The sequence below is a fragment of the Streptomyces sp. CRN 30 genome (assembly GCF_034105845.1).
Genome location: NZ_JAVRHI010000173.1, coordinates 1 through 40,899 on the forward strand (window position 1 = coordinate 1; position 40,899 = coordinate 40,899).

The window sequence follows — 40,899 nt, forward strand, 5'->3', positions numbered from 1 at the left end:
CCAGACGGAGGCCGTCGTGCGCATCGGGGAACTCGCCGCGCGGGCCGGGGTCAGCACCCGGGCGCTGCGCTACTACGAGGAACAGGATCTGCTGTCGGCCGAGCGCAGCCCGAGCGGCCAGCGGCACTACCCGGAGAGCGCCGTGGACCGCGTCCGGCTGATCCAGCAGCTCTACGGCACCGGACTGCCCAGCAGGACGATCGTGGAGCTGCTGCCGTGCATCGAGAGCAGCGAGGTGACGACGGAACTGCTGGACCGGCTCAAGGCCGAACAGGCCCGCATCGACCGGCAGATCGCCGACCTCCGGCAGACCCGGGCCCGGCTCGCGGACGCCATTGCCCTGGCGGCCTCCGCGCAAGAGGCCGGGCAGGCCTGCCCCCGCTGACGTACCGCCCGGGTGATGCTCAGCGTGCCCCCAGCGCCCCGGCCGGTCCGGCCGGTGTGACCGGTGGCATGCGGGCGGCCCTGAGAACCTGCTTCAAAGGGGGCATGTCATCCAGGTCCGGATGGCTACCTATAGGCGCCGGTACGCCGCCGTAGTCTTCTGGCAGGGCCGGTGCTGGTTGTTAGGGGGCTGGTTCGCCGGTGGCAGAAGATGGTCGCCGGCACGGGACCGTTCCCGGCTGCGTCAGAGGTTGTCTCACGTGGCAAGTTCCGCGAGCTTCTTGAGTAGCTCAGGGCGGTGGCCATGGCCAGGCTTCGGCTCTGCGGGTCGTTGCGGTCCACGAAGGGGATCTTGAGGCCACGAGTAGCCCGTGGCAGGCTCATGGCGCATGATCGATGAATTCGCGAAGACCAGCTTGCACGGGAGACTGCGGCGGGACCGCGAGGCGCTGCTCTGGAAACTCGACGGTCTGTCCGAGTACGACGCCCGCCGGCCTTTGACCGTTACCGGGACCAACCTCCTCGGCCTCATCAAACATGTGGCCAGCGTCGAGGCCAGGTACTTCGGCGAGGTTTTCGATCGGCCGTCCCCGGAACCGCTGCCCTGGTGGCAGGACCACGACGGCAGCGATCTGTGGGCGTCTGAGGACGAGGCACGCGATCAGATCATCGAGTCGTACCGGCGCACGTGGGAACACTCAGACGCGACGATCGACGAGCTTGCCCTTGATGCCCCCGGGTACGTGCCGTGGTGGCCGGAGCCCTATGCCAACACGAACCTGTTCGCCATCCTGGTGCACGTCCTCGGCGAGACCAACCGGCATGCCGGGCACGCCGACATCCTGCGCGAAGCTGTCGACGGACGAACCGGGATGCGCCCCGAACAGAAGACGCAGATCGATGAGGACGCCCGCATCGCCTACTGTGCGAAGATCGAGCAGGCCGCCAGATCAGCCGCATCAGTCAAGGCAGAGAAGGCTGTCCCACGTGACGTGATGTTCGGGCGGCATGATGCCGGTCGTGAGTGCTGAACTGTCGAAGCGTCTGGTTCCTGATGAACTTCGGGAGCTGGTCGCCCCGTTACTGCCGTCGTTCGCGGCTCGACCGCAAGATGGCGGGACCGCTCCGCGTGACAAGCGGGCTGTGTTCTCCGCAGTGGTGCACGTACTGACCAGCGGCTGTGCCTGGCGGCATCTGCCGCCGACGTTCGGCACGTCCTCCGCCACCGCGCGCCAAAAGGTACCTGTTGAGTCGGCACGGAGCGCGGTGCCGGTGTTGCCACCGGTCCGTTTCTCCGTGCCGCCGGCCGAACCCGGCGTACCCGTCTCCGAGTACCGGGCTCTCCACGGACTCCGCCGTTCAGGCGTGGTTGGGGCGGGTCCAGGGATTGGGGATCGTGTTGCCTCTGTAGCGGTAGCGGGTGACCGTCACCGTCAGGAGGTCGAACAGTTCGATCCCGTCCGCCGCGAGCTCTTGCCACCGTCCGTTGTGGTCGGTGAAGCGTCGGCGGATGTCCTTCCACTTCCAGCGGTGCAGCGCCATCCACCAACTGATGGGCCCTGACCCAAGGCCGGGTAGTTAGGGCTTGCCGGGAAACAAGCCGTCGCTTCCGGCTCTGTGGATCGTTGTTGTGGTACGGGGAGACCGGAGGGGATCGAGGCAGCGCTGGCCGCGAAGTTCGCGACGCTGTCCCCGCATCTCGACGAGCGGCAGCGGCGGCTGGCCATACGAGCAGAAGCACGGTCGCTGGGCCATGGAGGCATCGGGCTCGTCGCTCGTGCGGCTGGAGTCCGGGAGGGCGCCGTGTCGCGTGGGGTGACAGGACTGGAGTCCGGGGAGGTGCCGTTGGGGCGGGTGCGTCGGTCCGGTGGGGGCCGCAAGCGTGCGGTGGACCTGGATCCGGGCCGTCGGCCCGCGTTGCCGGCCTTGGTGGAACCGGGTGTACGCGGGGATCCGATGTCGCCGCTGCGCTGGACGGCGAAGGCGACGCGGCACCTGGCTGCCGAGCTGACCCGGCGGGGGCACCGGCTCTCGTCGGACACCGTGGCTGCCGTGCCGCGCGAGGAGGGCTTCAGTCTCCAGGGCAACGCCAAGACCATCGAAGGTGCCCACCAACCGGACCGGTATGCACAGTTCCGCTGTAGCAACGACCAGGCCAAGGACTTCCAAGCCGCCAGAGACCCGGTGATCAGCGTCGACACCGAGAAGAAGGAGCTGGTCGGCGACTACAAGAACGCCGGCCACGAGTGGCGTCGCGAAGGTGATCCGGTCCGGGTCCGCACCCACGACTTTCCCGATGCCGATCCGGGGAAGGCGATCCCATACGGGATCTGCCGTCGAGCCTTCGGCCGACGCCGGCTCACCTCCCCGCTTCCGACCTGCTGGCCGTTTTTTCGTGGCCGACGGATGACAGGTGTTCGCGCAGGTAGGCCGACGCCCGATTCCGCTCGCCGGCCAGGAGGAGGTCGGCGAGGTGGACGTGCTCGGCGCAGCGCAGGGCGGCGCGGTCGCGTTGCAGGGAGCGGCGGTACTCGATGAGGCGGCGCAGGCGATCGACTCGACGCAGGGAGTCGATGAAGAAGGTGTTGCGGCTGCACGCCATGACGACCTCGTGGAAGCGGCTGTTGAGGTCGTAGAGCTGTGCGTTGTTGATGGTGTGGATCTCGCCGTCGACGAGGCGCTGCTGCTGGGCGCGGACGGTTTCGAGGGCTTCGCGGTCGAGGGTGAAGCCTGGTTCGAGGACGGCGGCGGGTTCGATGGTGAGACGGAAGCGGTAGCTGTCCTGGTAGGCGTCCATCGAGGTGAGCATGGGCTGGAACTCCCAGCCGTAGCCGGGGAGCCGTTCGATCCAGCCCTCCACCGCGATGCGGCGCAGGACGTGGGCGAGCTGTCCGGGCGGCAGGTCGTAGCGGCGGGCGAGGGCGTTCTCGGTGACCTTCTCGGGAAGCCGGCCGTCGAGCCGGTCGGCCGCGATCCGCAGGTAGATGTCCTCGGTGCTGTCCTGGGCCGGTGGCAGCGGTGACGCCTCGGTCAGGGCGGGACCGGTGAGGGCGACGGTGTAGCCGCCGCGTTCGGCGGCGGCCACCACGCCCTCCTCGGCGAGCAGGCGCAGGGCCTGGCGGACCGGTGAGCGGGAGACCTTCAGTTGCTCGGCGAGGGTCCGTTCGACCAGGCGGGTGCCGGCGGGCAGTGCGTCGGCCGCGATGTGCTCCACGATGCGGGCGGCCGTCCGCCGGGTGAGCGGGGTGGGGCCGTGGCTGGCCGTGGGCGCTGTCATCGTCTGCTGCCTCCGCGTGGGCCGGGACCGGCCGGGGACCCGTTCGGTCCCGGCCGCCGACGTCATGGTGCAAGGACGGAGTCTACGTGTTCGACCTGCGGCGGGGCCGCGAAGTACGGCCCGGCCAGGGCCCGCCACTTGGCGAAGCCCGCGGAGCCGCGGAAGGTGACGGTGTGGTGCTCGACGGTCTCCCAGCGGACCATCAGCCGGTAGCGCGAGGGGTATTCGACACTGCGGTGCAGGTCGACCCCGTCACAGCCGTCGGCCGCGAGGAAGTAGGGCAGGGCCTGGGCGACGGCCGCCTCGAACTCCTGCTCCTGGCCCGGGGTGACCTCGATCTGGGCGATTTCGGTGATCATGAGTGCCTCTTCCTGGCGTCCGTCAGTCGCGGGGCGCGGCGGCGGCCTTGGCGTGTTCGGCGTCGACCCGGGCGGTGACACCGGTCTCGACGAGGGTGCGGGTGGCGTCGACGGTGGCGTAGATCCACAGGATGCGCATCGGCTCGGTGGCGGAGGCGTTGCGGAACCGATGGGGCGTCCCGGCGGGGACGTAGGTGGTGTCGAAGCGGGTGACGCGGTGTTCGGTGCCGTCGATCTCCACGATGGCGTCGCCTTCGAGGACGGTGACGGACTCCGGGCAGTTGTGGGTGTGCAGGGCGATGCCCGCACCGCCCTCGAAGAGGGTCTGCCCGGTGAGGAAGACCTCGGCGCCGACCGCCCTGGTCACCAGGGGGATGGTGCGGGCGCCGCCGCCGCGGCTGAAGGCGGTCAGCTCGGCCGGGCGCAGCACAGCGGGCGGGAAGGGGGCGAAGCAGGGTTCGTCGCGGGTCACGGTGTTCTCCAGGTGGGGGGGTGGTCAGGCGGCGGGGCCGATCCAGACGGTCTTGGTGTTGGTGAACTCGCGGATGCCCTCGGCGCCCAGTTCCCGGCCGTAGCCGGACTTCTTGATGCCGCCGAAGGGCAGGCGCGGGTCGGAGGCGACCATGCCGTTGACGAAGACGGCACCGGCGTCGATCACGCGGGTCAGGCGGCGGGCGCGGTCCAGGTCGGTGGTCCACAGGGCGGCGCCGAGACCGTACTCCGTCCGGTTGGCCAGCGCGACCGCCTCGTCGGCGTCGGCGATCCGGGTGACCGCGGCGACCGGGCCGAAGGTCTCCTCGTCGAAGGCGGCCATACCCGGGCGGACGTGGTCCAGGACCGTGGGCGGGTAGTAGCAGCCGGGCCCGTCCGGAACCTCACCGCCCAGGACGAGTACGGCACCGGCGTCGACGGTGCGGCGGACCTGGTCGTGCAGGGTGTCACGGAGGTTGGCGCGGGCCATCGGGCCGATCGCGGTGTCGGGTTCGGTCGGGTCACCGACCTTCAACCGGGCGGCGGCAGCCGTGAACGCGGCCACGAAATCGTCGGCCACCGCCTCCTGAACGATGAACCGCTTGGCGTTGACGCAGGACTGGCCGGCGTTGGTGTACCGGGCCTTGACAGCGGTGGCGGCGGCGGTCGCGATGTCCGCGTCCGCCAGCACGATGAACGGGTCGGAGCCGCCGAGTTCGAGAACCTGCTTCTTCAGCACGGCGGCGGCCTGGGCGGCGACGATCGCGCCGACCTCGGTGGAACCGGTGAGGGTGACCGCCGCGACGCGCGGGTCGGCGATGAGCCCGGCGACCTGGTCGACCTCGATCAGCAGGGTTCGGCACAGGCCCTCGGGGGCGCCGGCCTTGCGGACGACCTCCTCGACGGCGAGGGCGCACTGCGGCACGTTGTTGGCGTGCTTGAGCAGTGTGCCGTTGCCGGCCGCGAGGGCCGGGGCGGCGAAGCGGAAGAACTGCCAGAACGGGTAGTTCCACGGCATCACGGCGAGGACGACGCCGAGCGGGTCGTGGACGACGGCGCTCTCGGCGGCGTTCGAGGCCACGGGCCGGTCCGCGAGCTGGGCCGGGGCGTGCTCGGCGTAGTAGTCGCAGGTGGTCGCGCACTTCTCGATCTCGGCGCGCGCCTCGGTGACCGGCTTGCCCATCTCGGCGGTGATGAGGGCGGCGTAGTGGTCCTTGCCCTCGCGCAGGACTCGGGCCATCTCCCGCAGCAGCGGCACGCGGTCGGTGATGTCGCGGCGGCGCCAGGCGGCCTGGGCACCGGCCACCGCGTCGAGTATGCCGTCGACCTCCTCGGCGGACTGCGGGGCGTAGCGGGCGAGTTCGGTGCCGGTGGCCGGGTCGGTGGAGACGATCATCAGGCGGTTACCTCGGTGTGCTCGATGGTGCGGCGGATCTCGGCGGCGAAGTCGGCGGTGCCCAGGGTGCCGCCGATGTCACGGGTCCGGGTGGCGGGATTGTCCAGTACCGCGTTGACGGCGCTGGTGATCAGGGCGGCTGCACCCTGGAGGCGGTCGTCGCCGTCGCGCCGGCCGCGCCAGTCCAGGAGCATCGCGGCGGACAGGACGAGGGAGGTGGGGTTGGCGACGCCCTGTCCGGCGATGTCGGGGGCGGAGCCGTGCTGGGCCTGGGCCACGCACAGGGTGTCGGAGGCGTTGACGGAGCCGCCGAGGCCGAGGCTGCCGGAGAGTTCGGAGGCCTCGTCGGAGAGGATGTCGCCGAACATGTTGGTGGTGACGATGACGTCGAAGCGGCGCGGGCTGCGGATGAGCAGCGCGGCGGTGGCGTCCACGATCAGCTCTTCGAGTTCGACGTCGGGGAAGTCGGCGGCCACCTTGCGCACCTCGCGCAGGAACAGGCCGTCCGACAGCTTGACCACGTTGGCCTTGTGGACGGCCGTCACCTTCTTGCGGCGGGCGCGGGCCAGTTCGAAGGCGGTCCGGGCGACGCGCTCGCTGGCGGTCGCGGTGACCTTGCGGATCGAGAACGCCGAGTCCTCGTCGGGCATGAACTCACCCGCGCCCGCGAACATGTTGCGGTCCGAGTAGAAGCCCTCGGTGTTCTCCCGGACGATGACCAGGTCCATCGGCTCGCGCAGGATGCTCAGGTCGGGGTGGGAGCGGCAGGGACGGATGTTGGCGTACAGCTTGAAGCGGGTGCGCAGTTCGGCCGAGGGGTTGACGCCGCCCTCGGCGCGGGGCGGGTAGTCGAGGTGGGAGACCGGGCCGAGGAGTACGCCGTCGGCCTGCGGGACGCGGTCCAGTACGGCGTCGGGGAGGGTCGAGCCGGACGCGGCGAGGGCGGCGAACCCGATGTCGTGGGTGTCGTACGTCAGGTCCAGGCCGAGCTTCTTGTCGGCGGCGGCGAGCACGTCCAGGGTGGCCGCGGTGATCTCGGGGCCGATGCCGTCGCCGGGCAGGACGAGGATGTTCACGGGGTGCCTTTCGTGGGGGTGTTCACAGTCCGAAGGTGTGCGCGGCCACCAGGGCCACAGTGACGGTGAGGCCGCCGCCGATGCGGGTGGCGATCTGCGCGAACGGCATCAGGCGCATGCGGTCGGCCGCGGTGAGGATGGCGATGTCGCCCGCGCCGCCCATGCCACTGTGCGTCGCGGTGACCAGGGCGGTCTCGGCGGGGTGCAGTCCGACGCGGCGGGCGACGAGGAATCCGGTGCTGACCATCGCGCACACCGTGAGGACACAGGTGAGCAGGGGCGCCGGGGAGAAACCCTCGACCAGCGTCTGCCACGGGGTCTGGGTGGCGCTGAAGGTGAACAGCATCGGAAAGGCCATGGCGGCCAGGCAGAAGTCGTAGACGAACCGCGAGCCGTGCTGGAGGCGGGGGGTGATCCCGTGGGCGAGCTTGAGAGCCACGGCGAGGACCAGCATGACGACCGGGGCCGGCCAGCCGAGGAGGCCGTGGGCGAGCACACCGGCCAGGTACAGGGTGACGGCGGTGATGCCGGATGCCGCGACCTGCTGCGCGGTCACCGCGGTGCGGGCGCCGGACCCGCTCTCGGCGGCTTCGAGCAGGTCGGGGCCGTCGCCGGCGTCCAGTCGGCCGTTGCCGGTGAGGTCCGGACGCTTGCGGCACACCAGGCCCAGCAGGCCGGCCAGGAGGATCGCGGTGAGGTTGCCGACGAAGATGGCCGGCAGCACCCGGGCGAGCAGTTCGCCCTGCGTGGCGCCGAGGATGCCCGCGTAGCCGATGGTCAGCGGGATGGCGCCCTCGCCCACGCCGCCGGCCATGATCGGTACGACGACGAAGAAGAGGGTGTGCTTGAGGCCGAGCCCGGTGGCCGTGCCGACAGCCGTTCCCACCACGAGCGCGGCCGCGCTGCCCGCGAGCAGCGGTACGAAGATCCGGGCGAAGCCGCGGACCAGCACCGTGCGGTCCATGCTCATGATGGAGCCGACGATGACGAAGGCGATGAACAGGCTCAGCACCTTGGTGTCGTCGAAGAAGGTGCCGATCGAGTCGAGGGCCGCCTGCGGGATGAGCCCTTGGTACGCCAGGAAGGACGGCACGAGCGTCACGAAGACCGCGGCACCGCCGATGGTCCGCAGGACGGGAAGTCGCTTGCCCACCTCGGCAAGTGCGAAGGCGAAGAGCGCCATGATGCCGATCACCACGGCGAGTTCCCCGCTGATGTGGTGGGTGGCGGAGAGAGCGGCGATCAGCGCGGCAAGTGCGACGAACACCGGCAGCGGCACGATGCCGATGTCGAAGTCCATGCACCGGTCCCACCAGTTGGGGGGCCGGTGGTCCGCCGCGGTCTCGGCTGAGGCGGCGGCGGGCGTTGCGAGGTCGGACATGGGGACGTCCTCATAGGCGGCTCAGAGGGAAGTGGCGGATGCTGCTCACCGGCAACACGGGGCGGTCGTCCCGGACCGTGCGTGGCAGGTGCCCGCCGGAGCGGACGGTGGTCGCGCCGCGCCCCGGCACGTCACCGCTGGGGATACGTTAAGCACATTGCTTGGTCTTTCGGAAGAGTGTTGTACCAAGATGTTGTCAGGGGTACCGTCCGAGCGCGGCATGTCCGCCCCTCGCTTCCCTCTGATCCCCCCCCAGAGGTCCGTATGCCCGTACCCGAATCCCGCGCCGTCCAGGTCCTCGACACCCGGCACAGCCCGAGCCCCGCGCTCGCGGATGGCGCCTGCGACACGCATGTGCACCTCTTCGGGCCGGCCGACCGCTATCCGTACGCACCCGACCGCGGTTACCTCCCGCCCGACGCGCTCCCCGCCGACCTGCGCGCACTCCACCGGCACCTGGGCATCACCCGCACCGTGCTGGTCCAGCCCAGCCCGTACGGCACCGACAACACCCGCCTGCTGGCCGGCTTGCAGGTCCTCGGCGACGCGGCGCGCGGCATCGTGGTGATCACTCCCGGCACCGCGCCGGACGAGCTGCGGGCACTGGACCGGGCCGGGGTCCGCGGAGTCCGCGTCAACCTCGGCGCGCGCGCCGCCAACGACCTGGCGCGAGCGCGCGAGCGCATCGACGCGACGGCCAGGGCGATAGCCCCGCTGGACTGGCACCTCGACCTGCACCTGGACGCCGCCGCCCTGGCGGCCTTCGAGGATCTGCTCCCCCGGCTCCCCGTCCCTGTGGTGCTCGACCACTTCGCCGGCCACCGGGCCGGTACCGGTGCCGAGACACCGGCGCGGATTCTGCGGCTGCTGGCGACCGGGCGGGTATGGGTGAAGTTGTCCGCGCCCTACCGCGTGACGGCCGGCGGGGACTACGACGCCCTGGCCGAGCTCCTGACCGACCTTTTGGACGCTCGCGCCGACCGGGCCCTGTGGGGCTCGGACTGGCCGCACACCGGCGGCTCCCCCGCCACCCGCCACCCCGACCGGCTCCAGCCGTATCTCACCGTCGACGACGGCCTCTCCCTGTCCCGCTTCGCCGGATTTCTCGACCCGGACGGGCTGCGCCGGGTTCTGGTGGAGAACCCGGCGGAACTCTACGGCTGGTGAGCACGGGAGACGATCGTTGCCGCCTCCGCTCTTGACGATCAGCGCGGTCTCTAGTTTCCTACCGGCCAACCGGTACACCAGTTCCTGGTCATCGGGCACGCCCCGGCGAGACTCCCGAGCGCCCCTCGGGTCTGTCATCGGCCCCGCTCTCGGGCCCGCCACGTCGTTTCTCGCTCCGGGGGCCGCGTCTACCCGCGGCCCTGTCCGGGCGTGTGTCCACCCACCGCTGAACGCAACAGGGCCGCCCCTTCGGCGGCGGCCGCACCCTGCCCCAAGGAGCAACGATGCTCGCCGTCCTCGGCTTCGCCACGCTGGGCAGCTTCATGCTGCTCGTGATGCGGAAGCACCTCTCCGCGTTCACCGCCATCATGCTCACCCCGATCGTCGCCGCCGTGATCGCGGGCAAGGGCGCCGCACTCGGCGAGATGATCATGAACGGACTGGACACCGTGGCGGCGACCGCGGCCCTGCTGCTGTTCGCGGTCCTCTACTTCGGCCTCATGATGGAGGCCAAGCTCTTCGACCCGATATCGGCCTGGATCATCCGCGCCTCCGAGGGCGACCCGATGCGGATCGTCGTCGGTACCGCCGCGCTCTCCCTCCTGGTCGCCCTGGACGGTGACGGCACCACCAGCTACATGATCGTCTGTTCGGCGTTCCTGCCGATCTACCGGCGCCTCGGCATGAACCCGCTGATCCTCGCCGCGCTCGCCACCATGGCGCTGGGCACCATCTCCGGCACCACCCCCTGGGGCGGCGCCGCCACCCGCGGCATCAGCGCCCTGCACCTCGACGCCGGTGACTACTTCGTCCACATGATCGGCCCGATGGCGCTGACGAGTCTCACCATCGTCGCCGTCGCCTACTGGCTCGGCCTGCGCGAACGCCGGCGCATCGACGCGCAGACACTGGCCGCCTACCGGCTGGAGATCGCTTCGGGCGAGGCCGTACCCGTCGTCCAGGTCACCTGGCGCCTGTGGTTCAACGCGGCCCTCACCGTACTGCTCATGGTGCTCCTCATCATGGAGGTCGCGGATCTGGTGGTGCTCTTCATGGTGGCGTTCGTCATCGCCCTGCTCGTCAACGTCCGGGCCATCGGCGACCAGCAGGAGCTCATCAGGCGGCAGGCCGCCAACGCGGTCCCGGTCATGATCCTGGTCCTGGCCGCCGGCGTCTTCACCGGCATCATGACCGACGCGGGAATGATCAAGGCGATGGCGGACGCGGCCCTCTCGATCGTCCCGGAGGGCTGGGGCAGTCTCGTACCCCTGTTCACCGCGGTCCTCGCGCTGCCGCTCGGCTTCTTCATGTCCAACGACGCCTACTGGTTCGGCGTCGTCCCGGTGCTGGCCGAGTCCGCGAGCCACTACGGCATCGACGCCACCGAGATCGCCCGAGCCGGTGCCATCGGGCAGATCCTGCACAGCATGGGTCCCACCTCGGCCCCGCTGTGGGTGCTGCTGGGCCTGGTCAAGGCGGACCTCGGCGACTTCCAGAAGACGGCGCTGCGCTGGGGCGTGCCCGTCTCCCTGGCGTACATCGCGTTCGCGGTGCTGACCGGCGCCATCACGGTCGCCTGACGCGCGCGGCCGTGGCACCCCGACCGCCGGGTGCCACGGCCGGTGACGCACCCGGAGGCGTCATGACCGTCTTGGGTCAGGGTCGAGGTCGAGCCTGCGGGCGTCAGTGATCATGAGAGCCGTGTGGAGGGCCGTGCGGGACTCGGCGGAGTCCAAGGAGACGGACAGGACGCGTTCGACGGTGCGCAGCCGGCTGTAGAGGGTGGGGCGGCTCAGTCCGGCCAGGCGTGCCGTGTGGGTCTTGGAGCCGCCGCAGTCAAGGTGGGTGCGCAGAAGGCCGAGGAGGTCGTCGCCGGTGCGGGCGTCGTGGTCGAGGAGGGGTCCCAGTTCGGTCTCGGCGAACCTCTGCAGCCGGTGGTCGTCCCGCAGCAGGGCGACAAGTCCCCTCAGCCGCACGTCTGCCGACCGGTACAGCCGGTTCGCCTCCGGCATGGTCAGGCCGACTTCCGCCAGGTGTTCCGCCTCGGCGAGCCGGGACGCGGCCTCGATGAGCCCGGTGGCGGTGGGCGCGGTGCCGGCCACCCAGCCGTCCGTGCCGGCCCGCCCGGTCAGTCGCTCGCGCAGAGCCCTGCTCACGGCGGCGAGCACCCGGTCGCTGCCGTGCGGCGGGCACGAGAGGACCGTCGAGACGGTCCCCTCACGGCGGATGGACACGATGGCCCTCTCACCGGCGGTGGCCACCGCCTGGCGGACGGCGGCCAGGATGCGCCGGTCGGCCTCTCCTTGGGCCAGTGCGTCGGCCCCCGAGGACAGGACGCGGACGGACAGGGCGGCGTAACGGCGGCCGGCGGTCAGTCGGGGCGCCGTGGACCGGGCGACGGCCTCGTTCTCGTCGCTGATCCGGCCGCTCAGCAGGTCGTCGAAGAGGCCGCCGAGCGCCCGGACCATGAGGGTGTCGTGCTCCTGTTGAATCATCCGGTGCAGTTGGAGGGAGTGTGCGGCGCGTTCGAGGACCATGCGGGCACGGGAATCGTCCGGTACCGGTCCGGGCAGGACGAGTCGGCCCCACTGTTCGGAGCCGATGCCCACCGGTACCGCCGACCACGAGGTGTCGTGCAGGCGTGAGCGTTCGCTCCACTGGTGCAGGAGTTCGGCGGTCGGGATGTCCGGTGAGCAGAAGGCCTGCACGTGCCGGCCGACGTCCTCCAGTACCAGGGGGGCACCCAAGGTGTGTACCGCGCGGGTGACGATGTCCACGGTCGAGGCCCGGGCGATGTTCAACGAGGTGAAGACCTCGTGGATGGTGCGGGCGAACTCCACCTGGGCGTACTGGTCCGCCACGATGAGGCGGTGCACCTGCTGGGTGACCTCGACGAAACGGGTCCTGACCGACAGCGTGACGACGGGCAGCGGCAGGAAGCGGGTGAACACCGCCGTCAGGTGTTCGGGCGGTGTCTTGAGGTGGGTGCCGAGTTCGATGACGAGTCCGGCCACGTCCTGTCCGACCAGCATGTCGAGGTAGGTCTCGGTCTGCCGGGCGTCGCCTGCCAGGGGAAGGCCGGTGGTCAGGACCAGTACCCCGCCCGCCAGCAGGTCCGTGAGGTCGGCGAGGTCGCTGACGTGCACCCAGCGCACCGGACGGTCGAGGTGGTCGTGGCCGCCGATGACCCGAGGGCGCCCTTTGGCCAGGGCTGACAGTTGAAGGATGTCCCGCACGGTCGGCTACACCGACACATCGTAAACGTGTCGTACTCGCACCGGACAGACTGTCGGCGGGTCGCCTGGCAGGTTGGCGCCGGACAACGAACCTTCCCGGCGGATGTGCCGTACCGGCGGCCGGCGGGCGACGAAACAGGTGGCAGCGATGACCGATCAGCGATCTGCGGCGCGTCGGTCATTGGGTCGACAACAAGGCTTTCGCCGGCCGCAGCGGCCGTGCGGTCGCGGTGACCAATCCGGCCACCGGTGCGGTGACCCGCGAAGTGGCACTGGCCCATGTTGCGGACGCACGCGCGGTGCTCGACTCGGCTGCCGCCGCGTTCCCGGTCTGGCGCGACACGTCGCTGGCCAAACGCGTGGCGACGGTCTTCCGCTTCCGTGAGCTGCTCAACGAGCGCAAGGACGAACTCGCCGCGATCATCACCGTCGAGCACGGCAAGGTGCTGTCCGACGCGCTGGGCGAGGTCGCCCGCGGGCAGGAGGTGGTGGAGTTCGCCTGCGGCATCCCGCACCTCACCTGATGGAATCACCGACTCGCTGGTGGAGCTGTTCATCCAGCTCGTGCAGAAGATCAACACGCGGGCGGAGAAGAAGGTCGAGGGCGAGTTCAACAAGGAGCTCAAGCGAGTCCGCGGCAAGGAGGGCATCCTGCTGCTGGCGGAGGCGGGGGTCGCCGAGCCGGGCGGCACGGTCCGCAAGGTGATCTGTCCGGTGGCCGGGAAGTCCACCCTGAAGGCCCTCGCCGCGGAGGCCGCGGCGAACGAGGCACGCTACCGGGCCCGGGTACGTACGGTGCTGCGCTCGTCTACTCCAATCACTGGCGGCGGATGCTCTCACCGCTGCTGAACGCCCTGGAGCTGAAGTGCAACAACACCGCCTACCGGCCGGTGATGAACGCCATCGACCTGCTCAAGCGGTATCTGGACCAGCCCATCGCCAAGGAGGGCGCGTCCTTCGACAAGGCGGAGAAGATCCCGCTGGCGGGCTTGGTGCGCGAGGAGTGGCGCAAGGCCGTGGTGGACGAGCGCGGCCGGGTCGAGCGCATCCCGTACGAGCTGTGCGTGCTCGTGGCGCTGCGGGACGCGCTGCGGCGGCGGGAGATCTGGGTGCCGGGCGCGAACCGGTGGCAGAACCCGCAGGACGATCTGCCACCGGACTTCGAGGACAACCGCGATGTGCACCACGCCGCGATGCGCCGGCCGCAGGACCCGGAGAAGTTCATCGAGGCCCCGGAGAAGCGGCTGCGCGAGGTCCTGGCCCGCTTCGACACGGCGCTGGAACCGGGCACCACGGGCGGCATGGACATCGTCCGCCGGCACGGCGAGCCGTGGATCAAGGTCTTGCCGCTGGGCCGGTACCGAAGGCGGTGCTGCGGCGCCGGCTGCTGGTGCTGTTCGCACTGGGTACGAACATGGGCATCAAGCGGGTCGCTGTCACCGGCAAGCACGGCGAGAGCGAGGCCGTACTGCGGCGGGTGCGGCACCTGTTCGTCAACCGGACCAACCTGCGCGCGGCGCTGGTGCGACTGGTCAACCCACCTTCGCCGCCCGCGATCCCGCGTGGTGGGGCGAGGGCACCGCCTGCGCGAGCGACTCCAAGAAGTTCGGCTCCTGGAGCTCGAACTTCATGACCGAATGACACCAGCGGTACCGCGGCCCCGGGGTGATGATCTACTGGCATGTCGAGAAGAAGTCGTTGTGCGTCTACAGCCAGCTCAAGTCCGGCTCGGCCTCCGAGGCTGCCGCGATGATCGAGGGCGTGCTGCGGCACTGCACGGACGTGGAGATCGACCGGCAGTACACCGCCACGCACGGCTCCTCCATCGTCGGGTTCGCCCTCGCCCACATGCTCGGCTCCAACCTGCTGCCCCGCCCTGGAGAACGTCGGCTCCGCGCGGCTGTACCGACCGACGGCAGGAGAGGACGAGAAGTGGCCGGACCTGGCGCCGGTGCTGTCGGCCAAGACGATCGACTGAAACCTGATCCGCCAGCAGTACGACCAGATCGTGAAGTACACCACCGCCCTGCGCCTGGGCACCGCCGAGGCCGAGCAGGTCCTGCGCCGCTTCACCCGCGGTGGACCCGAGCACCGGCAAGGACGGCGACCTGACCGGCTCCGACAAGGAGTCCCAGGAGGTCTCCATGCTCGCCCTGCACCTGCTCCAGTCCACGCTGGTGCACGTCAACACCCTGCTCCTCCAGGACATCCTGAGCGAGGAGAAGTGTCAGAAGCGGCTCACCGACGCCGACCTGCGGGCCCTGTCCCCGCTGTTCTGGACGCACGTGAACGCCTGCGGCCGGTTCGAGCTGGACATGAACTCCCACCTCGACCTCGCCGCCGCGGTGGCCACGCTGCCGGGCCCCCGCACCCCGCCCGAGGCGGAAACCGCACGGTCGGCGGCGGCCGGGGCGGCCGGGTCGGCGTCCTGAAGACCAACAGGCCCGGCGTCGTCGGCGGGCGGCTGGACCGTTGACCCCGCACTACGGGGCTGTGAGCGTGTCGAGCCGGGCGGCGAGGTCGGGGTGGGCGGCGGCCAGGTGGGGCCGGGCGGCGGTCAGGGGGGCGATGAGGTCGGCGGGATCGTCGTGGGCGAGGGCCGCGTGAAGCTCGCTGAGCGAGCGGCGGGCGGCGGGGGGAAGGTCGGTGAGGGTGGTGATCTGGCCGGCGAGGCGGCGCAGGTCGGCCGCGTTGCGGCGGGCCCAGGCGGCGGTGGTGCGTTCGGCGGCGCGGGCCTGCCGGGTGGCCGTCACTCGCTGTTCGCCGGTGCTCCCCACCGGGCCGGGGCGACCGCGTAGGTAGCGGCGCTCGGCGGCCTGGCGGCTGGCGACGCCGAGGGGCGGGGCGAGGTCGGCCCAGCTGGCGCCCGCGTCGCGGGCGGTTTCGATCAGGCCGGTTTCCCATCCGGCGAGCTGCTCCCGGACCTGCCGCAGCAGCATCAGCGAGGCCAGGGCCTGCTCCGGGCCCGGCCCGGCATCGGAAGCGTTCGGAGCCTCCTGTTGAGCTTCGCGCAGGGCGTCGTCTATGGCGTTGAGAGCCGCCGTGGCGGCGAGGAACGACGCCGGGCTGTGGGCGTCGGTACCGGTCGTGGACGGCTGCTCGGCCGGGGTCACGGACACCTCCCTGGGGTTGTCATCGAGCTGACGACATCATGTTTGTCATCCATTGGATGACATGCTACAACGGTGTCAGTGAGGCGCATTGGCAGTAACTGCCTGAACCTGCTGGAGGTGTTTTTCCGATGTTGATGCGCACTGACCCCTTCCGTGAGCTGGACCGGCTGACGCAGCAGCTGCTGGGCCCGGGGACCTGGTCGAGGCCGTCGGCGATGCCGATGGACGCCTACCGTGAGGGTGACGAGTACGTGGTGGCCTTCGACCTTCCCGGTGTCAGCGCCGACGCGATCGACATCGACGTCGAACGGAACATGCTCACCGTCAAGGCCGAGCGTCGGCCAGTGGCGAAGGCCGACGGCGTGCAGATGGAACTGTCCGAGCGTCCGCTGGGCGTCTTCTCCCGCCAGATCGTGCTCGCCGACACCCTCGACACCGAGCACATCAAGGCCGACTACGACGCGGGTGTGCTCACTCTGCGCATCCCGATCGCCGAGCGCGCCAAGCCCCGAAAGATCTCCATCGGCGTCGGGACCGGCCACAAGGAGATCTCCGGCTGACACCGGCCGGACAGGTACGGAGGACGGGTACCTGATCTCCCCCTCACCCCGTCCTCCGCACCCCTACGGGCATCCGAAGAACCAGAAGGGGTGGCGGCCGAGATGACTCTGCGACGCGAAGCCTTCCTCGACCACGTCAAGGAACGCGGCGAGTACGGCACTGCAGAGGAGGCCGAGCGCGCGGCCCGCGTAGTGCTCGCCCTGCTCGGCGCGCACCTGGTCGGCGAGGTTCGCGCCCAGCTCGCGGCACGACTGCCGGAGGAATTCGCTCTCGTCCTGCTCAACCCGCTCCAGAGCGTTGAGCCGCTGCCGCCGGAGCGGTTCGTGCGGGCAACTGCGGCCTGGATCGAGGGCGCCACCGAGCAGACCGCGACCTGGGACGTCAGCGCCGTGCTGTCCACGGTCGCCGACACCGCGGGCGACGACCTGCTGGGGCAGATCCTGCTCCAGCTCCCGGTCGGCTACGACCTTCTCTTCGGCCGCCCCCAGTCCACCTGACCACCGGTGCCGTACACCGGCACCCACCCGACCCTGGCTTGACGAAAGGCATGCACCGCAGTGATCACCGACGTGCGCGTACCGCTTGAGCATCAGCAGCCGTACTCGACGGCGTATGAGCAGATGCTGGAGAAGGTTCGCTACGAAGGCGCCTACCCCACCCGCGAGCGAGCTGAGGAAGCCGTCCGCGTCGTCCTTTCGGGGCTGGGACGCCAGCTGACCGGCGACGAACGCGTCGACCTGGCCGCTTGCCTGCCCCGGGAGGCCGCACGCGTCCTGACCGCACAGATTCCCGACCCCCAGCCGCTGACCGGCTGGGCCTTCGTCAAGGACCTCGCCGCCCGCTCCGGCGCCTCCCTGGCCACCACCCGCTGGGACACCGGCTCCGTCTTCGCCGCTGTCACCGCCCACGTCGGCCCCGATCTCGTCACCCGCATCCTCCACCAGTTCCCCACCGGCTGGGCCCTGCTGTTCGGCCGAGCCGAACTCAACCCGGCCGCGTAAAAGCAGGCACCCGGCACCCGGCACCCGGAGCCGCGACATGAGCCGCTCCGGGCCGGCGCTTGGTGAAGTCCCCCGATCCGCGCGATCGGGGGACTTCCGCCGTTGCTGGTCACCATCCCGGCCCGTCGGCCGCTCCGTCGCCCCCGGACGAGCCGGGCCCCTGATGCGCGAGCCCAGAGAAGATCGCTCACTGCCGCCCAACCGACGTGTAACTGTGCGTGGCGACCGGCACGGACCGTGATTCTCATTGGGTGCGGCTCCTCTTCGGGGAAGGTCGTTGATCACGCCCCGAGTTGGTAGTCGTGCTGGTCGGGGTAGGTGCGCTGGTGTTCGCAGGTGTGGTGGTAGGCGAGGTAGGAGTCGAGGTCGCCGTTGGCGTGGACGGCTCGGAGTTCGAGGACGGCCTCGGCGTCGGCGAGGCCCCAGCGGGGCGCCGGTGATGTCGAGACGATCACCGATGAGGTGCCGGCAGGCACCTTCGACTGAGCCTGTGGCAATGGGCCAGCCCGATCCGAGCGCGGTGTCGTAGTGGAGTTCGTCGAGGTGACCGGTGAGGTAGTTGACGCTGGTGGTGACAGTGTCACGCTTCGGGCCGGTGAGGTGATCGGTATCAGCCTGGGCCGTCATTCCCTCGGCGACGCGGGCGGCGTGTCCGTGCAGGATCGCGGTGAGTTTCTCGGCCGTGAATGCCTCGGCTGCCTCGCTCCCCACGGGATGGAAGGCATGGGCGGCGGCCCACAGATATTCGGCGACGTGGACGAAGTCGATCAGGATGTTGGTCCTGATGTGCCGGCGGGCGGCTTCTGCCCGGATCAGGTCGAGTTGATGGCGGACTCCGTCGACGAGGACCAGCCAGGGCCGGTGATGCCCGAGGTCGCGGTCGCCTGCCTGGGTGAATGCTTCGGCGATCACGTCGTCGGGGTCGTGGATCAATGAGGCGGTGCACCACCGGTTCACGGCTTGGGGACCAGGGCTGACCTCGCGTCGGCTGCTGCGGCCGCCGGGCGGATGGACGATGTCGTGGGGACGCCGCTTCACGGGGCGGGTGTCATGGACGGTGGCGATCGTCGCCGTTCTCTTCCGGTTGGGCTTCTCGCCCGGTGCGAGCCGCGCCTGGCGGCCCTGCTGCTTCTTTCGGACCGCGGCCCGGCGGGTGGCCTCGCGCAGGGCTTCGGGCCTCGTCACCACGCCTTTGGCCGTCGACCTGGATGACCAGGGGCATGCCGGCCGTGCACGGCGAAGCGATCTTGTGGTGGTAGAAGACACCTCAGGGATGACAGCACGCCGTCCACATCCAAATCAGCGAAACCCCAGCTCAACCATTCCTGAAGAGGATCCGCACCCTTCCTGCGGTGGTGCATGGACAGCCGTCGGATGCCGCGGTTGATCATCCCGAACCGCCCGACCATCAACCCCCACCCAATGGGCCAGCACCAACGGGTCGCCGCCTGTCTGGTCCTGCTGTTCGCCCAGCCGGTCAGTCGGATCGTCCGCATGACAGTCGATGACGTCCTCCGCGACGGCCAGCACGTCGCACTCCGGCTCGGCGACCCCCCTACCCCGGTGCCTGAACCCCTGGTCGACCTCCTGCTCAACTACCTCCAGGCCCTGCCCGCCAGCACCCCCGCCATCAACCAGAACTCGCCCTGGCTCTTCCCCGGCCACCGCGCGAGCCAGCCCATGAACCCCGCCACCCTGCGCGACGGACTCCGTGAACTCGGCATCCGGCTGAGAAGGGCCGGACCCCCGCCATCCGCCAGCTCGTCCTTCAGGCCCCCGCCCCCGTCATCGCCCAGGCACTCGGTACCACGACAAGAGCACCACCCGCATCGCCGCCGAAGCCGGAGCCCCCTGGAAAAGCTACGCTCCGGGCGATCACACCGGCTGACAGGCACCGTGGCACGAGATCGTTTGAGGCCGACGGAGCACTCAGCTGTCGGCCAGAGCCATGAGGAACTGAGTCTCTGCGTCGTCCCGTCCCGCACACATTCTGGGGACCGCGATGAGGGCGGCCAGGGCTCGGCACCAACCCATCACACGACGAGGAGACATGCCAGGAACCAGCGCCGCCAGCTCCTCGACCCTCTGCTCCAACACGGCTGGATCTGCAACTCCTTCAAGCACCCAGTCCACAGCGTCGAAGTCCGGGTCGCCCCACGTCGGCCTCGGATCAATCGCCACCATGCGGGCTCCCGGACCAGACAGCACGTTGGCCGGGTGGAGATCACCATGCACGAGTCCCACAGACCCAGTGCCTGCAAGTTCCAGGGCTGCCGCTCGTGCCAGCCGAAGCACCTTCGAGGCAGCCGGATCGTTCACGTCGTGCGCTGCCAGCCTGCGGTCGGTCAAGTCGAACACGAAGTCGACGCGGTGGGAGAGAAGCCGCAGTACCGAGTGCTCACCCGGCGAGGGAGCAGGGTCCCGCAGGTCCCGCAGCAGCGCCGCGACCTCGGCCAGATTCCACGCACGCTGGCTCACCTGCACTCCCGGCTCCACGTCCTCCAGAAGCAGGGCCCCGGCGGTCAGATCTTGTGCCAGCAGCGTGACAACCGACGGCGTCTTCGCCCAGGCCCGCAGAGCTTCGGCTTCCTCCCGGGCAATCCGGGGCTCCGGCGTCAGTTTCAGCCATGCCGAGGTGCCGGTGTCCCGCTTGAAGCAGCGGAACACCCGTGAGGTGCCTCCTCCGCCTGCCGCGACAGGCTCCAGACTCCAGCGGGCAGCGAGTTCGTCCACGAGAGTCGGCAACTCATCACACCAGGCCAGCACCTCAGCTCCGAACCGAACGACGAGCCGGTCCCGGACCTCCGGTGCGACGCGGACCAGCTCTCTCAACTTGTCCCCCGCAGGTGATGGATGCAGTTCTCGCGCATCCTAAGACCACGGTCCAATCACGTCCCACAACATTTCAACCGTCACAGAGCATGAACGGTGGTCTTGTCGAACCCACCCAACACAGCACTCAGGATTATCGACGGTTATCAATCCCAAGGCCGTTGAGTCCCGTAAGTTCACGCACACTGAAGGGTTACCGGCGGGAACTCAAGGGTCCGTCGTCGTGCTCTGCGGAGTTGCTTACGTGGGTTCGTGGCCAACTCGCGACCTTGCCGTTCCTGGTCCCCTGGACCGGCAAGACGCCGAGCGGCCCGCACCCACGTACGCGCAGGTGCAGGCCCTCGTCGACGGGCCCGGCGTCACTTGCCGGGAGTGAGCTTGTCGAAGTCGGGGGCGTAGACGGTCATCCAGTGCGGGTTCAGCCTGTAGTAGACGACCTCGCGGTTCCAGTCGAAGGCGTCGTCGCCGTAGAAGTCCGTCAAGTAGGCGAGGAGGTCCTGCCAGTCGGCCGTGGTCTCGGCGTCCTCGGGGTTCAGCTCCTCCACCGTGCCGTGGGTGAACACGCCGAGGTCCTCGCCGCGCATGTGCGCGACGCTGGCGGCCGGACGGGCCGCGAGATGACGGGCCTTGGCGGCGTTGCGCGCCGTGCCGAAGTGCCACCGGCCGTGCAGGAAGTGCCCGTCGGCGCCGCTGATCCGCGGTTCGCCCTTTGCGGTCACCGTGGAGAGGGCGAGCGTGCACATGCCGGTGAGGACCCCGGTGAGCTGCGCCGCCGTGATGGTGCGGCCCTCGACGATCGAGCGGAGGTGTGCGGTCGAGCCGGAGAGCGAGGAGTCGAGGAGGGACTGGAGCTTGTTGAGTTCTTCCAGGGTTTCGCGCATACGTCCATCGTCGGCCGCAAACCCGACACCCTCTGTCGTCATTGATGAAGCAGCGGTGAGGTTGCTCCGCGCGGGTTGCGCTCGGTGCTGCGTGGATGGCAACAGGTGGGGGGCCTTCCCCCGTGATGGTGGACACGCTTCGTTGATCACGCGGCGAGCGTGAGCTTAGCCGCGTGGTGTCGACGTTCGTATTCGTTGGGGCTGAGGTGGCCGTTGGCGGAGTGCCGGCGGCGTGTGTTGGAGCGGACCAGCCAGGCAAATACCGTCCTTCTGCAAGTGGCGGCGTCGCCGTAGTCACGGGCGCCCTGGAGGGTCTCGCGTTTCAAGGACGCGTGGAAGCTCTCGCAGGCCGCGTTGTCCGCGCTGGTGCCGACCGCTCCCATCGACCGGGTCACGCCGAGCTGGTCGCAGAGACCGGCGAAGGCCCGCGAGCCGTACTGGGCTTCGTGGTCGGAGTGGAACACGGCGCCGTCCGGGCCGCCGCGGGCCGAGGCCGCCATCTGCAGTGCGTCGGCGACCAGACCGGTGCGCATGTGGTCGGCGATGGACCGGCCGACGACCTTGCGGCTGAAGCAGTCCAGCACGGTCGCGAGATCGAGGAACTTCCCGCCTGGGAGCAGGAGGTAATGGATGTCGCCCATGTACTTCCGCCCCGGCTCGGCGGCGGTGAAGTCCCGCTGGAACAGGTCCGGCACCGGTGAGGCCGCCGGGTCCGGGACGGTGGTGCGGACGCTTCTGCGCGGGCGGATGCCGGTGATGGAAAAGGTCCGCATGACGCGGGCGACCCGCTTCTCGTTGACCCGCAGGCCCTGCGCGCGGAGTTCGGCGGTCACCCGCGGGGAGCCGTAGGCACCGCCGGACTCGCCGTGGACTGTGCGGATCCGCTCGGCCAGAAGCCGGTCCTCACGCTGCCGTGCCGCCCGTGCCTTCCTGCCGGAGAGCCACTTGTAGTAGCTGGACCGGTTCACGTCCAAGACCTCGCACAGCCGCTTCACGCCGTAGGCGCCCCGGTGGTCGGCGACGAACTGGAGGCGGCTCAGGAGCCGTGATTCAACTACTGCGTGAGTTGATCTCGTTGTCGTGCTCTTCGAGCACTCGCTTCAAGGCTTCGAGTGTGCGGGGAGGGTGGGTCCGGCGGAAGATGAGGATCCTGGCGAGCTCGGGCCCAGCGAATGCCAGCATCGGCTTGGACCTTCCGGCGTGGTAGCTCAGCACGTTGGTGTAGTTCCACTCGCCGTGGAACGCATCGCGCTCGACCCGTCGCTCGACGCCAGCGGCGCAGGGACTCCACCGCGAAGGCGGCGGTGTTGCGGTCGGTGCCCACATTCACCCAGCCGCTGTCGCGTCCAGTGTGCGGCGGTGCCGGTCGACCGCCGTGCGCACGTCCAGGGCCATCGCCAACAGCTCCGCTCGGCCGGGCGCACCGTCCAGGGTCACGTCGATCGCGGTGCGCACGGTGGTGAGCGGGGTGCGCAGTTCGTGTGCGGCGTTGGCGGTGAACAGGCGCTGACTCTCCAGCGCGCGATCCCGTTCGGCGATGCCCCGGCCGATGCGGTCGAGCATGCCGTTGACGGTCTCGGCCAGGACTGCGAGTTCGTCCCGCGCCGCACTCACCGGCATCCGGTCGGAGAGGTTCTCCGCCGACAGCCGCCGGGCGGTGGTGGTGAACACGCGGACCGGCCGCAGGACCCGGCCGGCCACCAGCCGGCCGAGCACGGCGGCCAGCAGGGTCACGACGAACAGTGCGATGCCCTCCTGGCGCACCAGCGTGGTCAGAGCCGCGTCACGTACCTGACTCGCCAGCTCCGACGAGTCCACCGGCGGGAGGGGACCGTCGGCACCCGGTCCGGCACGGCGCAGCACGATCCTGTGCTCGGCGAGGTTGCGGCGGGTCAGCAGGTAGGTGAGCAGGCTGAGCAGCACACCGCTGACCAGCACCAGCACGGTGTGGAGCAGGGTGAGCCGGGTGCGCGCGGTCAGGCGGACGGCCGGCACCACGTCACGCCCGCAGCCGGTAGCCCATGCCGGTCACGGTCTCGACCAGCGGCGGGTCACCGAGTTTGCGGCGCAGTGTGCCCACGGTGATCCGGACCGCGTTGGTGAACGGATCCGTGTGCTCGTCCCACACCTTCTCCAGCAGGGTCTCCGCGCTGACCACCGCTCCGTCGGCCGACAGCAGCCGCGTCAGCACCCCGAACTCCTTCGGTGTCAGGGCCAGCGGCACACCGCCGCGCTCGGCGGTGCGCCTCGCCGGATCGAGGACCACGTCCGCGGCGGTGAGCACCGGCGGCCGAGCGGGGGTGCTACGCCGGGCCAACGCGTGCACGCGCGCCACCAGTTCGGAGAACGCGAACGGTTTGCCCAGGTAGTCGTCGGCGCCCAGCAGCAGCCCGTCGACCCGGTCCTCGACCGTGTCATAGGCGGTCAGCATCAGGATGCGCACCGTTCCTCGCGCCGCCAGCCGTCGGCACACCGTGTCGCCGTGCACCACGGGGAGACCGCGGTCCAGCACCACGACGTCGTAGGCGTTGAGTTCGCTCTTCTCCAGGGCCGCCCCGCCGTCCGGGGCGTGGTCGACGGCGAAACCGTGCTTGCGCAGTCCGGTCACCATGTAGCCGGCCAGCGGCTGTTCGTCCTCCGCCAACAGCACTCTCATGCGCCGATTATCGCGACGACGACCTATGGCGCGCATATGGACGGACGATCGGCCGGCCGTACCGGCGGCCCGGTAAATCTTCGGTGCGCACATCGCGGTGCACACCTTGCACGCGTCGCAGGCGCTCCGACCTCCCGACGACGAAAGGCAATGACCCATGACGACCCGCCCCTCCCGACGCACCATGATCGGTCTGCTCGGTACGGCCTCGGCGTGCGGGCTCGTGCCCGGCCTCGCCGTCCCGGCCGCGGCCGGCGACGGATCCGGGCCGGTGCCCCCGGGCCTCGCGCCCGGCGGCGAACTCGACCAGTACGTCGCCGACGCGGCGGCACAGGACGAGTTCTCCGGTTCGCTGCTGCTGACCCACCGGGGCCGGACGGTGCTGGCCCGCTCGTACGGCATGGCCGACCGGGGACGTGCCGTCCCCAACGGTCCGGACACCCTCTTCGCGCTGGCCTCGGTGACGAAGCTGTTCACCGCGGTGGCCGTGGCGCAACTGGCCCAGCTGGGCAAGATCGCCTACGGCGCCACGCTGGGCAGCTACCTGGACGGTTTCCCCGCCTCCGTCGCGGACCACGTGAGCGTGCACCACCTGCTCACCCACACCTCGGGACTCGGTGACTTCCACGCACTGCCCGGCTACGAGGCCGCCGCGGCCGGCTGGACCACCCCCGAGCAGACCATGCGGGGCATCACGGACCTCGTACGGCGTTCGGAGCCGCGCTCCGCCCCCGGCACCGAGTGGCTCTACAGCAACTCCGGCTACCACCTGCTCGGCGCGGTCGTGGAGGAGGTGACCGGAGTGTCGTACTACGACTACGTGCGGCGGCACGTCTTCGCCGCGGCGGGGATGACCCGTACCCGCTTCCTTACCCGACCCGAGTGGGAGGCGGGCCGGAACATCGCGCACCCCTACCATCGGGACGCCCAGGGCCGGTGGACCGACGCGGTCGCGCAGGCTCGGTACGTCGTCGGTGACGCGGCTGGTGACGCGTTCACCACCTGTGCCGACCTCGACCGCTTCGGACGCCATCTGTGGCGGCACCGGCTTCTCGAACCGGGCACGACGGCGCTGTTGTTGAGCGGGAAGATTCCCCTGGTCCAGGCCGCGACGGTGCCGGGTGACGGCACCGGTGTCCCCGCACGGCCCGACTACCAGTGCTACGGCCCGATCGGGTCACTCGTCGCCGGCCGGTGGTCCTTCCAGCACGGCGGCGGCAGCACTCTGGGCGTCTCCACGGCGATCGAAATGTACCCGGAGTCCGACTGGAATGCCGTGATCCTCTCCAACTACGAAGGAACCGTGGTGCAGTCGATCTCGAACCTCATCCGGAAGCTGATCACCGCTGGCTGACAGGAACGCCGGAAGTCGCCCCGTCAGGATACGCTTCGCCGAAGGCGCGCCCACGTTTCAGCAGTTCCCGTCGCGGCGGTCACGACGTGCCCGGACATGTGCTGCTCGTCGGCGTTCACCGCATTCCTTCGAGCCGTTGTCTGAGGGGCACGCTGTCGCCGGTCGGACGGACGGAAGCGTCACAGGGACGCTTTTGACGAGGCGGCTCCGGACTCTTACTGATCGTTTCAGAATGGCTGCTGTGCCGGTCGCCGCCTCACGACAGGCGGGGTCCTTCTCCGAGTAGTTCTGCGACCCGCTGGGCGGCCCCGTCCGGTGGTAGCTCGGCCGGCCAGCGAGGTCGTATGGCACCGTCATGGACTGGCTTCTCATCGCGATCCAGTGGGATGAACCGCCATTCGCGGCCGTGCCGCCAGATAACGACCACTCCGTGAGGCCACGCAGGAAGGCTGGTGGTCCACCAGAAGGCTGTCCCACGAGCTTCCTCGTGGCGCTCATCAGGGCCGTGACCTGGTGCGACGCAAGCCGCGACGAAAGCGGCATCGGCGGTACGTCGATCCTGCCGGAACAAAGCCACTGAGCGCGTCGCGCCGCTGCTGCCACCCGTTCCCGAGCGTCGTCTTCGCCACCTGGACGTCTGCGCGTCCCGGACCGGATAGCGCTCGTAGGTGTGTTGTACGTGCTGCGGACCGGCGTTGCCTGGCGCGACATGCCAGCACAGACCGTGGGCTGCTCCGGAGTCACGGCATGGCGCAGGCTGCGGGATTGAGAGGTGTGCAAGCTGAGGTCGCGGTTCACGGGTCTGGCGTGCGTGGGCATCGGGATGCTCGTGCTGGTCGCTGGCGGGTGACTTTGGTGAGAATCGTCGGTCAGCGGGCGACTTCGCGGTTCGTGAGGACCAGCAGGGCTTGGACCAGGGCGGTCGCCCAGGAGGGGTCGATACGTACCTTGCCGAGGATGCGCCAGTTCTTGAGGTGGGCGAAGCCGTGTTCGACGGGCGCCCGAACGACCGCCAGTGCCGTGTTGGACAGCTTCTGGCCTCGTGTCAGAGGCCGGTGCCGGGCGGCCTTGTAGCCGGTGATGACCGCCAGGTCGGCGTCGGGACCGCCGTCGTCAAGGTCGACGAATCCCAGGTCGGCGATGGCTCCGAGCCCGACGTCCCGGAGATTCTGGGTGAGCTTGTCGTGCCGGCAGGCGGTGATCTCCGAGGTGCGCCCGGGGCGGGCCGCCGAGATCCACAGCAGGCGGCCCCGGTCGTCGGTGAGAGCGACCACGAGCAGGACGTGGCATTTGTTCTTGCCGGAGTAGTTCTTCCGGTTTTCCTTCCCGGTTCTGCACCGGGTGCGGATCACCGATCCGTCCAGCAGTACGATGCCGCCGCCCATTCGGGCGATCTTCTTCAGGGCCCGGTCCAGGCGTGGGGCGCGGGCAGCGAGCAGGCCGACGACCTCCCTCACCCATCGCGGCACGGTGGTGCGGTGCACTCCGTTGCCGCCAGCCAGGTCGCCGGGCCGCTGGTCGCAGCACAGCACCGCCAACACGATGCCGGCGATCCAGATCACGTCGCCGCGGGGATGCCGCCCGCGCGCACGCCCAGTGTCTGTGCCGCATCCTGCCGGAGGCCCGCCCGGCGGGCCTGCACTTTTCCCAGCTGCGGGCCGCTTGTGAACTCAGCCCTTGCCAGACCCGTTGCGGGCTGGCCATGCTGCGCGATCTCATCAGCGAGCGCGGCCGGCCGCCGCTCATCTACACCCGCCACGACGGCTACCAGTTCACCGCCGACCCGGCGAATCTGGAGGTGTATGAGACGGCGCGGGTGCGGGTGCGGGTGCTGCTGACCGAGGTCCGCCGCCTGGTCACCGGCACCATCGCCCCGCACACGGTCCTGGCCGCGGACGACAAACGGGTGCGTCACATCGCCGTCCAGCTCACCGCGGTCGAGTCCACCCTCGACCTGATCACCTGAAGGAAAAGGAGGGGGGCGATGCGTACGCGCCGCTATCCCTCGGACACGACGGACGCAGAGTGCTCGCTCGTCGAGCCCCTGCTGCCCCCGCCGGCCTGGACCACGGCCCGCGGCGGCCGGCCCGAGAAGCATCCCCGCCGCGCGATCTTCGACGCGGCGGCTGGGACGGCGGCAAAATGATCAACTGCCGCAAGAGACACCTGCTGACCGAGACCCACGGCCTTCCCCTGGACGTGATGGTCACCTCCGCCGCACTCCACGACAGCCAACCCGCGAAAGAACTCCTACAGCGCGCCCGACGACGCCACCCCGAACTCGCCATCACCTGGGCGGACTCCGCCTACCTCGGCCCCTTCACCGACTGGGCCAGGACCGAACTGCAGCTCACCGTCCACACCATGAGCCGGCCCACCGGCGCCCACGGCTTCGTCGTCCTGCCGCGCCGCTGGGTCGTGGAACGGTCGTGGGCATGGATCATGCACGCCCGACGCCTGGTCAGAGACCACGAACGGCTGCCCGAAAGCGCCGAGGCCATGCTCAACCTCGCGGCGATCCGGCTGATGCCCCGGCGCCTCACCCGTCCTGCTGTTCATCCGACCGCTGCCGGGTCCCGGCCTGGCAGTGTGATGCAGGCAGCCTGAACCAATGCGATGGCGCGAACAAGTCTGGACATCTCCGCGCGCACTGCCCACAATCCGGATATTTCTTGGCTACACGTGGGCCACGAAGCGAGCGTCCCTTCATCACAGGAGGCAGGGCACGATGGCATGGAACGTGAAACTCACGGCAAGCGACAGTGACGACAAACCCCTCAGCGGCATCAGCATCCGGGCGCCGAAAGCCGGCCTTTGGCGTCCACCGCCGACGCCGGCACCGCGACCGTGACATTCGAGGTGGATAGCGGCCGAAGCAACGCCCTGTACGTCTCCCCTTACCGGTTCAGTCTCGACGTCCAGGACGGCACCGGCCGCATCACCCTGTACGACAAGAACATCTACGAACGGCTCATGTCCAAGCTCCCGCTGGTCGGCGGACCCGTGAACCGCTGGCGCCTGCACTACGACATCACCGACGCCGCCAGCGGCAATCCGGTCACCAGCATTCCCGCAATCGACCCGCTGACCGGCACCACCCTCGCCTCCAATCCCAGCGTCACCGTCGAAAACCCGCTCAACTCCGTGCCCGGTGTGGTCGTGGGAATCTTCGAGACACTGCCCGAAGTGATCATCGACATCTACGACTGATCGAGTACCGCTCGCACACAAACAGCACACCGGCACACGCTGCAAAAAGGAAGAAGGATCATAAAGCGACATGTCCTGGGTCGTGAACCTGGTGACCACCCGCGAAAGCGACAAGACGCCCGTCGCCGAAAGTCCCGCAAACGAGTCGGCCCCTATCCCGTCACCTCGAAGGACTGCGAGGATGCCCCGATTCTGGACAAGAACAGCGGTTGTCAGCACTCTCCCCTGCCGACCCGAACGGCGCTCTCCACGCGCGGTCACTGGGACGGGGCCGGGTGTCCGTCGTGGACACGCCCGGCCTCCGAGTGCCGCCTACCGCCGGACGGCGGGTGAGGAGTCCTCCATTCTGACGTCGGAGAACGACTTCAAACCGCAGTTCGTCCAGCCTCGACGCGCCGTGTTCGCGTTCGCGGAAGGCGACACCTTGGTGGACTTCGCCGGCGCCAACAGGATGAAGGTGCACGGCCACACCCTCGTCTGGTTCGAGGCCCTGCCCGCGTGGATGCGCGCCGAGATATGACCGACGGGCAACGCAGGCGCGTCATGGTGGAGCACATACGCGCGGTAGCGGGCCACTTCCGGGGGAAGTTTCACCGACAGGTACGGCTCCACGGCTGACCTGCGGCACTGTCCCCCGAGTCCGGGCAACGCCCTCCCCAGGGACGCGGCGTACGAAGCGAAACCCGCCTACTGGGCACTGCGTGACGTCCTGGACGAGGCTCGCGGGCTCAGCCGGCGGCGACGGCACGCCTGACCACGTAGGGAAGGATGCCGCCGTGGTGGAGGTAGGCCAGTTCCTGGCCGGAGAAGACCCGCAGGCGCAGGGGGACGCTGCGCTCGGTGCCGTCCGGGCGGTGGAGGCGGAGGGTGACCGGGTTGGTCCCGGCCCGCAGGGTTTCCAGGCCGTCGAAGGTGAGGTGGTCCTCGTCGGTGAAGCCGTACGCCGAGGCGCTGTCGCCCTCGTCGAACTCCAGCGGCAGCACGCCCATCCCGATCAGGTTGGAACGGTGGATGCGTTCGTAGGACTCGGCGATGACCGCCCGGACGCCGAGCAGGGCCTGCGCCTTGGCGGCCCAGTCACGGCTGGAGCCGGCGCCGTAGTTGCGGCCCGCGACGATGACGGGGTCGTAACCCGCCGCCCGGTAGGTGGGTGCGGCCTCGTGCACCGGCAGGACCGCCGTGCGGTCCGCGGAGCGGGCCCAGCCGCCGCGGCGGCCGGGGCTGTCGGCCAGCAGCAGGTTGGTGACGGCCGGGTTGGTGAAGGCACCGCGCAGCATGACCTCGTGGTTGCTGCGGCGGGTGGAGTACTGGTTGAGGTCGCGCCGTTCGGTGCCGCGCTCGGTCAGCCAGCGTCCCGCCGGGCTGTCGGCGGGGATGCGCCCGGCCGGGGAGATGTGGTCGGTGGTGACGTCGTCACCCAGCCTGAGCAGGACCTTCGCCCGGCCGGGACCCATCCGGTCACCGGGTTCGGCGCAGAGCCCGGTCAGGTGGGGCGGGCGGCGCACGTACGTGGACTCCGGCCGCCACGGGAAGTGCGTACTGCCCGGGACGTCCAGACGGCGCCAGGCGTCGGTGCCCTCGCGCAGCCGGGCGGCGTTGACGCGGAACATCTCGGGGCGGACGTGAGCGGCGATGCGGGCGGCGACCTCCTCGTCCGAGGGCCACAGGTCCCGGAGGTACACGGGGCGGCCGTCGGGAGCGGTGCCCAGCGGCTCCTTCTCGAAGTCGTGGAGGATCGAGCCGGCCAGCGCGTAGGCGAGGACCAGCGGCGGCGAGGCCAGGTAGGACATCGGGGTACGGGGGTTGACGCGTCCGGCGAAGTTGCGGTTGCCGGACAGGACGGCGACCGGCACCGTCGCCTCCCGCTCCGCCAGGTGTTCCATCGCCGGGTGCAGCGGGCCGGAGTTGCCGATACAGGTCATGCAGCCGAAACCGACGATGTGGAAGCCGGTCTTCTCCAGCGAGGGAAGCAGCCCGGAGGCGGCGAGGTAGTCCTCGACGACGCGCGAGCCCGGCGACAGTGAGGTCTTGACCCAGGGTTTCGCGGTCAGCCCGGCCCGCACGGCGCGTTCGGCGAGCAGGCCGGCCTGGACCATCAGCGCGGGGTTGGCCGTGTTGGTGCAGCTGGTGATGGCGGCGATGGCCACCGGCCCGTCGGGCAGCGGCTCGCCGAAGGCGCACTCCTCCGGCTCCGTCCCGCGCGTCGTGCGGGGCGCGGCCTCGCGGTACGAATCCGCTACCCGGGAGAGCGACAGCCGCTGCTGGGGCAGGTTCGGCCCAGCCATGCTGGGTTCCACAGCGGCCAGATCCAGGTCGATGACCTGGTCGTAGCGCGGCTCGGGACGGTCCTCGGTGCGCTTGAGGCCCTGCGCCGTGAGGTAGGCGTCGACCAGCCGGACGTGTTCCTCCTCCCGACCGCTGAGCCGCAGGTAGCCGGCGGTCTCGTCGTCGTAGGGAAAGTAGACGCAGGTGGCGCCGTACTCGGGGGCCATGTTGGAGACGGCGGCGCGCTCTGCCCAGCCGAGGGTCGCCACGCCGGTGCCGCAGAACTCGACGAACGTGTCGACGACGCCCCGGGCGCGCAGCAGCTCGGTCAGGGTGAGGGCCAGGTCGGTGGCACCGACGCCCGGACGCAGTCGGCCGGTGAGGCGAACGCCCACCACCTGCGGGTACTGGATGGTGACGGGTTCGCCCAGCATGGCCGCCTGCCCTTCCAGTCCGCCGACGCCCCAGCCGACCACCCCGAGCGCGTTGATCATCGGGGTGTGGCTGTCGGTGGCGACCAGCACGTCCGGGTGGAGCAGCGGCGGCTCACCGTCCTCGGCGGAACCAGCGTCGACCCAGACCACGCGGGCCAGTGCCTCCATGTTGACCTGGTGGATGATGCCGGTACCGGGCGGGACGACCTGGAAGTCGCGCACGCTGCGCTCGGCCCACTTGACCATCTCGTAGCGTTCGCCGTTGCGGCGGAAGTCGACCAGCAGGTTGCGTTCGACCGCGTCCGGCCTGCCGTACTCCTCGACGATCACGGAGTGGTCGACGGTCAGGTCGACGGGTATGGACGGCTGCAACCGCTCCGGGTCGCCGCCCAGTTCCGCCACGCTGTCCCGCATGGCCGCGAAGTCGGCCAGCGCGGGCAGGCAGGTGGTGTCGTGCAGCATGATGCGGTTCGGGCGGACCGGGACCTCGCACTCACCCCGGCCGGCCCGGATCCGGTCGAGCAGGTCCGGCAGCGCGTCCGGGGAGCGTCTGGCGACGTTCTCGAGCAGGATCCGCACCGAGTACGGGACGCGGTCCAGTCCGCCGCCGGGCAGCAGCCCGTCCAGCGGTCGGTAGCGGTAAGGGCGCCCGTCGACGGCGAGCACGGCAGTGGTGCGGTCAGCGTTCATGGTCCCCTGCTGTTCGCGGTTGCTTCGCATGGCGGAGGAGTACGAAATGTGGCCTCCGGGCCTGGGCGTCCAGCGACGCCATCCTCATATTGTCTCAAGCTGCGTTTTGATACAAGTGAATGGGTGGGCCGGGACCGGCCGATGAGACATGGGGAACGTACGACGTCACGGGTCAGGAGTCCGAGTCCTGCCCGCCATCAGGGAGCACCTGTCTTCAGGAAGCACCTGTCTTCAGGAAGCACCCACCTTCAGGAAGCACCCGTCTTCAGGGAGCGCACCTTGTCGAGATGTGTGCGCAGGAACTCCGACGCCTTGTGGAAGTCGCCGCCCTCGACGAGGTCGAGGAGGTGCAGGTGTTCGCGTGCCTGACGGGCCAGCCTCGACCGGTCGAGCTGGTGGCGGTACTCGATGAGACGCCGCAGCCGGTTCTGCCGGCGGACCGCGTCCAGCAGGAACTGGTTGCCGGAGCAGCCCACCAGCATCTCGTGGAACGAGGCGTTGACCTGGAACAGCTCGGCGCGCGGCAGCAGCAGGATGTCGCCGCGCAGCAGCGCCTCCTGCTGTGCGCGGTGGCGCGCGAACGCCGCCGGGTCCGCGGCGTACCCCTGCTCCAGCAGGGCCGCGGGTTCGATGATCATGCGGAAGCGGTAGCTCTGGTCGTGCGCCTCGACGGTGGCCATCACATGCTGGAACTCCCAGCCGCGCCCGCCGACCTTGCGGCGCACGAGGTCCTCGCCTTCCATACGGGCCAGCACGCGGTCCGCCTGACGCGTCGTCAGGCGGTAGCGCCTGCTGATGTCGGCGGCGGTGAACACGCCGCTGAACCGGCCGCCCACGTAGTCGTCGGCGATCTCGAAGTACGCCGCCTGCTCCACGTCCTCCTCGACGCCCAGCTCGGGACCGGACAGAGTCGCCGCGTCGCGGGCGAGGTAGAACCCGCGGTTGGGCACGCGGTCGAGGATGCCGACCTCGGCGAGGAAGAGCATCGCCTTGCGCACCGGAGTACGGGACACCTCCAGCGCGTCCGCCGCCCACTGCTCGGTGATGTGGGCGTTCTCCTTCAGGCCGTTGCGCCGCATCAGGTCCACCAGCCGGCCGGCGATGGGAGTGGTCAGGCTTGGCCGCGACATCAGCCCCTGCTTCTTCGGTAGGACGACAAGGAGGACACTCCATCCTAGAGGTGGCGGGTCGTACAGCGCGGCGCCCGAACCATTGCCGGACCGCTCGACCCATGATTGTATTCCCCGCGTCCCTGATACAAGAGCTGTCTGGAGTACCTCCATGCCCGCCTCGCTCGCCCCCGTTCCGACCGCGGACCTCGTCGACCGGTACGGCCACACGCTGCGCGTCTGCGACGCGCAGCTCACCACCTACGGAGGCGTGCCGGCGTTCGCCGGCCCGGTGCGCACCGTCTCCCTCTTCGACGACAACGCGCTGCTGCACGAACTGCTGCGCACCCCGGGCGACGGCGGCGTCGTGGTCGTGGACGGCGGCGGCTCGCTGCACAGCGCGCTGCTGGGCGACCTGATGGCCACGCGCGCCCGGGACAACGGCTGGGCCGGTCTGGTCATCAACGGCGCGGTGCGCGACAGCGCCGCCCTGGCGGAGATCGAGGTGGGCGTCCAGGCGCTGGGCACCAACCCGCGCAAGAGCGGGAAGGCCGGCCTGGGTGCCGTGGACATCCCCGTCGGCTTCGGCGGGATCGTCTTCCGGCCCGGCGACGTCCTGCACGCCGACCACGACGGAGTCGTCCTGCTGCCGGCCGACTGAACCCCTCGTACCGCGACGCCCGCAGCGCAGCAGCAGCGAGCGGGCGCCGCGCCGCTCCGGCTATTGTCTCAACCGCTCGATTAAGACAACATGTCGGCAGCTTGCACTGAGCCAGACCGTGCCGCAGCACTGTCCCGAGTAACGGCCGCAGCCCGCGTGGACAGCGGAGCGGAGCCGACCACATCGATCCACCAGCCCCACGGGCAGCAGCGGCATCGGACCGACACCGGTCCTGATGCCTCCTCGACGCACACGACAGCGCTGTCGCGCGCCACAAGTGAGGAGAGCCGACATGTCTCTCATCCGTCCCCGGACGAAACCCGTACTCCCGACGCGTCTGCCCCCGCCGTCCCGGCGCGGCGTGCTGCGCGGTGCCGCCGCGCTGACGGCCGTCGCCGCCGGCGGCGCACTCACCGGGTGCACGGGGGCCGAGGCCGAAGCCGCCGCCCCGACGGCTCCCGACCACTACCCCACCGCTTACAAGGAGATCGTCGAGGGTTCCCGCCGCGAGCGGAAGCTGCTCATCTACTCGAACACCTCCCAGACCAACTGGCAGCCCGTCTTCGACGCCTTCACCGCGCACTACCCCTGGCTGTCCGACATCCGCGCCACCAACCTGGGCAACTCCGCCGTCTACGAGCGCTACTACAGCGAAGCCGCCACCGGCGGCTCCCCCGCCGACCTGCTGGTCTCCAACGGCGGACCGCTCTGGGGTGACTACGCCTCCCGCGACATGGCCGCCGCGTACGACTCCCCCGAACGCGATCACCTTCCCGACTGGGCCGAGATGCTGCCCGGAGTGTGGGTGTTCACCACCGATCCGGTGGTCATCCTCTACAACCGCAAGACCCTCGACGAGTCCCAGTACCCCACCGGACTCGCCTCCCTCGCGCGACTCGCGGAGGCACACCCCTCCCGTTTCCGCGGCAAGATCGGCGCCTACGACCCCAGCAACGCCTACGGCTACTGCACCAACCAGGGCTACTCCGGGTCCGTCGACGACGGCTGGGGCACCTTCACCCGGCTGCTGCCGTTCGTCCGGGCGGACCACTCCTCGGGCACCCTCGTGGAGAAGGTCGTCTCCGGCGAGTACGACATCTCCATCAACCTCAGCGGCGGAGTGGCCGTGCCCGCCGCCGAGGGCAGCGCGGGCCTGCTGGGCTGGTCCTACTGCGAGGAGGGCACGGTCGTCGTGCCGCGCGCCGCCTCCATCGTACGAACGGCACCGCACCCCGACGCCGCCCGGCTCTTCCTCGACTTCCTGCTCTCCGCGAAGGGTCAGGCCGCGGTCGCGGCGGGAGGGCTGGCACCGTACCGGCCCGGCGTGGAACAGAACGACATCGACAGTCTGCGGGACATGCAGCGCACGCTCGGCGAGGACCGCGTCCACCTGTACCGCTACGCGAAGGTGCCGCAGGAGACGCAGCACGCCTACCTGGAGCGCTGGGAAAGGGCCATGGGCCAGAGGGCCATGGGCCAGAGGGCCATGGGCTGAGGAACCGCCCGTCACGCCCTGCCCGTCACCACTCCTCCGGAGCCGTCATGACCACCCAGATCCCTCCCGCCCCCGCCCCTTCGCCCTCTTCCTCCCCGCCCGGCCGCGCCCTGCGCGCGGGTGAGCTGGGCACACCCCACTACCGGCGGCTGTTCGGCGCAGGCCGCGAAGTCACCATCCACTGGCTGACGTTCCTCCTCACCGCCGCTCTCGTGCTCGCCCCCGTCGTCCCCATCCTCTACCAGTCGATACGCAACCAGCCGCTGTACGCCGCCGGCGGCGCCTTCACCCTGGGGAATTACGCGCGCCTGTTCACCGAGGCCGGGTTCGGTGGCATCATCCTCACCACCCTGCTGTTCGCCGTCCTGACCACGGCGTTCGCCCTGGCCATCGCCGTCCCCATGGCGGTACTGCTGGAACGCACCAGGTTCCCGGCCGCGCGGGTCATCGGGCAGGTGCTGCGCTGGCCGATCTACATCTCCCCGCTCGTCCTCGCCTTCGGCTGGATCGTCGTCTACGGCCCCGCCGGGTTCCTCACCTCCGCACTGCGCGAAGGTCTCGGCTGGGTGCCGTGGAACCTGTACACGCTGCCCGGCATGGCCTTCGTCGAGGCCGTCGCCCAGGTACCGATCGCCTACCTGTTCTGCGCCAACGCCCTGGCCTCCTCCGACACCTCACTGGAGAACGCGGCCCGCACGGTCGGCGCCGGCCCCTTGCGCATCCTGCGCTCCGTCGTCATACCGATGCTGCGTCCCCCGGTCCTCTACGCCGGGCTGCTGATCTTCGGTACGGCCGTGGAAACGCTGTCCATCCCGCTGATCCTCGGCGAACCGGCCGGCCTCACCATGTTCTCCAGCTTCCTGTACGAGGAGGGCATCGACGCCGTCAACCCGGACTACGGCCTGCTCGGCGCGGCCTCCACCTTCATGCTGCTCACCACCGTCGGCCTGGTGGTCGTCCAGACCCGGCTGCTCAAGCACGCCCAGCGATTCGTGTCCGTGCGCGGCAAGGCCACCCGGTCAGACCTCCTCGACATCGGCCGCTGGAAGTGGGCGGGCTTCGCCTTCGTCGGTGTCTACATCGTGCTGGGTGTGCTGCTGCCCATGGCGGCCCTGATCCTGCGCGCGTTCACCTCGCTGCTCACCCCGCTGGTGAACCCGTTCGAGCTGCTGACCCTGGACAACTTCCGGCTGATCTTCGAGTACGCCCCCTACACCGAGTCGATCACCAACAGCATCACCGTGGCCCTCATCGGCTCCGTCGCCGTCACCCTCTTCGGCACCGTGGTGGTGCTGGTGGCACGCCGCTCCGACTTCCGGCTCGCCCGGCTGCTGGAGACGGCGGCGCAGGCCCCGCACGCGGTGCCCGGACTCATCATCGGCATCGGCTTCTTCTGGGCGTTCGCCTGGATGCCCGGCGGGGACCTGGTCCGCGGCACGATCTTCGCCCTGATCATCGCCTTCGGGCTGCGGGCCCTGCCCTCCGCCTACGGTGCCGTCTCCCCGGCCACCATGCAGCTGGGCAGCGAACTGGACAACGCCGCCCGGGTCGCCGGCGCCGACTGGTGGCGCACGGTCTCCCGCATCCTGATCCGCCTGCTGGTGCCGGCCATGCTCGCCTCGTTCCTGCTCATCTGGACGCAGATGATCCGCGAGTACGCGCCCGCCATGTTCCTCGCCGGAGCCGAGTCGCAGGTGATCGGCACCACCTCCATCGATCTGTGGACCCAGGGTGAGACCGGCTCGGTCGCAGCCCTCGCCACCCTCCAGATCGCCGTCACCGCCCTCGTCGCCGGTCTCGCGGGCCTGCTGCTCAAGGGAAAGAAGGGGAAGAACCATGCCTGAACTGGTCGTCGAGAACATCCGGAAGTCCTTCGGCGGGAACAGTGTCCTTGAGGACATCAGCTTCACCGTGGCCGACGGCGAGTTCTTCACGCTGCTGGGCCCGTCCGGCTGCGGCAAGTCCACCACACTGTCCTGCGTGGCCGGACTCGAACACCCCGACGCCGGCACCATCCGCGTCGGCGACCGTGTCTTCTACGACGGCGATCCGCGCACCACCGTGCCGCCCGAGGGCCGCAACCTGGGCCTGGTCTTCCAGTCGTACGCCCTGTGGCCGCACAGGACCATCGCCGACAACCTGGCTCTCCCCCTGCAACTGCGCAAGGTGCCCAGAGCGGAGCAGCGGCGGCTCATCGACGAGGCACTCGACAAGGTCGACATGCTGCACCTGCGCGACCGTTACCCGCACCAGCTCTCCGGCGGCCAGCAGCAGCGCGTCGCCCTGGCCCGCGGCATCGTCTACGCCCCGGGCGTGCTGCTGCTGGACGAACCGCTGTCCAACCTCGACGCCAAGATGCGCGACCAGGCCCGCCTCTGGCTCAAGTCGTTGCAGCGCGAGGTCGGCATCACCACCGTGTACGTCACACACGACCAGATCGAGGCGATGTCGCTGTCCGACCGCATCGCCGTCTTCATGAACGGCCGCCTCCAGCAGGTGGGCACCCCCACCGAGATCTACGAGACCCCGGCCACCCCGGACGTGGCCGGCTTCATCGGCCGGTGCAACCTCCTCGGCGGGCACGTGGCGGAGACACCGGGCGACGGCGGGAACGTACGTGTGCGGCTGGGCACCTCGGAGCAGTATCTCGACGTGCGGTACGCCGACGTCGTGGAGAAGGGGCAGCCGGCGACGGTCGGCCTGCGCTCGGAACGGATCGCCCTGGCCGACCGCGCGGACCCCACGGCCGACGACGGCGTCAACGTCCTGCGGGCACGGATCACCGAACGCTCCTACACCGGTGCGCGTTTCGAGTACCAGATCCAGCTCGGAGAGCTGACCGTGCAGGCCGAGAGCCCCGTGCGCTACACGGACCAGGAGATCAACCTCGTCGTCCGGCCCGAGGACTGCCTGCTGTACCCCACCACGGCCTGACGGATCCTCGGCGGGCACCGTGAGGATGAGCCGCCGCGATCCCCAGGTCGTAGGCAGGCCCCGGTGTCGCAGGACGGGCGGATCCCGGCAGTGCCGCCGGGAGGTCTCGTGCTGTACGACACCACTCGCCCCTGCACACCCTGCGCCCTGCACCTTTCACCCTCACTTCGAGGGCGGCTTCGTCACTCCCTGTGCTGACGGTCGCCGTGCGCAGGTCGGCGGCCTGGAGCAGCGGCTCGCGCGGTCGTACGAGGCGAACTGAAACCGGATGCCGACTGCGTGGGTGTTTCCCCGGAGACCGTCGCCGTCATGGACGGCCTGCAGTTGCGGTGGGCGCTCTCCCCGGCCTCCTTCGACATGGTGGCCCGGATGCGCGCCCACCTCGACCATGGCGTTCTCAGCCGCTCTGGTGGGCGAGGTCGGCGGCGGTCAGGCCCTCCAGGGCCATGCCGAGCTGGAGGCCCTCGGCCATGCGGCGGCTGATGCGCTGGCGCAGGGTGACGGCGAGGTAGCGGGTGAGCAGCTGGGGCTTGGCGGCCAGGTCCTCGGCGAGCTGCTGGGCGCGGGGCAGGACCTCCTTGAGGGGCAGGACTTCGGCGACGGCGCCCCAGCGCTCGGCCTGCTCGGCGGTGAAGGAGCCCTGGGTCAGGGTGAGGTAGCGGGCGCGGTTGACGCCCAGCGCCTCTTCCCAGGCGATCTGGATGCCGTCGCCGGGGACGATGCCGAAGGTCAGGTGGGGGAAGTCGGAGAAGACGGTGGTGTCGGCGGCGATGACGATGTCGGCGAGCAGGGCGTACTCGCTGTGGACGGAGGCGGGGCCGTTGACGGCGGCGATGACGGGCATCTCCAGGTCGACCAGGCGCTGGAGCACGCGGCGGCCCTCGGCGATGGTGCGGTCCCACTGGGCGGGCTTGGTGATGTCGCCGAGGCTCGCGCCGTCGATGTCGGTCATGAACCGGTCACCGGTGCCGGTCAGCACCAGTGCCCGGTTGCCGCGGTCCTCGCCGATCTCGAACAGGGCGCGGGGGAAGTCGGTGTGCGTGGTGCCGGTGAAGGTGGCCGGCCCGTCGTCGGTGTGGAAGCGCAGCGTGAGCACACCCGAGGCGGTGCGGGTCATCGCGAGGTTCTCGAACGCGGTGAAGTAGGACGGGTTCTGCTCGGACACGAAAGGCTCCCGGGTCAAGTGGTGAGGGGGACGGACGGGCGGTCGTTCCGCCCTGTGTCCCCTACTCAACTCCTGCCCCGGCCGCCTGCACAGTGCCTGGCCAGAGCACTTGCCGAGGGTGGCCATAAGCACCGGTGATGGCATCGGGGCGGGCAGTCGGCCGGACCGCGTCCGCAGCCCGCGGCGCTCCGGTCTCGCGGACCTGCCCGGTGTGTCCCTCGCGCCGCGTGATGCGATGGGCGCATGGAGATCCGAGCAATGCGCGCGTTCGTGGCGGTGGCCGAGGAGGGCGGCCTGTCCGCGGCGGCGCGACGGCTGCACATCAGCCAGCCCGCCCTGTCCCAGACGGTCAGCGCCCTGGAACGCGAATTCGGCACCCTGCTGCTGACCCGCAGCTCCACCGGTGTGCGGCCCACCGAGACCGGCCGGACCCTCCTCGCCGAGGTCCGTGCCGTCCTGGCCCGCTACGACCAGGCGCTGGCCGTCATGACGGCACGCACCGGGGAGAACACGACCACACTGCGGATCGGCATCCCCCTGGAACTCCCCGCCGACCTGCTGTCCAAGGCCCTGCTCGACCTGGCCGCCGCCTGTCCCGGAACACGTGTTCAGGCCCGGCACCTGTCCACCTCCGCACAACTGGCGGAACTACGCGCAGGCGACCTTCACCTGGGTCTGCTGAGGGAACGCCCCCCGGGGCGGGAGTTCGACGCGATGCTGGTCGTCGAGGAACGCCTGGGGGTCCTCCTCGCGGCGGAACGCGCCGCAGAACTGGCCGGCCCCGACGGCATCCGTCTCGACGCCCTGAACGGACTGGACTGGGTGGGCTTCGCCCGCTCCGGCAGCCCCGCCTGGTACGACGAACTCACCGCCGTACTGCGCAGCCACGGCATCGACCCCGGCGCCCCCGTCCCCGAGGGGCAGCCACTGATCGCCGAGGTGAAACTCGCCTCCGTCAGCGCCGGCCACGCCTTCACCCTCGCACCTCCCGGCTGGTCCCAGCCCCTGCCCGACGCCGTCACCTGGTTCCCGCTGGCCGGCCATCCCCTCGTCCGGCGCACCTGGGCCGTATGGCACGCGGGCTCCCACCGCCGCGACCTCGGCCACCTCGTCGCCGCCCTGGACCGTCCCCGCGCCCGGCCCCACCGGCCGCCGCCCAGCAGTGGAAGCGCGGCGCCGCGTTCGCCCGGGACCTGCTGGTCGACGACCGAGCCGCCACCCGCCCGCTGATCACCGGCAGCACCGCCCGGCTGCTGGCCGCCACCGCCCTGACGGTCTTCCCCGACAACGCATCGGCCGACCCTGCCGCCGAGGACAGCCGCGACGCCCACACCATGACCCTGCGCCGGGTCCGCCTCGCCCGCGCCCGCCGCGACCTGCTTCTGGCCGACCCCACCACGCAGACCGTCACGGCCGTCGCCTGCCGGTGGGGTTTCGCCCACCCGGGCCGCTTCGCCGCCGGCTACCGCACCGCGTACGGCGCCCCCCAGCCACACCCTGCGCCGCTGGTGACAGACCTCCACCACGACCACGACCACAGATCCGCGGTCGCGTCAGGCGAGCACGGCCAGAAGCAGGACGCCGAGCAGGGCAACGGCCGCGAGATTCACCTCCGGGGCGTGGGCGGCGATCGGGGCGGTCAGCTGCCGGCCTCGTCGGACAGCCGTTACGGCCGGGGCGTGCCCGCACGTCTGCGGCGGATGCGGTATCGGCCGGTACCGGACAAGTTCGCTGTGCAGGCCGCCGGTACCGCCCGCTTCCGCTTCGCCCAGGGGCCCGCGTATGACCTGC

Annotated in this window: 40 protein-coding genes and 9 pseudogenes; 27 read left to right on the forward strand and 22 right to left on the reverse strand. The window is 70.1% G+C overall.

What is annotated here, in order from left to right; translation table 11 throughout:
- Positions 1 to 16: 16 nt before the first annotated feature.
- The 3 genes and pseudogenes from UW392_RS17405 to UW392_RS66995 form a co-directional block, all read left to right on the forward strand.
- On the forward strand, positions 17 to 385 hold the full coding sequence (locus UW392_RS17405) for a MerR family transcriptional regulator (RefSeq protein ID WP_320775968.1): 369 nt from the start codon (positions 17 to 19) through the stop codon (positions 383 to 385).
- Between the two features lie 388 nt (positions 386 to 773).
- The gene (locus UW392_RS17410; RefSeq protein ID WP_320775931.1) at positions 774 to 1,415 is read left to right on the forward strand and encodes a DinB family protein; all 642 of its coding nucleotides are present in this window, start codon (positions 774 to 776) and stop codon (positions 1,413 to 1,415) included.
- Positions 1,396 to 1,602, forward strand: a pseudogene (locus tag UW392_RS66995) (transposase); the annotation flags it as partial. The gene UW392_RS17410 and the pseudogene UW392_RS66995, both read left to right, overlap by 20 nt.
- A gap of 141 nt (positions 1,603 to 1,743) precedes the next feature.
- Here UW392_RS66995 and UW392_RS17415 read toward each other — a convergent pair.
- Entirely contained in the window at positions 1,744 to 1,926 is a 183-nt protein-coding gene (locus tag UW392_RS17415; RefSeq protein WP_320775932.1) for a hypothetical protein, read from the reverse strand.
- Positions 1,927 to 2,037: 111 nt separating this feature from the next.
- Between UW392_RS17415 and UW392_RS17420 the strand changes: the two are divergent.
- A pseudogene (locus UW392_RS17420) lies at positions 2,038 to 2,715 on the forward strand (ISAzo13 family transposase); the annotation flags it as partial.
- 28 nt (positions 2,716 to 2,743) lie between these two features.
- Here UW392_RS17420 and UW392_RS17425 read toward each other — a convergent pair.
- The 6 genes from UW392_RS17425 to UW392_RS17450 all read right to left on the reverse strand — a co-directional run bounded on the left by UW392_RS17425 (position 2,744) and on the right by UW392_RS17450 (position 8,344).
- On the reverse strand, positions 2,744 to 3,661 hold the full coding sequence (locus UW392_RS17425) for a GntR family transcriptional regulator (RefSeq protein ID WP_320775933.1): 918 nt from the start codon (positions 3,659 to 3,661) through the stop codon (positions 2,744 to 2,746).
- A 62-nt stretch (positions 3,662 to 3,723) separates the two neighbouring features.
- Positions 3,724 to 4,020, reverse strand: a complete 297-nt coding sequence (locus UW392_RS17430) for an antibiotic biosynthesis monooxygenase family protein (RefSeq protein WP_320775934.1) — start codon at positions 4,018 to 4,020, stop codon at positions 3,724 to 3,726.
- A gap of 22 nt (positions 4,021 to 4,042) precedes the next feature.
- Positions 4,043 to 4,492 carry a cupin domain-containing protein gene (locus UW392_RS17435; RefSeq protein WP_320775935.1) on the reverse strand — a complete coding sequence of 150 codons (450 nt, stop codon included), beginning with the start codon at positions 4,490 to 4,492 and terminating at the stop codon, positions 4,043 to 4,045.
- A gap of 24 nt (positions 4,493 to 4,516) precedes the next feature.
- On the reverse strand, positions 4,517 to 5,887 hold the full coding sequence (locus UW392_RS17440; RefSeq protein WP_320775936.1) for an NAD-dependent succinate-semialdehyde dehydrogenase: 1,371 nt from the start codon (positions 5,885 to 5,887) through the stop codon (positions 4,517 to 4,519).
- On the reverse strand, positions 5,887 to 6,963 hold the full coding sequence (locus tag UW392_RS17445; RefSeq protein WP_320775937.1) for an isocitrate/isopropylmalate dehydrogenase family protein: 1,077 nt from the start codon (positions 6,961 to 6,963) through the stop codon (positions 5,887 to 5,889). The genes UW392_RS17440 and UW392_RS17445 overlap by 1 nt, the downstream gene beginning before the upstream one ends.
- A gap of 22 nt (positions 6,964 to 6,985) precedes the next feature.
- The gene (locus tag UW392_RS17450; RefSeq protein WP_320775938.1) at positions 6,986 to 8,344 is read right to left on the reverse strand and encodes a 2-hydroxycarboxylate transporter family protein; all 1,359 of its coding nucleotides are present in this window, start codon (positions 8,342 to 8,344) and stop codon (positions 6,986 to 6,988) included.
- Between the two features lie 264 nt (positions 8,345 to 8,608).
- Here UW392_RS17450 and UW392_RS17455 point away from each other — a divergent pair, with 264 nt between their 5' ends.
- Together UW392_RS17455 and UW392_RS17460 are read left to right on the forward strand one after the other, a co-directional pair.
- A complete protein-coding gene (locus tag UW392_RS17455; RefSeq protein WP_320775939.1) occupies positions 8,609 to 9,511 on the forward strand; it encodes an amidohydrolase family protein in 903 nt (300 codons plus the stop codon).
- Positions 9,512 to 9,795: 284 nt separating this feature from the next.
- The gene (locus tag UW392_RS17460) at positions 9,796 to 11,091 is read left to right on the forward strand and encodes a citrate:proton symporter (RefSeq protein ID WP_320775940.1); all 1,296 of its coding nucleotides are present in this window, start codon (positions 9,796 to 9,798) and stop codon (positions 11,089 to 11,091) included.
- A 60-nt stretch (positions 11,092 to 11,151) separates the two neighbouring features.
- On the opposite strand, the gene UW392_RS17465 is transcribed toward UW392_RS17460, so the two are convergent.
- Positions 11,152 to 12,747 (reverse strand): PucR family transcriptional regulator, encoded by a 1,596-nt coding sequence (locus UW392_RS17465; protein ID WP_320775941.1) that lies wholly within the window; start codon positions 12,745 to 12,747, stop codon positions 11,152 to 11,154.
- 164 nt (positions 12,748 to 12,911) lie between these two features.
- Between UW392_RS17465 and UW392_RS17470 the strand changes: the two genes are divergently transcribed.
- Positions 12,912 to 13,271 (forward strand): aldehyde dehydrogenase family protein, encoded by a 360-nt coding sequence (locus tag UW392_RS17470; RefSeq protein WP_320775969.1) that lies wholly within the window; start codon positions 12,912 to 12,914, stop codon positions 13,269 to 13,271.
- Between the two features lie 19 nt (positions 13,272 to 13,290).
- A complete protein-coding gene (locus tag UW392_RS17475) occupies positions 13,291 to 13,596 on the forward strand; it encodes a hypothetical protein (RefSeq protein WP_320775942.1) in 306 nt (101 codons plus the stop codon).
- Here UW392_RS17475 and UW392_RS17480 read toward each other — a convergent pair.
- A complete protein-coding gene (locus tag UW392_RS17480; RefSeq protein ID WP_320775943.1) occupies positions 13,584 to 14,069 on the reverse strand; it encodes a hypothetical protein in 486 nt (161 codons plus the stop codon). The two genes, UW392_RS17475 and UW392_RS17480, sit on opposite strands and share 13 nt — an antisense overlap.
- Positions 14,070 to 14,415: 346 nt before the next feature.
- Here UW392_RS17480 and UW392_RS17490 point away from each other — a divergent pair.
- Both UW392_RS17490 and UW392_RS17495 read left to right on the forward strand, forming a co-directional pair.
- Positions 14,416 to 14,562: pseudogene (locus tag UW392_RS17490) on the forward strand (Tn3 family transposase); the annotation flags it as partial.
- Positions 14,563 to 14,755: 193 nt separating this feature from the next.
- A pseudogene (locus tag UW392_RS17495) lies at positions 14,756 to 15,179 on the forward strand (Tn3 family transposase).
- A 51-nt stretch (positions 15,180 to 15,230) separates the two neighbouring features.
- On the opposite strand, the gene UW392_RS17500 reads toward UW392_RS17495, so the two are convergent.
- Positions 15,231 to 15,860: a type III effector protein gene (locus tag UW392_RS17500; protein ID WP_320775944.1), complete on the reverse strand. Its 630-nt coding sequence runs from the start codon at positions 15,858 to 15,860 to the stop codon at positions 15,231 to 15,233.
- 128 nt (positions 15,861 to 15,988) lie between these two features.
- Here UW392_RS17500 and UW392_RS17505 point away from each other — a divergent pair, with 128 nt between their 5' ends.
- The 3 genes from UW392_RS17505 to UW392_RS17515 all read left to right on the forward strand — a co-directional run bounded on the left by UW392_RS17505 (position 15,989) and on the right by UW392_RS17515 (position 17,422).
- The gene (locus tag UW392_RS17505) at positions 15,989 to 16,420 is read left to right on the forward strand and encodes an Hsp20/alpha crystallin family protein (protein ID WP_320775945.1); all 432 of its coding nucleotides are present in this window, start codon (positions 15,989 to 15,991) and stop codon (positions 16,418 to 16,420) included.
- A 102-nt stretch (positions 16,421 to 16,522) separates the two neighbouring features.
- Complete coding sequence (locus UW392_RS17510; RefSeq protein ID WP_320775946.1) at positions 16,523 to 16,918, forward strand: DUF2267 domain-containing protein; 396 nt, start codon at positions 16,523 to 16,525, stop codon at positions 16,916 to 16,918.
- Positions 16,919 to 16,978: 60 nt separating this feature from the next.
- A complete protein-coding gene (locus UW392_RS17515) occupies positions 16,979 to 17,422 on the forward strand; it encodes a DUF2267 domain-containing protein (protein WP_320775947.1) in 444 nt (147 codons plus the stop codon).
- 281 nt (positions 17,423 to 17,703) lie between these two features.
- Here UW392_RS17515 and UW392_RS17520 read toward each other — a convergent pair.
- The 8 genes and pseudogenes from UW392_RS17520 to UW392_RS17550 all read right to left on the reverse strand — a co-directional run.
- Positions 17,704 to 18,683: pseudogene (locus UW392_RS17520) on the reverse strand (ISKra4 family transposase); the annotation flags it as partial.
- A 38-nt stretch (positions 18,684 to 18,721) separates the two neighbouring features.
- Positions 18,722 to 18,952 carry a hypothetical protein gene (locus tag UW392_RS17525; protein WP_320775948.1) on the reverse strand — a complete coding sequence of 77 codons (231 nt, stop codon included), beginning with the start codon at positions 18,950 to 18,952 and terminating at the stop codon, positions 18,722 to 18,724.
- A 399-nt stretch (positions 18,953 to 19,351) separates the two neighbouring features.
- On the reverse strand, positions 19,352 to 20,254 hold the full coding sequence (locus UW392_RS17530) for an aminoglycoside phosphotransferase family protein (RefSeq protein ID WP_320775949.1): 903 nt from the start codon (positions 20,252 to 20,254) through the stop codon (positions 19,352 to 19,354).
- 359 nt (positions 20,255 to 20,613) lie between these two features.
- Positions 20,614 to 21,135: a pyridoxamine 5'-phosphate oxidase family protein gene (locus UW392_RS17535; RefSeq protein ID WP_320775950.1), complete on the reverse strand. Its 522-nt coding sequence runs from the start codon at positions 21,133 to 21,135 to the stop codon at positions 20,614 to 20,616.
- A gap of 146 nt (positions 21,136 to 21,281) precedes the next feature.
- Positions 21,282 to 22,175, reverse strand: coding sequence for an IS3 family transposase (locus UW392_RS17540; RefSeq protein ID WP_414496310.1), 894 nt, complete (start codon positions 22,173 to 22,175; stop codon positions 21,282 to 21,284).
- A gap of 182 nt (positions 22,176 to 22,357) precedes the next feature.
- Positions 22,358 to 22,477 (reverse strand): annotated as a pseudogene (locus tag UW392_RS67000) (ISAzo13-like element transposase-related protein); the annotation flags it as partial.
- The gene (locus tag UW392_RS17545) at positions 22,462 to 23,133 is read right to left on the reverse strand and encodes a HAMP domain-containing protein (protein WP_320775952.1); all 672 of its coding nucleotides are present in this window, start codon (positions 23,131 to 23,133) and stop codon (positions 22,462 to 22,464) included. The gene UW392_RS17545 and the pseudogene UW392_RS67000, both read right to left, overlap by 16 nt.
- 1 nt (position 23,134) lies before the next feature.
- Complete coding sequence (locus tag UW392_RS17550) at positions 23,135 to 23,791, reverse strand: response regulator transcription factor (protein ID WP_320775953.1); 657 nt, start codon at positions 23,789 to 23,791, stop codon at positions 23,135 to 23,137.
- Positions 23,792 to 23,948: 157 nt separating this feature from the next.
- Between UW392_RS17550 and UW392_RS17555 the strand changes: the two genes are divergently transcribed.
- The 3 genes and pseudogenes from UW392_RS17555 to UW392_RS17565 all read left to right on the forward strand — a co-directional run.
- Positions 23,949 to 25,145: a serine hydrolase domain-containing protein gene (locus UW392_RS17555; protein WP_320775954.1), complete on the forward strand. Its 1,197-nt coding sequence runs from the start codon at positions 23,949 to 23,951 to the stop codon at positions 25,143 to 25,145.
- Positions 25,146 to 25,500: 355 nt separating this feature from the next.
- The gene (locus UW392_RS17560; RefSeq protein WP_320775955.1) at positions 25,501 to 25,725 is read left to right on the forward strand and encodes a hypothetical protein; all 225 of its coding nucleotides are present in this window, start codon (positions 25,501 to 25,503) and stop codon (positions 25,723 to 25,725) included.
- 13 nt (positions 25,726 to 25,738) lie between these two features.
- A pseudogene (locus tag UW392_RS17565) lies at positions 25,739 to 25,911 on the forward strand (transposase); the annotation flags it as partial.
- A gap of 103 nt (positions 25,912 to 26,014) precedes the next feature.
- Here the strand turns inward: UW392_RS17565 and UW392_RS17570 are convergent.
- A complete protein-coding gene (locus tag UW392_RS17570) occupies positions 26,015 to 26,707 on the reverse strand; it encodes a transposase family protein (protein ID WP_320775956.1) in 693 nt (230 codons plus the stop codon).
- A 140-nt stretch (positions 26,708 to 26,847) separates the two neighbouring features.
- Here UW392_RS17570 and UW392_RS17575 point away from each other — a divergent pair, with 140 nt between their 5' ends.
- The 4 genes and pseudogenes from UW392_RS17575 (at position 26,848) to UW392_RS17590 (ending at position 28,875) form a co-directional block, all read left to right on the forward strand.
- Complete coding sequence (locus tag UW392_RS17575; protein ID WP_320775957.1) at positions 26,848 to 27,111, forward strand: RacP protein; 264 nt, start codon at positions 26,848 to 26,850, stop codon at positions 27,109 to 27,111.
- Between the two features lie 18 nt (positions 27,112 to 27,129).
- A pseudogene (locus tag UW392_RS17580) lies at positions 27,130 to 27,752 on the forward strand (transposase).
- 207 nt (positions 27,753 to 27,959) lie between these two features.
- A complete protein-coding gene (locus UW392_RS17585; RefSeq protein ID WP_320775958.1) occupies positions 27,960 to 28,355 on the forward strand; it encodes a hypothetical protein in 396 nt (131 codons plus the stop codon).
- A 181-nt stretch (positions 28,356 to 28,536) separates the two neighbouring features.
- Positions 28,537 to 28,875, forward strand: a complete 339-nt coding sequence (locus tag UW392_RS17590; RefSeq protein WP_320775970.1) for an endo-1,4-beta-xylanase — start codon at positions 28,537 to 28,539, stop codon at positions 28,873 to 28,875.
- Between the two features lie 208 nt (positions 28,876 to 29,083).
- Here the strand turns inward: UW392_RS17590 and acnA are convergent, their stop codons facing one another.
- Together acnA and UW392_RS17600 are read right to left on the reverse strand one after the other, a co-directional pair.
- Positions 29,084 to 31,774 carry an aconitate hydratase AcnA gene (gene acnA / locus UW392_RS17595; RefSeq protein ID WP_320775959.1) on the reverse strand — a complete coding sequence of 897 codons (2,691 nt, stop codon included), beginning with the start codon at positions 31,772 to 31,774 and terminating at the stop codon, positions 29,084 to 29,086.
- 218 nt (positions 31,775 to 31,992) lie between these two features.
- Positions 31,993 to 32,874, reverse strand: coding sequence for a GntR family transcriptional regulator (locus tag UW392_RS17600; protein ID WP_320775960.1), 882 nt, complete (start codon positions 32,872 to 32,874; stop codon positions 31,993 to 31,995).
- Between the two features lie 151 nt (positions 32,875 to 33,025).
- Here UW392_RS17600 and rraA point away from each other — a divergent pair, with 151 nt between their 5' ends.
- The 5 genes and pseudogenes from rraA to UW392_RS17625 form a co-directional block, all read left to right on the forward strand.
- Entirely contained in the window at positions 33,026 to 33,514 is a 489-nt protein-coding gene (gene rraA, locus UW392_RS17605; protein WP_320775961.1) for a ribonuclease E activity regulator RraA, read from the forward strand.
- Positions 33,515 to 33,806: 292 nt separating this feature from the next.
- Positions 33,807 to 35,009, forward strand: coding sequence for an ABC transporter substrate-binding protein (locus UW392_RS17610; RefSeq protein WP_320775962.1), 1,203 nt, complete (start codon positions 33,807 to 33,809; stop codon positions 35,007 to 35,009).
- Between the two features lie 47 nt (positions 35,010 to 35,056).
- Entirely contained in the window at positions 35,057 to 36,853 is a 1,797-nt protein-coding gene (locus UW392_RS17615) for an iron ABC transporter permease (protein WP_320775963.1), read from the forward strand.
- Positions 36,846 to 37,943, forward strand: coding sequence for an ABC transporter ATP-binding protein (locus UW392_RS17620; RefSeq protein WP_320775964.1), 1,098 nt, complete (start codon positions 36,846 to 36,848; stop codon positions 37,941 to 37,943). Before UW392_RS17615 ends, UW392_RS17620 begins: the two co-directional genes overlap by 8 nt.
- A 246-nt stretch (positions 37,944 to 38,189) precedes the next feature.
- A pseudogene (locus UW392_RS17625) lies at positions 38,190 to 38,426 on the forward strand (hypothetical protein); the annotation flags it as partial.
- On the opposite strand, the gene UW392_RS17630 reads toward UW392_RS17625, so the two are convergent.
- The gene (locus UW392_RS17630; RefSeq protein ID WP_320775965.1) at positions 38,341 to 39,108 is read right to left on the reverse strand and encodes an enoyl-CoA hydratase/isomerase family protein; all 768 of its coding nucleotides are present in this window, start codon (positions 39,106 to 39,108) and stop codon (positions 38,341 to 38,343) included. The pseudogene UW392_RS17625 and the gene UW392_RS17630 overlap by 86 nt on opposite strands.
- A 243-nt stretch (positions 39,109 to 39,351) precedes the next feature.
- Between UW392_RS17630 and UW392_RS17635 the strand changes: the two genes are divergently transcribed.
- Entirely contained in the window at positions 39,352 to 40,338 is a 987-nt protein-coding gene (locus tag UW392_RS17635) for a LysR family transcriptional regulator (protein WP_320775966.1), read from the forward strand.
- 104 nt (positions 40,339 to 40,442) lie between these two features.
- The coding region (locus tag UW392_RS17640) for a helix-turn-helix domain-containing protein (RefSeq protein WP_320775967.1) at positions 40,443 to 40,899 on the forward strand (457 nt) is incomplete at its 3' end.

Bases quoted from the DNA above. Each gene is read 5' to 3' on its own strand.
- UW392_RS17410 (WP_320775931.1), top strand. From the start codon at position 774: ATGATCGATGAATTCGCGAAGACCAGCTTGCACGGGAGACTGCGGCGG.
- UW392_RS17415 (WP_320775932.1), bottom strand. From the start codon at position 1,926: ATGGCGCTGCACCGCTGGAAGTGGAAGGACATCCGCCGACGCTTCACC.
- UW392_RS17425 (WP_320775933.1), bottom strand. From the start codon at position 3,661: ATGACAGCGCCCACGGCCAGCCACGGCCCCACCCCGCTCACCCGGCGG.
- UW392_RS17430 (WP_320775934.1), bottom strand. From the start codon at position 4,020: ATGATCACCGAAATCGCCCAGATCGAGGTCACCCCGGGCCAGGAGCAG.
- UW392_RS17440 (WP_320775936.1), bottom strand. From the start codon at position 5,887: ATGATCGTCTCCACCGACCCGGCCACCGGCACCGAACTCGCCCGCTAC.
- UW392_RS17450 (WP_320775938.1), bottom strand. From the start codon at position 8,344: ATGTCCGACCTCGCAACGCCCGCCGCCGCCTCAGCCGAGACCGCGGCG.
- UW392_RS17455 (WP_320775939.1), top strand. From the start codon at position 8,609: ATGCCCGTACCCGAATCCCGCGCCGTCCAGGTCCTCGACACCCGGCAC.
- UW392_RS17460 (WP_320775940.1), top strand. From the start codon at position 9,796: ATGCTCGCCGTCCTCGGCTTCGCCACGCTGGGCAGCTTCATGCTGCTC.
- UW392_RS17505 (WP_320775945.1), top strand. From the start codon at position 15,989: ATGTTGATGCGCACTGACCCCTTCCGTGAGCTGGACCGGCTGACGCAG.
- UW392_RS17510 (WP_320775946.1), top strand. From the start codon at position 16,523: ATGACTCTGCGACGCGAAGCCTTCCTCGACCACGTCAAGGAACGCGGC.
- UW392_RS17535 (WP_320775950.1), bottom strand. From the start codon at position 21,135: ATGCGCGAAACCCTGGAAGAACTCAACAAGCTCCAGTCCCTCCTCGAC.
- UW392_RS17550 (WP_320775953.1), bottom strand. From the start codon at position 23,791: ATGAGAGTGCTGTTGGCGGAGGACGAACAGCCGCTGGCCGGCTACATG.
- UW392_RS17555 (WP_320775954.1), top strand. From the start codon at position 23,949: ATGACGACCCGCCCCTCCCGACGCACCATGATCGGTCTGCTCGGTACG.
- UW392_RS17560 (WP_320775955.1), top strand. From the start codon at position 25,501: ATGGACTGGCTTCTCATCGCGATCCAGTGGGATGAACCGCCATTCGCG.
- UW392_RS17575 (WP_320775957.1), top strand. From the start codon at position 26,848: ATGCTGCGCGATCTCATCAGCGAGCGCGGCCGGCCGCCGCTCATCTAC.
- UW392_RS17590 (WP_320775970.1), top strand. From the start codon at position 28,537: ATGCCCCGATTCTGGACAAGAACAGCGGTTGTCAGCACTCTCCCCTGC.
- acnA (WP_320775959.1), bottom strand. From the start codon at position 31,774: ATGCGAAGCAACCGCGAACAGCAGGGGACCATGAACGCTGACCGCACC.
- UW392_RS17600 (WP_320775960.1), bottom strand. From the start codon at position 32,874: ATGTCGCGGCCAAGCCTGACCACTCCCATCGCCGGCCGGCTGGTGGAC.
- rraA (WP_320775961.1), top strand. From the start codon at position 33,026: ATGCCCGCCTCGCTCGCCCCCGTTCCGACCGCGGACCTCGTCGACCGG.
- UW392_RS17610 (WP_320775962.1), top strand. From the start codon at position 33,807: ATGTCTCTCATCCGTCCCCGGACGAAACCCGTACTCCCGACGCGTCTG.
- UW392_RS17615 (WP_320775963.1), top strand. From the start codon at position 35,057: ATGACCACCCAGATCCCTCCCGCCCCCGCCCCTTCGCCCTCTTCCTCC.
- UW392_RS17620 (WP_320775964.1), top strand. From the start codon at position 36,846: ATGCCTGAACTGGTCGTCGAGAACATCCGGAAGTCCTTCGGCGGGAAC.
- UW392_RS17635 (WP_320775966.1), top strand. From the start codon at position 39,352: ATGGAGATCCGAGCAATGCGCGCGTTCGTGGCGGTGGCCGAGGAGGGC.